We start from the raw sequence: 57,054 nt of genomic DNA on the forward strand, positions 1-57,054 counted from the left end.
GACACGGATGCGGTCGAGGGCGTTCGCCATGCTCAGGACTTTCCTTCCGGACCGGCCGCCGCGCGGGCGGGCAGGTCCTCCTCTTCCGGGAGTTCCTCGGTGTCGACTCCGCGGACCTGGGACAGTTCGTGCTTGAGGGCGGCCAGTTCGGCGCCGCCCGCCATGTGGTTGGTCAGCTCTTCGAGGGTGATCCCGCTGCGCTCGGCGGAGAGTTCGAGGGTGCCGAGGCGCAGCACGCTGAAGTGGTCGCCGACCATGTAGGCGTGGTGCGGGTTGTGGGTGATGAAGATGACGCCGAGGCCGCGCTCGCGGGCGGCGGCGATGTACTTCAGGACCACACCGGACTGCTTGACGCCGAGGGCGGCGGTGGGCTCGTCCAGGATCAGGACGCGGGCGCCGAAGTAGACGGCGCGGGCGATGGCCACGCACTGGCGCTGGCCGCCGGAGAGGGTGCCGATGGGCTGCTCCAGGTCGTCCAGGACGATGCCCATGTTGCGCAGTTCGCGGTCGGCGGTCTCCTTCATCCCGGCGATGTCCAGACGGCGGACCGGCCAGGGCCCCTTCGTCATCTCGGAGCCGAGGAAGAAGTTCCGCCACACGGGCATCAGCGGGACGGTCGCGAGGTCCTGGTAGACGGTGGCGATGCCCTTGTCGAGGGCCTCGCGCGGGCTGCCGAAGCGCACCGGCGCGCCGTCGACGAGGAAGTCGCCCTCGGTGTGCTGGTGCAGCCCGGAAATGATCTTGATGAGGGTCGACTTGCCGGCGCCGTTGTCGCCGAGGACGCAGGTGACCCGGGCGGGGAAGACCTTGAGGTCGACGCCGTGCAGGGCGCGGACGTTGCCGTAGGACTTGCCCGCGCCGCGCAGTTCGACGATCGGGGCGTCCTCGGCCGGCTCCGTGTCCGGGAGGGTGGCGCCGTGGGTTCCGGTTCCGTTGTCAGTCATCGGGTCACCTCCTGGTCGCGGTGCGCTGGACCCACAGGTTGATCAGGACGGCGCCGAGCAGCATCACGCCGAGGAACGCCTTGAACCAGTCCGGGTTCCAGCCGGCGTAGACGATGCCCTGCTGCACCATGCCGAACATGAAGGCGCCGAAGACCGGGCCGATCGCCGAGCCCGCGCCGCCGGTCAGCAGGCAGCCGCCGATGACCGCGGCGGAGATGTAGATCAGCTCCTGGCCGACGCCCTCGCCGGACTGCACGGTGTTGAAGGAGAACAGCTGGTGCATGCCGACGAACCAGGCGCCGAAGCCGACCAGCATGAACAGCGAGATCTTGGTGAACGTCACCGGGACGCCGACCGCACGGGCGCTCTCCTTGTTGCCGCCTACCGCGAAGATCCAGTTGCCGTACTTGGTGCGCAGCAGCACCCAGGTGGCGATCGCGGCGAAGGCCAGCCACCACACGATGGTGATCTTCACCTCCGTGCCGCCGATGTGGAAGGAGGAGGCGAAGACGCTCCTGGCCTGGTCGAAGCCGTCCATGTTGCTGATGTCGTCGGTGGCGACGTTGCCGGTGACCAGCTTGGTGACGGCGAGGTTGACGCCCTGCAGGATCAGGAAGGTGCCCAGGGTGACCAGGAAGCTGGGCAGCCCGGTCTTCACCACCATCCAGCCGTTGAAGGCGCCGATGGCGAGCGACACGACCAGGGCGACGACGACGCCCATCCACACGTTGAGCGTCAGCTGGTAGCTGAGCATGCTCGCGGTGAGCGCCGAACTGACCACCGCGACACCGGCGGAGAGGTCGAACTCGCCGCCGATCATCAGCAGGGCCACCGGCAGCGCCATGATCCCGATGGTGGACGACTGGTACAGGATGTTCGCCATCGCACCGGCCTCGCGCACCGGCGGTGCCGCGACCAGGAAGAAGACGTACACGGCGACCGCGCCGAGGAACACGCCCACGTCCGGGCGGGCCAGCACCCGCAGCGCCAGCGGGCGGTGCGCGGTGCGGCCGTCCTTCTGCCCGGAGCCCGGGGCCGGCGGTGTCGCCACCGCGGGCGGTGCCTGGTGACTCATACCGATCACCGTGTGCCCTTCGCGGCGAACTGGGCGACCTTCTCGACGTTGGACTTGTCGACGAAGGCCGGCCCGGTCAGCACCGGCTGCTCACCGCCGCCCGTGTAGTTGCCGTTGTTCTTGTAGAGCCACAGCGAGTCGACCGCCAGGTAGCCCTGCAGGTACGGCTGCTGGTCCACGGCGAACTCGATGGTCCCCTTGCTGATGGCGCCGGTCAGGTCCTTGTTGAGGTCGAAGGTCGCGATCTGCGCCTTGCTGCCCGCGTCCGACACCGACTGCACGGCGATCAGCGCGATGGGGGCGCCGAGCGTGACCACGTGGTCGATGGCGCCGTCCGTCTTGAGCTTGGCGGTGATCGTGGACTTGACCGAGGTGGGGGACGTGCCGTCGACGTACAGGGTCTCCGTCGTCCCGGAGAACGTCTTCTTCACGCCGTCACACCGCTGGGTGAGGCCGATGTTGCCCTGCTCCTGGATGACGCAGACGACCTTCTTGGCGCCTTCGGTGTTCAGCCGGTTGCCGAGCGCCTCGCCCGCGACCGTCTCGTCCTGGCCGAAGAACTCCAGCAGGCCGAGCTTCTTCCAGTCGCTCACGCCCGAGTTGAGCCCGACCACCGGGATGTTCGCCGCGGTCGCCTTGCCGATGACGGCCTTGAGGGCGTCCGGCTTGGCGAGGGTGACGGCGATCCCGTCGACCTTCTGGTCGATCGCGTTCTGCACCAGGTTGGCCTGGATGCCCGCGTTCGGGTCGGCGGAGTAGACGAGCTTGACGTTGTCCTTGTCGGCGGCCGCCTGGGCGCCCTTGCGCACGATGTCCCAGAAGGTGTCACCGGGAGCCTGGTGGGTGACCAGCGCGACCGTCATGCGCGGGGTGCTCGCCTTGCCGGCGGCGGCGGACGCCCCGCCCTCCTCCGACTTCTTTCCGCCGGAGCTGCTGGAGCAGCCGGCGAGGGTCAGGGCGGCCGCCGCGGCCACGGCCACGAAGGGGGCCAGTCTCCGCGTGCGGTTTCGGGATGAGCGGTCCATCGTGCCTGCACCTCACTGTGCGACGGGAAGGAGAGGGGATCCGCGAGGATCCCGGACCCGGTCCGGAAGGAGCCGGTCCGGGTCGGTGCTGTGCGTTGGGACGGGATACAAGTCCCTGCGCGGCCCGCTGTCAATACTTTGTTAAGACATCATTTCACACTCAGGTCCGAATGTAAGTACAAACCATTGACAGTGCGGCCCGCCCCGAACTACACCTGAGAGGCACCCTCTCCACCCGTGAGCCCCGCGATCCCTACCCGCTCCCGCCCGGCGTACCCCTGGACACCGTCCCGCCCGAATGAGGTCCCCATGAGCCAGCCGACCACCCGCCTGACCGTCGCCCAGGCGCTGGTGCGGTTCCTGTCCGCGCAGTACACCGAACGCGACGGCGTCAGGCACCGGCTGATCGCCGGCACCTGGGGCATCTTCGGCCACGGCAACGTGGCGGGCATCGGCCAGGCGCTGCTGGAGTACGGCGACGTGATGCCCTACCACCAGGGCCGCAACGAGCAGGCGATGGTGCACGCGGCCGTCGGCCACGCACGGCAGCTGGACCGGCTCTCCGCGCAGGCGGTGACCACGTCCATCGGGCCGGGCGCCACCAACCTGGTGACCGGTGCCGCGCTGGCCACGATCAACCGGCTGCCGGTGCTGCTGCTGCCCGGCGACCACTTCGCCAGCCACGCGCCCGACCCGCTGCTGCAACAGCTGGAGCACCCGGTCGAGTTCGACGTCTCGGTCAACGACACGCTGCGCCCGGTCTCCCGCTACTTCGACCGGATCACCCGCCCCGAGGCGCTGGTCCCCTCGGCCCTGAACGCCATGCGGGTGCTCGCCGACCCGGCCGAGACCGGAGCCGTCACCCTCGCCCTTCCGCAGGACGTCCAGGCGGAGGCGTACGACTGGCCCGAGGAGTTCTTCGCCGAGCGCGTCTGGCGGGTACGGCGGCCCGCCCCCGACCCGGCCGAGCTGGCGGACGCCGTACACGCCCTACGGGCCGCCGAGCGGCCGTTGATCGTCGCGGGCGGCGGAGTCCACCACAGCCGCGCCGAGGACGCCCTGAGGGCCTTCGTGGAAGCCACCGGCATCCCCGTGGCCTCGACCCAGGCGGGCAAGGGCGCGCTGCGCCACGACCACCCGGCCGATCTGGGGGGCATCGGGCACACCGGGACCGCGGTCGCCGACGACCTGGCGCGCACCGCCGACCTGGTGATCGGCGTCGGAACCCGGTACACGGATTTCACCACGGCCTCCGGCACGCTCTTCCAGAACCCGGACGTCCGCTTCCTCAACCTGAACATCACCGGTTTCGACGCCCACAAGCTGGCCGCCCGCACCCTCGTGTGCGACGCGCGGGCGGGGCTGGACGCCCTCGCGAAGGCCCTCGCCGGGCACCGGGTGGCCGCGGCCTACGAGGCCGAGTACCGGGCGGGCAAGGAGCGCTGGGAGTCCGTCGTGGAGGCCGCCTACCGCGCGGACGACGAGGACGCGGTGCCGACCCAGACCCAGGTGCTCGGCGCCCTGGACGCGGTGGTGGGCGACGAGGACGTGGTCATCAACGCGGCCGGCTCGCTCCCCGGCGACCTGCACAAGCTCTGGCGTGCCCGGTCGCCGCGCCAGTACCACCTGGAGTACGGCTACTCGTGCATGGGCTACGAGATCCCGGCCGGCATCGGCGTCCAGCAGGCCGCCCCGGACACCGTGGTCTGGTCGCTGGTCGGCGACGGCACCTACCTGATGAACCCGACCGAGATCGTCACCGCCGTCCAGGAGGGCCTGCCGGTCAACCTGGTGCTGATCCAGAACCACGGGTACGCCTCCATCGGCGGCCTCTCCGAGTCGGTGGGCGGCGAGCGGTTCGGCACCGCCTACCGCTTCCGTTCGGCCGACGGCACCTTCGGCGGTGCCCCGCTGCCGGTCGACCTCGCGGCGAACGCGGCCAGCCTCGGCATGGAGGTGCTGCGCGCCAAGACCGTGCGCGAGCTGCGCGCGGCGCTCGCCGCGGCCCGCGCGAGCGACCGGCCGACCTGCGTGTACGTCGAGACGGACCCGGCGTCCACCGCGCCCGGGGCCGAGGCCTGGTGGGACGTGCCGGTGGCCGCGACCGCCACCCGCGAGCCCGCCGTGCGGGCCCGCGAGGACTACGACCGGCAGGTCGCCGGCCGCCGCCGGCACCTGTGATCCCCTCGAACCCCGGAAGGAGGCCTCCCGGTGACCCGAACCGCTGATTCCGTCCGAACCGCCGACTCCGCCCGAACCGCCGACTCCGGCCGGACCTCGACCGGCTCGGCCCTCGGCTCCCTGGACTTCGCGCTGGACCGCGGCAGCCCGGTCCCGCTCTACTACCAGCTGGCCCGGCAGTTGGAGGAGGCCATCGAGCACGGGGTGCTGGCCCCCGGCAACCTCCTGGGCAACGAGATCGACCTGTCGGTGCGGCTAGGCCTGTCCCGGCCCACGGTCCGCCAGGCCATCCAGTCGCTCGTCGACAAGGGTCTCCTGGTCCGCCGCCGGGGCGTGGGCACGCAGGTGGTGCACAGCCAGGTCAAGCGGCCGCTGGAACTGAGCAGCCTCTACGACGACCTGGAGTCGGCCGGCCAGGCTCCCAGTACCCGGGTGCTGCGCAACGAGCGGGTCCCGGCGACCGGCGAGGTGGCCGCCGCCCTCGGCATCGCGGAGGGCGCGGAGGTGGTCGTGCTGGAGCGGCTGCGCTGCACGCACGGCCGGCCGGTGGCGTTCCTCTGCAACCACCTCCCCGCCGGCCTGCTCGAACTCGGCACGGAACGGCTGGAGTCGACCGGGCTGTACCGGATGATGAGGACGGCCGGGATCACCCTGCACAGCGCCCGGCAGACCGTGGGGGCGCGCAGCGCCACCGCCGAGGAGGCCGGCCGCCTCGACGAGAAGGAGGGCGCCGCCCTGCTCACCATGCGCCGCACGGCCTACGACGACACCGGCCGCCCGGTCGAGTACGGCAGCCATGTCTACCGGGCGTCCCGGTACGCCTTCGACTTCCAACTGCTGGTGCGTGCCTAGACGTCGGCGGAACGCCACCGGGATCGCCGGCCGCCGGCACGGCCACCGCGGGCTTAACCGCTGGTCCCGCCGTGCGAAACCAACATGCCCGCACACGACTCCCCACGGAGTTCGCCCGCCGGGGGCCCGGCCGTACCGCGCTGTTCAACAAAGCGGCAGACAACCATGTCGATTACGTTTCGGGCAAGAGACGGGCGAGAGCGACGCAGGCTATTGACGCATGAGCGGACAAGCGGCTGTTATGGCGCCCACGATGTTCGGCCGAGTTGGTTTCTGATCGGTTTCGGGACCTTTCGAAGATCAACTCTCCCCTTGCCGAACCCTGTTACTCAGGAGCCGCCATGCGCATCTCCCCGTCCGGTCTTCACCTGCCGGGTCCGAGCCGCCGTAACGTCCTGCGTGGGGCCGGTTCCGCCGCCCTTCTCGCGGGCGGCATACCCCTGCTCTCCGCCTGCGGCGGCAGCGGGTCCTCCTCCGACCCGAAGACCGTCACCCTGGGCTCCAACGGCTCGGACGCCGTGCCGAAGAAGGCCTACGCGGAGATGTACGCGACCTTCAAGAAGCAGTCGGGCATCACCGTCGACGTCAACACGAAGGACCACAACACCTTCCAGGAGCAGATCAACTCCTACCTGCAGGGCACGCCGGACGACGTCTTCAACTGGTTCGCCGGGTACCGGATGCAGTTCTTCGCGAAGAAGGGTCTGGCGACCCCGATCGACGAGGTCTGGGACAAGATCGGCGACGGCTTCCCCGACGCGATGAAGAAGCTCAGCAAGGGCGAGGACGGCAAGTACTACTTCGTGCCGCTGGACACCTACCCCTGGGCCATCTTCTACCGCAAGAGCCTCTTCCAGGAGAAGGGCTACAAGGTCCCCACCACCTGGGACGACTTCATCGCGCTGTGCAAGCAGATGAAGAAGGACGGTCTGGTCCCGATCGCGTTCGGCGACAAGGACGCCTGGCCGGCGATGGGCACCTTCGACCAGCTCAACTTCCGCATCAACGGCTACGACTTCCACGTCGACCTGATGGGCGGCAAGGCCGAGTGGACCGACCCGAAGGTCAAGGCCGTCTTCGACCACTGGGCCGAGATCCTCCCCTACCACCAGGACGGCTTCATGGGCCGCACCTGGCAGGACGCCGCGCAGAGCCTGGTCTCCAAGAAGGCCGGCATGTACCTCCTCGGCTCCTTCGTGGCCCAGCAGTTCACCAACAAGGCCGACCTGGACGACCTCGACTTCTTCGCCTTCCCGGAGATCAACTCCGCGTACGGCCAGGACACCGTCGAGGCGCCCACCGACGGCTACATGGTCAGCAAGGCCCCGAAGAACAAGTCCGGCGCCTTCAAGCTCATGGAGTACCTGGGCACCCCGGACGCCGAGCAGATCTACCTGAAGGCCGACTCCAGTGTGGTCGCCGCCTCCTCCAAGGCGGACACTTCGTCGTACTCCGCCCTGCAGAAGAAGGCGTACGACATGATCAGCAACGCCAAGAGCCTCACCCAGTTCATGGACCGCGACTCCCGCCCGGACTTCACCTCGACGGTGATGCAGCCCGGCCTGCAGAAGTTCCTGCAGAACCCGAAGGGCGTCGACAGCCTGCTCTCGTCGATCGAGCGCCAGAAGAAGACCATCTTCGCCTCCGAGTGAGCGGCTGAATGACCACTGACCTCACCACGAAGTCCCAGGAGGCGGCCGCCGTGCCGCCTCCTGGGCGCGCGTCCGAGAAGAAGCGGGTCCGGCAGGGGCACAAGCGCCTGCTGACCCGCCGCGACCGCGTCACGCTGGCCTTCATGGCCGGCGTGCCGACGGTCCTCCACGTCCTCCTGGTCTGGGTGACCGCCCTGGCCTCGATCCTGCTGGCCTTCACCACCTGGGACGGCATCGGCTTCGACTCCATCAAGTGGGTCGGCCTCGACAACTTCCACCAGCTCTTCAGCGACAACCCGCAGTTCTGGCCCGCGGTCCAGCACAACATCATCTGGTTCGTCGTACTGATCCTGATACCCACGCCGTTCGGCCTGTTCCTGGCCGTGCAGCTGGACAAGCGGATCCGGTTCACCCGGATCTACCAGACGGCGTTCTTCCTGCCGGTCGTCATCTCCATGGCATGCATCGGCTTCGTCTGGCAGCTGATCTACAACCCGGACACCGGCCTGATCAACAGCATCATCGGGGCCAACAAGCCGGGCCACTACATCGACTGGATCGGCGACCCGAAGCTGAACCTGTGGGCGGTCCTGATCGCCGCCTCCTGGCGGCACGCCGGCTACATGATGATCCTCTACCTGGCCGGTCTCAAGAGCGTCGACCCGTCGCTGCGCGAGGCCTCCGCCCTCGACGGCGCCAACGAGTGGCAGACCTTCAAGAACGTCATCTTCCCGACCCTGCGGCCCACCAACACGGTCGTCCTGGTCGTCACCATCATCGAGGCGCTGCGCGCCTTCGACCTGGTCTTCGTCTTCAACAAGGGCGCCCAGGGCACCGAGTTGCTCTCCATCCTGGTGACCAACAACATCATCGGCGAGTCCAGCCGCATCGGTTACGGCTCGGCGATCGCGGTGGTCCTGCTGGTCATCTCCCTGATCGTGATCATCCCGTACCTGATCGCGACCTTCCGGAAGGAGCGGCGCGCATGAGCACCGTGAGCGCGCTGGGCAAACAGCGCACCCCGATCCGTCCGGCCCGCGTCCTGCTGCACGTCTTCCTCGCCGTCACCGCGCTCGCCTGGCTCGCCCCGCTGCTGTGGGCGGTCTTCTCCGCGCTGCGCCCCTACAGCGAGACCAGCGACCGCGGTTACGTGTCCTGGCCGCACACGCTGAACTTCGACAACTTCACGAACGCGTTCACGCAGTCGGACATGACCCACTACTTCATGAACACGCTGATCATCGCGGTCCCGGCCGTGCTGCTCACGCTGTTCCTGTCGTCGATGGTCGCCTTCTACGTCAGCCGCTTCGACTTCCGGCTCAACCTGGCGCTGCTGCTGGTGTTCACGGCGGGCAACCTGCTGCCGCAGCAGGTCATCATCACGCCGCTGTACCGGATGTACCTGCTGACGAACCTGCCGGGGATCACGCAGAGCGGCAAACTGTACGACTCGGCGCTCGGCCTGGTCCTCATCCACGTGGCCTTCCAGTCCGGGTTCTGCGCGTTCGTGCTCAGCAACTACATGCGCTCGCTGCCGCACGAACTGACCGAGGCCGCGCTGGTGGACGGCGCGTCCGTGTGGCGCCTGTACTGGCAGATCACGCTGCCGCTGTGCCGGCCGGCGATGGCGGCCCTGGCGACCCTGTTGTCGATCTGGATCTACAACGACTTCTTCTGGGCGCTGGTGCTGATCTCGACCGGTGAGAACATGCCGATCACCTCGGCGCTGAACAACCTCTCGGGCCAGTACTTCACCGACCCGAACCTGGTCGCCGCGGGCTCCCTGCTCACCGCGATCCCGACGCTCGTCGTGTACTTCGCGCTGCAGAAGCAGTTCGTCAGCGGTCTCACCCTGGGCTCCGCCAAGGGCTGAGACGGCCCCCTCCGAAAGAGAACCCCGTGCACAACCCGTTCACCCCGGTCGCCTCGGTGCCCGTGGACACCTGGTCCGCGCGCGTCCACGAGGAGGGCTGGCAGTCCTGGTCGCCGAGCGGCTCCTACCGGCTCGGCGTGGCCCCGTACCGTCCGGCGAACGCGAACTGGGCGACCGTGTGCTACCGGCCCGGCCGGACCGTGCCCGCCAGGACCTACCAGGGCGAGGGCCTGCTGGCGCTCGACCCGGGTGACGGCTCACCGGCCCGGCTGTGGGCGGCGGCGAACCCGCCGCACGAGCTGCCGTCGGTCCGGCTGACCACGGCGCGCGGGGTCGCCGAGGTCGAGGCCGACGGCCCGGTCAAGGAGTGGACCGGCGCGGACATCCAGTCCGTGCTGGGCGAGTGGGCCCGCGCCCTGGCCCTGCCGGCGCCCCGGCCCGCCCCCACCGTCTGGTGCTCCTGGCACGAGTACTCCACGGCCGTCACCGAGGACGACATCCACGAGAACCTGCGGGCGATGGACACCCTCGACCTGCCCATCGACGTGGTGCAGATCGACGACGGCCACCAGAGCGCGCTGGGCGACTGGCTGAACGTCTCCGGCCGCTTCCGCTCACGGCGGGGCATCGCGGACGCCGTCCGCGGCCGCGGCCGCCGGGCGGGCATCTGGACGGCGCCCTTCCTGGTCGACCCGGCGAGCGCGCTCGCCGAGACGTACCCGGACTGGCTGGTGCGCGACCCCGGCGGCAGCCCGCTGCACGCGGGCCGCAACCGGGGCCACGACCTGTACGTCCTGGACACCACCCACCCGGCCGCCGCGGCCTACCTCACCGAGGTCTATGCCACGCTGCGCGCCGAGGGCTACGACTACTTCAAGACCGACTTCCTCTACGCGGGCGCGATGGACGGCGTACGGCACTCGGGGGCCGACCCGATCACCGCGTACCGGACGGGCATCGCCCTGATCCGGGACGCCGTCGGCGCCGACGCCTACCTGCTGGGCTGCGGCGCGCCGATGCTGCCCTCCATCGGCCTGTTCGACGCGATGCGGGTCAGCCCCGACACCGCACCGCGCCGCCGCCCCGAGACCGACGACTACAGCCAGCCGGGCCAGGATCCGGCCGAGTTCACCGGAACCGGCCGCCAGTGGCAGCACGGCCGGCTCTGGGTCAACGACCCCGACTGCCTGATGGCCCGCCCCGCCGTGGAGACGCGCGCCCGCTGGGCCGCCCACGTGGAGGCCGTCGGCGGCCTGGTCGCCTCCAGCGACCGGCTGCTCTCCCTCGACCCGTGGGGCGTGGACCTCACCCGCCGCCTTCTCACCGCAGCCACCGGAGCCACCCGATGAACGACCGCACCCTCTCCGTCCCCGGCATCGTCTACGGCGGCGACTACAACCCCGAGCAGTGGCCCGAGGAGGTGTGGGACGAGGACGTCCGCCTGATGCGCGAGGCGGGCGTGAACATGGTGAGCGTCGGCATCTTCTCGTGGGCGCTGCTGGAGCCGTCGGAGGGCGTTCACGACTTCTCGCGGACCGACCGGATCCTCGGCCTGCTCCACGAGAACGGCATCGCCGTCGACCTCGCCACGCCGACGGCCGCCCCGCCCGCCTGGTTCTTCCGCGCCCACCCCGAGGCACTCCCGGTGGACCGCGACGGCCGCACGCTGTCGTACGGCAGCCGCCAGACGTTCTGCCCGAGCAGCCCGGCCTACCGGGCGGCCGCGCTCGGGATCACGGACGCGATCGCCCGGCGGTACGCGGACCACCCGGCGGTGCGGATGTGGCACGTCCACAACGAGTACGGCTGCCACAACGCGGCCTGCTACTGCGACACCAGCGCCGAGTCCTTCCGGCGCTGGCTGCGGGCCCGGTACGGCGACGACCTGGCCGCCCTCAACCACGCCTGGGGCACCACGTTCTGGAGCCAGTGGTACTACGCCTGGGACGAGATCCTGCCGCCCCGCGCCACCGGCGCCGTGCCGAACCCGACGCACCAGCTGGACTGGCGCCGGTTCTGCTCGGACGAACTGCTGTCGCTGTACACGGCGGAGCGCGACGTGCTCCGGGCGGCGGCTCCCGCGACCCCGGCCACCACCAACTTCATGGTGATGCACAACTTCGACGCCCTCGACTACTGGCGCTGGGCACCGGAGCTGGACGTGGTGGCCAACGACCACTACCTGATGTCCGCCGACCCCGAGTCGCAGATCGACGTCGCGCTCAGCGGCGACGTGATGCGGTCGCTGGCGGGCGGCCCGTGGCTGCTGATGGAGCACTCGACGGGCGCCGTGAACTGGCAGCCCGTCAACCGCGCCAAGACACCCGGTGAGTTGCGCCGCAACGCGCTCGCCCACGTGGCGCACGGCGCGGACGGCATCTGCTACTTCCAGTGGCGGGCGGCGAAGGCCGGTGCCGAGCAGTGGCACTCCGCGATGCTGCCGCACGCCGGGACCGACAGCCGGATCTGGCGGGACGTGGTCCGGCTGGGCGCGGACCTGCGGGCGCTGGCGGAGGTGCGCGGCGCCACCGGCACGGCCGAGGTGGCCGTCGTCTGGGACTGGGACGCCCGCTGGGCGCTGGAGTTCCCGTCCCAGCCGAGCGGCGAGCTGCGCTACCAGGACCTGGTCCGCGCCTGGTACGAGCCGCTGTGGCGGGCCGGGGTGGCCGTGGACTTCGTCCGCCCCGACGCGGACCTGTCGGCGTACAAGGCGGTCCTGGCCCCGAGCCTGTACCTGGTCGACGACGCGGGCGCGGCCAACCTCACCGCCTTCGCCGAGGCCGGCGGCACCCTGGCCGTCGGCTTCCACAGCGGCATGGTCGACGAGAACAGCCATGTGCGGCTGGGCGGTTACCCGGGCGCGTTCCGTGAGGTGCTGGGCGTCCGCACGGACGAGCTGTTCCCGCTCCTGCCCGGTGAGCGCGTGGCGTTGAGCGAGGGCGGCACGGGCTCGCTGTGGTCGGAGCGGGTGCGGCCGGCGGGCGCCGAGGTGGTCACGTCCTTCGCCGACGGGCCGCTGGCCGGTGTGCCCGCGGTGACGCGGCACGCCCACGGCGCGGGCAGCGCCTGGTACCTGGCCACGCTGCCGGACCCGGAGACCCTCGCGGGGCTGCTCGGCCGGATCCGCGAGGAGGCGGGCGTGGCCGCGGGCCGCACCGCGCCGGAGGGCGTGGAGGTCGTCGTACGGCGCGGCGCGGACGCGGACTACGTGTTCGTGATCGACCATGCCGGGGCGGGGGCCGAAGTGCCGGTGGCGGCGGGGTCGGTGGAGCTGCTGTCCGGGAAGGCGGTGGACGGGGCGGTGGTCGTGGCCCCGGGTGAGATCGCGGTGGTGCGGGAGCGGCGGGCGTCCGCCTAGCGCCGCGTCGGCAATACCCCCAGCGCCCCGTACGGGGCGCTGGGGTGAGCGTCAGTTGGCTGCGAACGGGCCGTGCAGGGCCGCCCATTGCAGGAGCATGATGGTCTTCGCGTCGGCGATCTCGCCGGTGCGGATCATCTCCAGGGCGCGGCGGAAGGGGAGTTCGAGGATCTCGATGTCCTCGCCCTCCTCGTCCAGGCCGCCGCCCTCGTGCGTGCGGGTCGCCGGCGTGTAGGCGGCCGCGTAGAACGAGATCCGCTCGGTCACCGAACCGGGGCTCATGTAGACGTCGAAGACGTGCTCGACGTCCCCGACGGTGTGCCCGGTCTCCTCGACGACCTCGCGGCGGACCGCGTGCTCCGGGTGCTCGTCCTCGGCGTCCAGCAGGCCCGCCGGGGTCTCGATCAGCATGCCGTCGGGGTGGCCGTTGACGTACGCCGGGAAGCGGAACTGGCGGGTGAACAGGACGGTCTCGTGCTCGGTGTCGTAGAGGAGCAGGGTGGCGCCGTCGCCGCGGTCGTGGGTCTCGCGTTCCTCCGTGTGCCAGGTGCCGTCGGCGTGCCGGTAGTCGAAGGTGGTGGCCCGCTCGACGTACCAGTGGCTGGAGAGCAGCTTCACCTCCCGGACCCGTACGCGCGGGTTGCCGGTCAGGTCGAGGCCCGTGCGGTCGAGTCCGGTGCGGCCCCGGCGGTCGGGGGTGTCGGCCCCGGCGGTCATCGCGGGCCCGCCGGGCGGGCGGAAGCGTTCGGATCGTTCATGATCCCCTGTCTACCACCCGCCCGCGGAGCCGGTCCGCCGGGCCGGTCCTAGTGCACCTCGGCCCGTGCCGGGTCCTCGTCGAGGAAGCCGCCCGACTGGTGCTGCCACAGCTTGGCGTAGGCGCCCTCGGCGGTGAGCAGTTCGTGGTGCGTGCCCTGCTCGACGATCCGGCCCCGGTCCAGGACCACCAGCCGGTCCATGGAGGCGACCGTGCTCAGCCGGTGCGCCACCACCAGGGCCGTACGGCCCTCCATGAGCCGCCACAGCGCCTCCTGGACGAGGATCTCGCTCTCGGAGTCCAGCGCGCTGGTCGCCTCGTCCAGGAGCAGGATCGGGGCGTCCCGCAGGATGGCCCGGGCGAGGGCGACCCGCTGGCGCTGGCCGCCGGAGAGCTTGACGCCGCGCTCCCCGACCATCGTGTCGAAGCCGTCCGGCAGCGCGTCGGCGAACTCCGTGACGTGGGCCGCCTCGGCGGCCAGCCGGATCTCGGCCTCATCCGCGCCGGGCCGGGCGAACGCGATGTTCTCCCGCAGGGTCCGGTGGAACATCGCCGGGTCCTGCGGCACGTAGGCGATCTGGCTGCGCAGGTCGGCCTGGCGCAGCCGGCTGATGTCCTGGCCGCCGATGGTGATCCGGCCGCCGTCGACGTCGGTCATGCGCAGCAGCAGCCGGGTCAGCGTGGTCTTGCCGCCGCCCGACCGGCCGACGAACCCGAACTTCGAGCCGCTGGGCACGTCCAGCTCAAGCCCTTCGAACAGCGGTTTGGCACCCGCGTGAGTGAAGGACACCCGCTCGAAGCGGACGTCGGCGCCCCGCGGCGCGAGCGGTTCCGGGGCCACCGGGTCCAGGACCGTCGGCGGGTCCAGGAGCAGCTCGGTGAACTGGGCGGCCTCCGTCATGGAGCTCTCCATGCGCCGGTAGATCTGGTTGAACTCGAACATGATCCGGGTCGCGTTGGTGTAGTAGGTGAAGGCGACCACCACCGCCTCCACGCTCTGCCCGCCGCCCGCCAGTCCGACCGCGAGCAGCAGGCCCAGCGCGTTCGTCGCCACGGACATCGGCGCGACGAACGTGTCGATGCGCAGGTTGCCGTAGTCCCAGGAGCGCAGTGTGCGCCGCCTGGACTCGGCGACCCGCGACCGGTGTTCGGCGGCCTCCCGGCGCTCGGCGGCGAACGCCCGGACCGTGTCGATGTTCATCAGGCTGTCGGCGACATGGCCGGACACCCGTGCGATGGCCTCCTCTCGCTGGGCGACCAGCCGCTGCCGCCGCCGGATCAGCGGCACCACGCACACCGCGGTGACCGCGATCATCGTCAGCAGCCCGACCACCAGGAGCGGTTCGTAGCGCCACAGCACCACCGACCCGAACAGCAGGGGCACGAAGCTGCCCACGATGTTGAAGGTGAGCGTGTCGGCGAACTCCTCGAAGCGGGTGGCGAAGCTCAGCACCCGCTTGGTCAGCGATCCCGCGAAGTTGTCGTGGAAGAACGCGGAGTCCTTGGCGAACAGTTCGTCCATGCCGGTGACGTACAACTGCTCGATGCCGAGCGCGTCCACGCGGTTCAGGCAGTGCAGCCCGATCCGCCAGAGGGTCTCCGCCAGCAGCAGCGCACCGCCGAAGCCGAGCACGTACGGCAGGGCCGCGGCCAGGCTCAGACGGTGGCCGCCGGAGATCCGGCCGACCAGTTTGGCGACGGCCAGCGGCGCCACGTAGTTGATTCCGATGTTGCCGAGGGCCGGCAGCAGCATGCCGGGCAGCGTGTACCTCTTGAGCCGCGCCAGTTCCCGTCCGTAGTAACGCAGTGCGAGCAGGACGGCACCTTGTCGCGGTCCGCTCGCCGGTAAATCGACCGAGGATGTCATGTTCAACCCTGTGTAGTCGTCGTACGGCATGCCGAGTCGGCCGGCGCATGGTCCGCGTCGGCCGGGAATCGGCAGGTCAGGAAAGGGAAGTGTGCCGTGACGAGGGTCACCGAGTCCACGTGTTTTCCGGACGGCCGCTACTGTCCGAACACGCGGTCGACGCCGGGGAGGTCCGCGTCCTCGTACTGCTCCCAGTCCGCGTCGTCGAGGCCGAGGAGCCGTTCGGTCCGCGCCGGGTCCGGCAGCGGACCCTGGTCGCCCGTCACCTTGAGCGCGGAGACCGCGGTGACGTGACCGAGCCGCAGGGCGCGGGCGGTCGAGCCGCCGCGGAGCAGTCCGGCCAGGAAGCCCGCCGCGAACGCGTCGCCCGCGCCGACCGGTTCCACCACCGTCGTGCGCAGCGCCGGCACCGTGCACGCGCCGTCCGCGGTGACGGCCGTGGCGGCCCGGCCACCGTCCTTGACGACGAGGATCCGCGGACCCGGCAGCAGGTCCCGCACGCCGTCGACGGTCAGGTCGGCGCCCCACAGGTGCTGTGCCTCGTCCAGGCCCACGAGCACGATGTCGGCGCGGTCGGCGAGGTCGCGCAGGACGCCGGGCGCGGTGCCGTCCGGCCACAGGGCGGCACGGTGGTTGACGTCGAAGCTGACGGCGTACGGCCGTTCGCCGGCCGGCCTGTCGAGCGCACGGGTCACCAGGTCGCGGCAGGACGGGGAGAGCGCGGGCGTGATGCCGGTGAGGTGCAGGAGGGCGGCGGAACCCAGCGGTTCGCCGTCCAGCAGGCCGGGGTGCAGCGCCGAGGCCGCCGAGCCCGCGCGGTAGTAGTGGACGCGGGTCCCGGCGGGACCGGGGTCCTTGACCAGGAGGCCGGTGGGCCGCCGCGGGTCGACGAGGACGTGCCCGACGTCCACCCCGGCGGCGGCGACGGCCGCGCGGACCCGGTGCCCGAAGGGGTCGTCGCCGACGGCCGAGAGCCAGACGGCGGGGACGCCGTGAGCGGCCAGGTACATGGCCACGTTGGACTCCGCGCCCGCGACGGACAGCCGCAGCGCGTCGGCGCCGGCGAGCGGCCGGGGCGGGTCGGGGGCCAGGGCCGCCATGGTCTCGCCGGCGCAGACGACCCGTCCCGGGGCGGGCCTCCAGGGGGCCGTCATGCCGGTCGGTCCTCCGCCACGGCGGCCAGGAACGCCCGTGCCCGCTCCCGCAGGGCGGCGATGTCGCCGCCGTCGGCCGCGTCGCCGACCAGGGGCGAGCCGCCGCCCACGGCGGTCGCGCCGGCGGCCAGGTAGGCGCGGGCGGCGTCGACGTCGACACCGCCGACCGGGACCAGCACCGCGTCCGGGAACGGGCCGCGCAGCGCCTTCAGATAGGCCGCTCCCCCGGCCTCGGCGGCCGGGAACAGCTTCAGCGCGGCCGCGCCCCGGGCCTGGGCCGCGATGACGTCCGTGGGAGTCAGCACACCGGCCAGGACCGGCATGCCGAGATCCAGTGCGGTGTCGACGCCGGCGCCCAGGCCGGGGGTGACCGCGAAGCCGGCGCCCGCCTGGTGCGCGGCCCGCGCGTCCGCGGCGGTCAGGACGGTCCCGGCGCCCAGCGGGCGGCCGGATCCCAGTTCCCCGGCGGCCCGCGAGAGGACGGTCAGCGCGTCCGTGCCGCTGAGGGACACCTCGATCAGTTCGATGCCCTCCTCGGCCAGGGCCAGCACGGTGCGCAGGGCGGCGTCCGGGTCGGAGCCGCGCACGATGGCGAGCAGTCGGCGGGAGGTGAGGGCGGCACGCAGATCCACGGCCAGGCTCCTTGGGGGTGCGGGACGACGGGGGGCGTTTCAGGGGCAAGGGCAGGCGGCGGTCACGGTGAGCCGCCAGCGGACCTCGCCCGTGGCGCCGACGCGGGCCGCGTCGTCCGGGCCCGCGTCGGCGAGGTCGAAGACCCGGCCGAGCATGGGCTCCACGCCCGTACTGCGGTAGGGCCGGTCCGCCGGGAAGCCGCCGAGGTTGCGCCACAGGGCGACGGAGACCGGCTGTCCGTCGGCCTCGACGGCGAAGGCGAGCCGGTCCCCGCCGTCGTGCACGCAGCACCGGCCGGCCGCCACCACGGCCCCGGCCGCCGTGCCGTCGTGCGGCCCGAACCGGTCCAGGCGCAGTCCGAGCGGCGCCGGCCAGGCGCCCTCCAGCCAGCGGGCGCCGTCCGGCCAGGGCCGGTCCACCAGGTGGGCCGCCTCCGGGAACAGCCGGGCGGGCGCCGCCTCCCGGACGGTGACGACGGCCTCCTCGGAGAGGTCCAGCAGGGCGTGCGCGGCCCACAGGAAGCGGAAGCCGGGCTCGGCCGTCAGCACGTAGTCGGCCCGTACGGCGTCGGCCGTGGCGCTCAGCTTCCGCGTCAGCGTGAAGCGTGCGCAGCGGACGCGCTCGGTGTCCCCGTCCCGGGTCCAGGCCCGCGACCAGGCGTCCCCGTGGTCGGGTGTGCCGCGCACGGTGGGCACGCACTCCTCCAGGCCGCCCGCGTCCACGAACGCGTCGCCCGGTGCCACCCGGTCGCGGCCGGTGCCCTCACGCCGCCACAGCCATTCGCGGCCGCCGTGCCGCAGCGAGGTCCAGCGTCCGCCGTGGCCGGGGTCGGTCAGGACCTCCATCACCACTCCGCGAAGGAGCCGTCGGAGTGCCGCCACACCGGGTTGCGCCACTGGTGGCCGGACCGGTCGGCGGCGCGCACGGCCGCCTCGTCGACGGTGATGCCGAGCCCGGGGGCGTCACCGCGCCGCGCGTGCCCGTCGACGAACCGGAAGGGTTCGGTGTCGACCAGGTAGGACAGCAGATCGGCCGCCTTGTTGTAGTGGATGCCGCGGCTCTGCTCCTGGATCAGGAAGTTCGGTGTGGCGAAGGCGACTTGCAGACTGGCCGCCAGCGCGATCGGCCCGAGCGGGCAGTGCGGGGCGAGCTGGGCGCCGTAGGTCTCCGCGAGCGAGGCGATGCGGTGCACCTCGGAGATGCCGCCGGCGTGGGACAGGTCCGGCTGGGCGACCGCGATGCCGGCGGCCAGGACGGGCAGGAACTCCGCCCGCGAGTACAGGCGTTCGCCGGTGGCCAGCGGTATCGGGCTGGCGGCGACCAGGCCGGGGAGCAGGTGGCCCTGCTCGGGGACGACGGGTTCCTCGACGAACAGCGGGTGCAGGGGGGCGAGTTCGGCGAGGACGCGGCGGGCGCCGGCGGCGGTGAAGCGGCCGTGGAAGTCGACGGCGACGTCCCGGTCGGGACCGAGGGCGTCCCGGGCGGCCGCCACCCTGGCCACCACGGCCGCGGTCTCCGACGCCGTGGGGAGGGGCGAGGTGGCTCCGGCGGCGTTCATCTTCACCGCGGTGAAGCCGGCCTCCACCTGGGCGGTGACCTGCTCGGTGAGTTCGGCGGGTTCGTCGCCGCCGACCCAGGCGTAGACCCGGACCCGGTCGCGGACCGGGCCGCCGAGCAGGGCGTGCACGGGCGCGCCGTACGTCTTGCCGGCGATGTCCCAGAGCGCCTGGTCGAGTCCGGCGACGGCGCTGGACAGGACCGGGCCGCCGCGGTAGAAGCCGCCCTTGGTGAGCACCTGCCAGTGGTCCTGGATGCGCAACGGGTCCTGGCCCACCAGGTATTCGGCGAGGACGTCGACGGCGGCGCGCACCACCTCGGCGCGGCCCTCGACGACGGGCTCGCCCCAGCCGACCACACCGTCGTCGGTCTCGACGCGGCAGAACAGCCAGCGGGGCGGGACGAGGAAGGTCTCTATTCGTTCGATCTTCACTGGCCGCCGGTGCCTTTCGGGTCGTCGTCGGTGCCGTCGAGCCGGGCCAGGTCGCGGCCCGCCTGGTCGAGCAGGGCACGCATGGCGCGTTCGGCCGCCTCGGGGTCGCCGTCGCGGACGGCGTCGAGGACGGCGCGGTGGGCGGGGACGGGCGATTCGCTGTGCGGGGAGCTGTGCACGAGGCGGTCGCGGTGGGCGAGCCCGGACTCGATGACCATCTCCATGCGTTCGAGCAGTTCGTTGTGGGTGGCGGCGAGCAGGGCGCGGTGGAAGGCGAGGTCGGCGTCGACCGCGTGTCCCGGGTCGGCGTCGTCGTGCCGTCCCATGGCGTCCAGGGCCGCTTCCAGGGCCGTGAGGTCGGCGTCGGTGCGGCGCGTGGCGGCGAGCCGTACGGCGGCCGGTTCGATGATCGCCCGGACCTCGGCGAGATTGTGCAGCAGCGACCGGTCGGTGCCCTCGGCGCCGGCTCCCTCGAACCGCCAGCGCAGCACGTCGGCGTCGAGCAGGTTCCAGTCCGCGCGGGCGCGCACGAAGGTGCCGCGTTTCTGGCGGGCGTCGACCATGCCCTTGGCGGCGAGCACCTTGAGGGACTCGCGCAGGGCGGTGAGGCTGACGTCGAGTTCGCTCTGCAGCGCCACCAGGTCGAGGGTGGCCCCTTCCGGGATCTCGCCGCCCAGGATGCGGCGCGCCAGGGCCTCCACGGTCTGGCCGTGCACACCGCGGCGGGCGTAGGGCGTCATGTCGTACAGCCTTTCTGTTCACGGCGTGGTGCGGCGGCGCTCACTCGGAGTCCTTCACGACGCTCCAGCCGCCGTCCACCACGAGCCGGGCTCCGGTGATGAAGGAGGCCTCGTCGGCGCTGAGGAACGCGATGGCCGCGGCCACCTCCTCGGGCGTGCCGAAGCGGCGGGCGGCGGTCTGCGCGACGCTGCGCTCCCGTTCCCCGGGCGGCACCCGGTCCCAGGCGCCGGTCAGGACCGGCCCGGGCAGCACCGCGTTGACGCGTACCTCGGGCCCGTACTCGACGGCGAGCTGTCCGCACAGCGACAGCAGCGCGCCCTTGGCCGCCGCGTAGGCGGGGTGCCCGGGGATGCCGGCGTGGGCGTGCACCGACGAGGTGAGCACCACGGCCCCGCGTCCGGCCCTCAGGTCGGGCAGGACGGCCTTGAAGCCGAGGAAGCTCGCGGTGAGGTTGACGTCGAGCTGCCGCTGCCAGGACTCGGCCGTCATCTCGTGGGCCGGGCGGACGTCGGCGGTGTAGGCGTTGCTGACGAGCACGTCGACCGGGCCGAAGGCGTGGGCGGCGGTGACGACGAGGTCCCAGGCGTCCTCGGCGGCGACGTCGGCGTGCACGTAGCGGGCCCGGCCGCCGTCCTTGGTGATCCCGTCCACCACGGCCTGCCCGCGTTCGTCCGCGATGTCGACGAGGACGACGGCGGCCTCCTCGCGGGCGAGGCGTTCGGCGGTGGCGGCTCCGATGCCGGAGGCGGCACCGGTCACCACGGCGGTACGGCCGGTGAAGCGGGCACCGTACCGTCGTACGGACTGGTCCATCGGGCTCCTTAGAGGGTGAGCTTGCTGGAAACATATGCGTCCTGGCGGCGGGTCAGCACCACCAGGTCCGCATCGTGGTCGGCGCTCCAGGCGAACGGCAGGCCGTGGTGGAGCAGATGGGCTCCGCCGTACTCGGCTCCGGTCGCCGTGTCCCGGTAGCGGGCGGCCGGGTCGAGGCCGCGCAGCCGGAGGCGGTCGGGGCGGCCGGTGAGCAGCGGGGCGCCGTCGAGGCGGCCGGTGGAGAGCGCGGCGACGACGGTGCGGTCACCGTGGTCGTACTGCACTCCGCAGCTGGTGTCGTCCGGGGTGCCGAGCAGCCGGGCCTCGCCGAGGTGGACGACGTCCCGGACCTCCTTGTAGCGGGCGATCCACCGGGCGGCCTCGGCGCGCTGGGCCGGCGTCCAGGCGCGCAGGTCGGCGCCGATGCCGAGGACCCCGCACAGGGCGTTGACGAAGCGGAAGGCGAGGCTGCGCGGCCGTGGGTCGAGGATCCCGGGTGCGTCGGTGACCCAGGAGCTCATCACGTGCGGGGCGTGAGCGTGCAGGAAGCCGTGCTGGACGCGCAGCCGGTCCATGGGTGCGGTGTTGTCGCTGGGCCAGACGACGTCGGTGCGGGCGATGGTGGCGTGCTCGATGCGGCCGCCGCCGCCGGCGCAGCCCTCGACGGTGACGTCCGGGTGGGCGGCGCGCAGGTGGTCGAGGACGCGCAGGTATCCGGCGACGTGCTCGGCGTCCAGGTCGGCGGGGCCGGCGCCGGGGCGGCCGCGTTCGGTGGGCGGGCGGTTCATGTCCCACTTGAGGTAGCCGATGCCGTACGCGCCGAGCAGGCGGTCCAGGGTGGCGAGGACGAACTCCTGGACGTCGGTGCGGCCGAGGTCCAGGAGCAGCTGGTTGCGGACCAGGCGGGACGGGCGGCCCTCGACGCGGTACACCCACTCCGGGTGTTCGGCGTGGAGCCGGCTGCCGGGGCTGACCGCCTCCGGTTCGACCCACAGCCCGAAGTCCAGGCCGAGGGCGCGGACGTCGGCGACGAACCGGTCGAAGCCGTCGGGGAACGCGGCCGGGTCCGGGTACCAGTCGCCCAGCCCGCCGGTGTCGTCGGCGCGGCCGGTGAACCAGCCGTCGTCCACGACGAACAGCTCGGCGCCGATGTCCGCCGCCGCCTTCGCCAGTTCCAGCTGTCCGGCCGCGTCGACGTCGAAGCCGGTGGCCTCCCAGGAGTTGTAGAGGACCTTGCGTGTGCGGTGCAGCCGGTCGCCGGTGAGCCGGCGTTCGTAGCGGTGCCAGACCCGGGACAGGCCGTCGAGTCCGTCCGGGCTGAACGCGCAGGCGAGACGGGGCGTGGCGAGCGTCTCCCCGGCGGCCAGCAGCACGGCGCCCTCGTGCGGGACGCGGCCGGCGCGGACCCGTACGGCGCCGCCGGGTTCGGCCTCGGCCGTGATGTGCCAGTTGCCGGGCCACTCCAGCGCGATGCCGTAGGCCGCGTCGCCGCTGCGCACGGCGAGCCAGGGCGCGTACGCGTGTCCCGGCGCGCCCTGCAGGCTGCCGATGGCGAACGTGCCGCGCTCCAGGTCGAGATGGGTGAGCTGGAACTCCTGCGACCACTGCCCGCACAGGTAGGTGAGCCGGGCCGCGCCGGTGACGGGGATGTTCACGGCGGCCGAGTCGAGGCGTTCCAGGCGCAGTTCGCCGTCGGCGGTGAACTCGGTCCAGCGCAGGATCACGTCGGTGTCGGGCACGGTCTCGTAGCACAGGACCGTGCGCAGCCCGGTCTTCCCGTCGGTGAAGGCCAGCCGCAGCGTGCTCTCCGTGTGCTCCGCGCCGTCGAACTCCCACCACACACCGCGCTCGTCGCCCGCGATCAGCTCGGAGCCGGTGAACGGCCGCAGTCCGTAGGGGAGGTACTCGGCCGGGGCCGCGTCGGCGGGCGTGATGAAGTGGGTGCGGTGGGACCAGTCGAGAGCGGAGGGGCCGTCCTCGACGCCGAGCGGGCCCCAGGCGTCGAGTTCGGCCCAGGGGCCGTCCGGGGAGAGGCGGACGGTGTAGGAGGTGTGCTCCGTGCGCAGGGTCCAGCGGGGGTGGGTCACTTGACCGCTCCGAGGTTGAGTCCGGCCACGAAGTGACGCTGGAAGCGGAGGAACACGGCGACCGTGGGCGCGGCGGCGATGACCGAGCCGGCGGCGATCACGTTCCACATGGACACGTACTGGCCCTGGAGGCCGATGAGGGCCGCGGTGATCGGCATCTTGGAGTCGCTGCGCAGGACGGTGATCGCCCAGAGCAGGTCGTTGAAGATCCAGGTGAAGGACAGGGCGCTGAGCGCGGCCAGGGCGGGGCGGGTGAGCGGGAGGATGATCCGCCAGAAGATCTGCCACGGCCCGGCACCGTCCACGACGGCGGCCTGCTGGATCTCGGCCGGGATGGACCGCATGAACCCGTGCAGGACGAAGACGTAGAAGCCGACGCCGAAGCCGATCTGCACGCCGATGAGGGCGGGCAGCGTGTCGTAGACGCCCATCAGCTCGCTGAGTCTGGACACCGGGATGAGCAGGATCTGCGGGGGCAGCAGGTTGCCGCCGAGCATCAGGAGCAGCAGGGAGCGCCGGAAGGGCAGTTCGTAGCGGCTGAGGGCGAACGCGGCCATCGCGGCGAGGGCGAGCGTCACCAGGACGCTGGGGATCGTCACGAGGAGGCTGTTGATCAGCGCGCGCTGCTGGCCGCCGTCGGTCCAGGCCTGGCCGAAGTTGCCGAGAGTGAAGGAGTGCGGCCAACTGCCCAGCCCGTGGGCGGCGATGTCGTCGAAGGTGCGCAGGCTGGTGACCACGACCAGGACGATGGGCAGCAGCCACAGCGCGGCCAGCGCACCGGCGCCCAGGTGGAATCCGGCGGTGGCGGCCCGCCTGCGGCGCAGTGCCGTCGTGTCGGCGGACATCAGTCGGCCTCCCGGAAGGCGCGCACCAGGTAGGAGGCGATGACCCCGAAGGCGAGGACGAAGATGACGACGGCCAGGGCGGAGCCGTAGCCGAGGCGCAGCGACTGGAAGGCGGTCGAGTACATGTAGGTGCTCAGCAGTTCGGAGGAGTGGTAGGGGCCGCCGCGGGTGAGCGACCAGACGACGTCGAAGGAGCGCAGCGAGTCGATGACGATGACGGACAGCACGACGGCGTTGACGCTGCGCAGCTGGGGCAGGGTCACGTGCCGGAAGCGCTGCAGGGCGCTCGCCCCGTCGACCTTGGCGGCTTCGTACAGCACCGGGTCGATGCCCTTGAGGCCGGCGAGGTACAGCACCATGACGTAGCCGATCTGCCGCCACAGCGCGGGCACGATCACGGCGTACAGGGCGGTGTCCTGGTCGGCGAGCCAGGCGTGCCGCAGGCTGCCGAGGCCCACGCTCCGCAGCACCTGATCGAGGACGCCGTCGGGCTGGTAGATCGCCTGCCAGACCAGGGCGGTGGCGACCAGGGAGAAGACCACGGGCAGGAACAGCGCGGCCCGGTAGAAGCCGATGCCGCGCCGCTCCTGCTGGAGGAAGAGCGCGGCGGCCAGCCCCAGGACGGCGGACAGGCCGCCGAACAGGACCAGCCACAGCACGGTGTGGCCGGCCGCGCTGCGGAAGACGTCGTCGTGGGCCATCTCGCGGAAGTTGTCCAGGCCGACGAACCGCGGCGGGGAGACGCCGTCCCAGTTGGTGAGGGCGAGGTAGAAGCCCTGCACGGCGGGCCAGAAGACCCACACGGCCTCGGCCAGGAGCGGGACCAGGACGAAGGCGAGGACCAGGGGCGGGGTGTGCCGGGGCCCCCGGCCCGCCCGCCGCGTTCGGGCGGGCGGGCGGGCCGGGGACTTCTGGCCGGGCGCGGTCAGGACGGCCATCTCAGGCGTTCCAGATCTTCTCGGCGTCCCGCTGCCAGCCGGTCAGGATGCTTCCGATCGACTTGGGTTCGGCGAAGAACTTGGTCAGCGCCGTGTCCGCGGTGGGCTGCAGGGCGTCGCTGGAGTCCCGGTTGAAGAACTGGGTGATCTCGGCGGCCGCGTCGACGTGCGCGCGGCCCTTCTTCACGAGGGCGGTGCCGGCGTCCTTGGCGTCCGGGTTGCAGGGCAGCACGGTGCCGGAGGAGCCCTTGATGTAGATCTCCTGGGCCTCGGCCGTGGCGAGGTAGCTCATCAGGTCGCGGACCTGGTCACCGCGGCCGGTGCGGGCGCTGGCGAAGTAGCCGTCGACGGGCGCCTCCTCGGCGAGCGGGACCGTGGAGTCGATGACGGGGAAGCGGAAGAAGTCGATGTCGTCCAGGACGTTCCTGGGCGCCGAGTCGGCGAAGAAGGTCCCGATGAGCATCATGCCGGTCTTGCCGTTGAACAGGGCGGTGGTGGCGTCCTGGAAGGCGAGGGCGGTGCCGTTCGGGTCGAAGTAGGGCAGCACCTCCCGCCAGCGGTCGAAGACCTTGCGCACCTCGGGGTCGTCGAACCGGTGCTTGCCCGCGAGGAGTTCGCGGTGGTACTGGGCGCCGTTGATCCGGATGTCCAGGTAGTCGAACCAGGCGGACGCCACCCACGGCGTGTTGCCGCCGGCGCCGAGTCCGATCGGGGCGACGCCCTTGCTCTTGAGCTTGTCGCACAGGTCGAGGAAGCCGTCCCAGCTGGTGGGTTCGCTCACGCCCCACTTGGCGAACTGGGACTTCCGGTAGAACATGCCCCACCAGTAGTAGGTGTTGGGCACGAACACCTTCTTGCCGGAGCTCGCGGTGCACAGCGTGTGCAGCGCCTTGGAGTACCGCTTGAGGTCGGGCGAGGAGGCCCACACCTCGTCGAGGTCGAGCAGCAGGTTCTTCTTCGCGTAGGCGTCCGCGACCGAGCCGGGGTACCAGGTGTACACGTCCGGCGGGTTGGCCGAGGTGAGGTAGGTCGGCAGCTGGGTGCGGAAGGTCTCGGCGGCGACCGTGTTGAGGCCGGCCTTGCCGGATCCCTTCTTCGCGTAGGCCGCGACCAGGTCCTCCATCGCGGTCTTGGCCTGCGGGGCGGACAGGTTGGACTGGAGGGTCACCGCGCCCTTCGAGGAGCCCTTGGCGGAGGAGGTGTCGGTGACGCAGCCGCTGAGCAGGGCCGCGGTCCCGGCGGCCCCGAGTCCGGCGAGGAACCGGCGTCGGCTGGGCTGGTGGTCGGTCATGGTCGTTTCCTCAGTCACTTGAGTCGGGTGCGGTACACGTGGCCGTCGACTCCGCGGAACACCGCGTCGACGTCGCCTTCCGGGCCGGCGGCCGCGCCGAGCGCGCCGTCGAACGCCGCGCTCGGGAACTCCTGCCGTTTGCTCCAGCCCTGCCAGGCGCCGTCGGCGTACCGCTGCTGCCAGAGCGTGTAGTCGGCGGCCCGCGCGTACAGCAGCACCGCGTCGCCGACCGCGACCAGGGTCGGGCTGCCGCTGACGGTTCCGCCCAGGGAGGTCCAGTCGGACCACTGCCCGGCGGTGTCCCGGGTGCGGGTCCACACGTCGTCCGCCGCGCCGCGCACGGCGACGTGGACGACGCCCCGCGTGTCGACGGCGGCGGACGGACGGCCGTACACCGGCCGGCCGCCGGGCGCGCCGAGCGAGGTCCAGCCGGAGGACGGCCCGCGCTGGACGACCGTGCCGTCGGCGCCGGTGGCGAACAGGGTCCAGTGCGCGGGGTCGGTGAAGGCGACGGTCGGCGCGTCGGTCAACCGGCCGCCCAGGGACTGCCAGGGGCCCCAGCGGCCGTCGGCCCGGACCCGCCGGTAGGCGCGGGAGTCGGCGCCGCGCACGAAGACGTCGGTGCGGCCGTCGGCGGAGCTGTACACGGCGGGCTGGCCGAGGACGCCGCCCCGGACCGGGCCGCCGAGGTCCCGGGTGCCGCCGTCCGTCTTCTCGACGAGCGTGCCGTGCGGTCCGCGGAAGAACGCGGTGCCGCCGCTCGTCACGGCCGGGCCGGCCGTGGCGGTCACGCCGAGGTCGGTGCCGGGCGGGGTGTCGGTGCCGGTGAGCTTCAGGAACGCGGTGCCGTGCGCGGGCACCTCGACGGTGTACGACCCGGTGTGCGTGCCCCGGTCGGTGCGGGCCCGCAGGTCACGGACGCGCACCGGGCCGCCGAGGCCGGTGTCGGAGAACGTGACGGTGCGCTCGGCGCTCTGGTCGGACCGGTTGAGCAGGACGACCGCGCGCTGTCCGCGGCCCTGGAGCACCTTGCTGTAGACGTCGCCGACGGAGTCGGTGGCGACCCGCACGCCCTGGACGGCCAAAGGGTCCTGGTCCACGGCGATGATCTCCGGGTTGCGCAGGGTGGCGAGCATCGAGTCGGACAGCGTGCGCGGGTCGGAGCCCAGCACCAGCGGGGAGCCCATCTCGGCCCACATCACGAACTGGCTGGTGGACTCCTCCTGCGTCAGCTCGTACGACCCGTCGGTCATCCTCCGCATCGGGATGAGGTAGTCCGGGTCGTTGTAGTGGCCGGGGCCCTGCGCCTCGGGGTGCCAGGCGTTGGCGTCCATGTTGCGCAGGATGTTGGGCCACTCGCCGGGGCTCGGGGTTCCCCAGGCGATGTCGGTGCCGGTGCGCCAGGAGTCGGCGATCGCCGGGGCGTAGACGTAGGTGTTGTGGGCGTCCTGCTCGGGGGTGTGCGGCAGGCCCCAGTCGTCGGTGAGCGGGTTGCAGAGGTTCAGCAGCATCCTGCGGCCGGACGTGGCGACCGCGTCGCTGAACTCCTTGTAGGCGGGGCCCGGATCGAGCCCGGCGCCGATCCCGCAGAGGAAGTCGACCTTGATGGCGTCGATCTTCCAGTCCGCGAACTGCCGTGCGTCCTCGGCGTAGTGGCCGCGGCTGCCGAGGCCGCAGCTCTTGCCGCCGTCGTAGGTGCCGCCGTCGGTGTAGATGCCGGCCCGCAGGCCGCGCTTGTGCAGGTAGGAGACGAGGGCCGGGATGCCGGACGGGAAGCGGTCCGGGTTGGCGACCAAGTGGCCTTGTGCGTCTCGGGGGTTGTCGGCCTGCCAGCCGCCGTCCAGCCACACGATGTCGTATCCGCTGTCGCGCAGACCGCTGCTGACCAGGCGGTCGGCGACCGAGCGCACCTCCTTCTCGGTGGGCGCGCCCAGCCCGTAGTAGGTGTTCCATCCCATGTAGGGAGTCGGCGCGAGGCCGCTGTCGTAGTACGCGGGCGCGCCGTGGTCGACGGCCGTCCCGGCGACGGCGTCGGGGGTCATGGTGGCGGCCAGGACGGCCGCGGTCGCGGCCGTGAGGGCCGGCCGGACGAACCGGTGGCGCCTGGGGCCGGTCGATACGGGCGGGTGCAAAGTCACGTGCCTCTCCCGGGGATTGGGAAGCAGGAGGACGTGACGCGGGCCGCTCCGCGGCAGAGGCCGACGACGTCACGGCGACGACTGTGGCCCGTGGCCGAAACACTGTCAAGATTAATTACTAATTTAATAGAAGCCCGCCGAGGCGTGCACGCGAAACCTTGACAGGGTCAGCACCGAGAGGCAGTGTTCGGCAACGTTGTCATGCGCACTGGCAACGTTGTCATCATCTGGTGTCCCCGGCTGTGCCGTTCCTCGAACTCACCCGATCGGAGCGCTCGTCCATGTCGGATCAGTCAACCTCGTCCTCCCGCCGCGCCGTTCTCTCGGCGGGCACCACGCTGCTGGCGGGCTTCGGGCTCGGTGCCGGCCCGCTCGCGACCACCGCCACGGCGGTATCCGGACAGCCGCTCGTCGGTGGATCGCGGTCCGAACTCGCCGCCTTCAGGCCGGTGTCGGTCTCCTCCACCGACTACGCGCCCACGCCCGCGGAGTTCGCCGTGGACGGTCTGGACACCGTCGGCGTCCGGGGCAGCGGGTGGCGGGCCGCGGCCGGTGATCCGCAGTGGATCTCCGTCGACCTCCAGGCGCCGTGCCGGGTGGAGTCGCTGCGGCTGGTCTTCGAGGCGACCGCGGACGACCCGCCGTTCACCGACTCGCCGACCGGCAGTCCGCGGGACAACACCACCGGGCAGGAGATCCTGTCGAGTTGCGCGGTCGGCTTCGTCGTGGAGACCTCCACCGACCACCGGTCCTGGACCAGCGTGTACCGCACCGAGTCCGGTACCGGCGGGGTCGTGGAGATCACCCTGAGCGAGCCGGCCACCGCCCGGTGGGTGCGCATGACGGTCCACAAGCGCTCCAACGCCAACCCGCTCGGCCTCAACGGCTTCCAGGTGTACGGCACCTGCCGCACCCCGCGCCCCGAGTTCACCGGCTGGACGGACTGGGAGTCCCGCCACCGCACCCCCGAACCCCTGCGGATCGCCGCGGACGGCACGGTGGCGCTGGAGTCCGGGTGGGACCTGACGATGGACGACCGGGCGGGCGGCGACGGCGCGGCGCTGTCCAGACCCTCGGTCGACACCGGCCGCTGGCTGCCGGCCACGGTCCCCGGCACCGTGCTGGGCTCGCTGGTGGAACAGGGGCGGCTCCCCGACCCGGTGGCCGGCTTCGGCAACCTGCACGTCCCGGAGGCGCTCTCCCGGCACTCCTGGTGGTACCGGCGCGAGTTCCGGCTCCCCGCGGGCCTGCGCACCGGCTCGGGCCGGCACGTCTGGCTGGAGTTCGACGGGATCAACCACACGGCCGAGGTCTGGCTCAACGGCACCCGCGTCGGCGACTTCACCTCGCCCTTCGCCCGCGCCGCCTACGACGTCACCCGCCTGCTCGGCGACGGCGAGCAGGCGCTCGCGGTGCGGATCGCCCCGATGCCGTTCCCCGGCAGCCCCGCCGACAAGGGCCCGGCCGGGCTGGCGTTCGTGGACGCGGGCGCGAACATGATGAACCGCAACTCGCCCACCTACCTGGCCTCCTCGGGGTGGGACTGGATGCCGGCGGTACGGGACCGGGCGGCCGGCATCTGGAACCACGTTCGGCTGCGCTCCACCGGTGCGGCGGTCCTCGGCGACCCGCGGGTGGACACCGTGCTGCCCGACCTGCCGGACACCGGCACGGCGGAGCTGACCGTGGTGGTCCCCGTGCGCAACGCGGGCACCGGCGAGGCACGGATCACCGTCGCGGCGGCCTTCGGGAAGGTACGGGTGACGCGGACGGTCACCGTGGCGGCCGGCGGCGCCGCCGACGTCGTCTTCACCCCGGACGAGTACGCGCGACTCCGGCTGCGGAACCCGGCGCTGTGGTGGCCGAACGGCTACGGCGAGCCGGCCCTGCACACGCTCACGCTCACCGCGTCCCTGGACGGCGTGGAGAGCGACCGGCGCACCACCCGCTTCGGGATGCGCCAGTTCGGCTACGCCTACGAGGTGCCGCTGACCTTCCAGTCGGGCAGCGACGCCTACGCCCAGACCGTGGACTTCACCCGCCGGACGGCCCGGTACGTGCGCGTCCTGTGCCGCACCCGGGCGACGGAGTGGGGCTCGTCCCTGTGGAACCTGTCCGTGCTGGACGCCTCCGTGCCGACCAACGACCTGGCCCTGCACAGGGAGGCCACCGCGTCCTCCGTCGACGACCCCGGCAACGGTCCGGGCAACGCCACCGACGGTGACGCGGCCACCCGTTGGTCCTCCGCCTTCGAGGACGACCAGTGGATCCGGGTCGACCTCGGGTCACAGGTGGCGTTCGACCGGGTGGTGCTCACCTGGGAGCGGGCGTACGCGAGGACGTACACCGTCCAGGTCTCCGACGACGGCAGCGACTGGACCGACGTGCGCGACGTCGACAACACGGCGGTGCCGCTGCCGTTCCGTACGTCCGGCGCGGCGAGCCTGCAGACCGTCGAGCTGGCCGCCGCGACCGCCCGGTACGTGCGGGTGTTCTGCCGTACCCGGGCGACCAGTTGGGGTTCCTCGCTGTGGAGCCTGTCGGTGGTGGACAGCGCCTCGCCGGGCACCGATCTCGCGCTGCGCAAGGAGGCCACCGCGTCCTCCGAGAGCGACGGGACGCACGCCTCCCAGGCGGTCGACGGGAATCCCGACACCCGGTGGTCCTCGGCCTACGCGGACGACCAGTGGATCCAGGTCGACCTGGGCTCGCGGGTGCGGTTCGACCGGGTGCTGCTGCTGTGGGAGCAGGCCTACGCGAAGACGTTCACGGTCCAGGTCTCCGACGACGGCGGCGACTGGCGGGACGCCGAGTCCGTCGACAACTCCACGGTGCCGCTGAAGATCAGCGTCAACGGCGTCGGGGTGTTCTGCCGCGGCGGCAACTGGGGCTGGGACGAACTGCTGCGGCGGATGCCCGCCGACCGCATGGACGCGGCCGTGCGGATGCACCGCGACATGAACTTCACCATGATCCGGAACTGGGTCGGCTGCTCCGACCGCGAGGAGTTCTACGCCAGCTGCGACGAGCACGGCCTGCTGGTGTGGAACGACTTCCCCAACGCCTGGGGCATGGATCCGCCGGACCACCGGCTCTTCCTCGACCAGGTGACCGACACCGTACGGCGCTACCGCATCCACCCGAGCGTGGCCGTGTGGTGCGGCGCCAACGAGGGCGACCCGCCGGGACCGGTGGACGACGGCATGCGGGCCGCGGTCCGGGACGAGGCGCCGGCCGTGCTCTACCAGAACAACTCCGCGGCCGGGATCGTCTCCGGCGGCGGCCCCTACGGCTGGGTCGAGCCGGAGCGCTACTACTCCCCCGCGACCTACGGCGGCGGCACGTTCGGCTTCCACACGGAGATCGGCATGCCGGTGGTGTCCACCGCGGAGACGATGCGGGCACTCGTCGGCGACGAGCCGGAGTGGCCCGTCGGCGGCGCCTGGTACTACCACGACTGGAGCACCAGGGGGAACCAGGCTCCGCAGAACTACCGCGCCGCCATCGAGACCCGGCTGGGCGCGGCGACCGGCCTGGACGACTTCTGCCGCAAGGCGCAGTTCGTCAACTACGAGAACTTCCGGGCCATGTTCGAGGCCTGGAACGACCGGCTCTGGGAAGACGCGAGCGGCCTGATGCTGTGGATGTCGCATCCTGCCTGGTACAGCACGGTCTGGCAGACGTACGACTACGACTTCGACGTCAACGGCGCCTACTACGGCGCCCGCAAGGCCGCCGAACCCGTCCACGTGCAGGCCAGTCCCGTCGACGGCCGGGTGATCGCCGTCAACCACACCGCGCGGCGGATCTCCGGTGCCACGGTCGTGGCACGCCGCTACGACCTGACCGGCCGTCAAGTGAGCGCCGGACAGCGGGCGGACGTCGACCTCGCGCCGTCCGCGGCCGCGACCGCGTTCACGCTCGATGACGAGGGGCTGCCCGACCTCCACCTGCTGCGGCTGCGGCTGACGGACGCCCGGAACAGGCTGCTGTCGGAGAACACCTACTGGCGGTACCGCGCTCCCGAGGACATGCGGGCCCTGGACCGGATGTCCCGGACCAGGGTCTCGGTGGACGTCACCGGCTCGGCCCGGGATCCGGGGACCCGGCGGCGCACGCTGACCGCCCGGGTGACCAACCGTGGTTCGTCGGTCGCGGCCATGCTCCGTGTCTCGCTCCGCGACACCCGCTCAGGGCAGCGCGTCCTGCCGACGCTCTACAGCGACAACTACCTGTGGCTGCTGCCCGGCGAGTCGCGGACCGTCACCGCCTCGTGGCCGGCCGGTACGGCGGTCGCACGGCCGGGCCTGCGGGTCGAGGGCCACAACGTGGCCCCGGTCACGGCACGGTAGCCGCTCCGGTCCGGACCTTCGGCGCCGGGCGGCCTCACCCGGTGTGGGCCGCCACGGCGCCGATGATCTCGGGCCACAGTTCGCGCGGGCGGTCGTGGCCCATGTCCGCGACGAGGAGGAGTTCGGCGCCCGGCACCAGGTCCGCGGTGCGCCGGCCTCCGCTGACGTCGATCAGCGTGTCGTCCAGGCCGTGGATCACCAGCGTCGGGACCTGGAGCTCGCGCAGCGCATCGGCGCGGGAACCGCCGAGGATCATCGCGCCGAGCTGGCGCCCCACCCCCGCCGGGTAGTAGGCGCGGTCGTAGCCGGCGGCCGCCAGTTCCCGCAGGGCCACGGGGTCGCCGTAGCGCTTGGACGCCCAGGCCAGGTCGCGTTCCGCCGCGGCGATGTACCCCTCGCGGTCCCGGGGCTTCGGGCTGAGCAGCACGGCCTGCGCCTCGGGCGTCGCCTGCCCGTACTCGCGCTCACCGGTCGAGGACATCATGGAGGTCAGCGTCAGCACCCGTTCCGGCCGGGCGATGGCCATCCTCTGGGCGATCATCCCGCCCATCGACGCGCCGACCACGTGGGCGCGTTCGATGCCGAGGGCGGTGAGCAGGCCGAGGCCGTCGTCGGCCATGTCCGTCAGCCCGTAAGGGATCATCGCGAGGGCGGCCGCGATGTCTCCGGAGGTCACCGCGCCGACGAAGCGGCCGATGTCGACCGGATGCGCGTCGAACTTCGTGGACAGGCCGCTGTCACGGTTGTCGTACCGGATGACGTAGCGGCCGCGGTCGGCCAGCGCGCGGCAGAAGTCCTCGTGCCAGGCGATCATCTGGGCACCGAAGCCCGTCACGAGCAGCACCGGCGGATCTCCGGGGTCGCCGAAGGCTTCGTAGGCGAGGGACACTCCGGGCGACACGTCTGCGAGGGGCATGGCCGGATCCTGCCAGGTGGGGACGGACAGGCGCACGCGGGTTTCGGGTGCACGGACCGGGCGGGGGGCCCGGCCTCATCGCAGGGGCGGTCGCGCGGGCGGATGAGCGGCGCGCAGCGCGGACAAGTGCCTCAGCGCCGACCTGATGTTGGTGACGATGTCCGTGACGCGGGCTCTGCGGCCGGAGCCGTCCGCAACGAGGAGCGAGTTCCCGTCCTCCCGGGGAACGGCCCGTACCACGTCGAAGACCCGCTCCCTGTCCAGGGCCACGGCGAGGTCCAGGCCCTCGACCCTGACCAGCGCGAACCCGGGCGGGTCGACCCACTTGAGGACCGGGAGGCCGGAATCCCACGCGACGGCCAGCCGGGCCCGCAGCCGGGCCAGGACCGGCCGCCTGCTCTCCTCGTCGGTGGACCGGAACTCGCAGCGCAGTTCCAGCCTGCTGCCCTCCACGAGCCACTCCACCTCGTACTGCGGGAGGGCGTGGACGCAGAGGTCACGGCCGCGCAGCGGGAGGGTGACGCGCCGCTCCTCGGTGCCCCTGTACGTCCTGCCCGATGTCAGGAAAGCACCCCGGAGATCCAGAGAATCCCGGTCAGCAGCGACAGGAGTACCAAGGCGGCCAGCGATGCCCGAGCCATCGGTGTCCGCCACCGGACTTTTGGGTGGCCCCCCGCGGGGTCCGGGAGCGCGGGCGGCCCCGGTGGCGCCTCGGGCTCCGGGAGGTCTGCGAGGGGCATGGCCGGATCACCGACCTTGCCGCCCTCCACGAGCACCGCGAGCCGGCCCCGGGACACCCCGTCCGCGTCCTCCGCGTCGGAGACCAGGTTGAGCAGGTGCGCCTGTCCGTGTTCCCTGCCCGAGAGCAGCGCCGACAGGCGGGCCAGGAAGGCCGGGGCGGCGCCGCGGGCCGCCCTCCCCGCGATCCACCGGTCGCCGTGGCCGCGGCCGGTCGCCAGGACCTCGCCGGTGACCGGTTCCAGCGACGCCACCGCCGCGCGCAGCCGGGCGGTGAGGTCCTCGCGATCCGTGGCGGACCCGGAGGGGGCGGCGAGCAGGCGGTCCGCCTCCGCGGCCGGGCAGATCCCGTCGAGCAGCCCGGACAGCACCCCGTGGCCGTCCGGGTCCTCCGCCAGGTCGGCCAGCAGGCAGGAGGCCAGGCTCAGGACGGCCGCGACGTCCTGCTCGCCGGTGTCGTGGGCACCCTCCAGGGCGAGGGTGTAGTAGATGCGCCTGCCGCCGGAGTCGGTGCGGACCGACGGGATGCCGCTGAGCAGGACCCGCCAGTGATCCTCACCGTCCTCGGCGACGGCGAGCAGGCAGGGCCGCTCGGTGGCGGTCCAGTGCGCGAACGCGTCCCACCAGCGGCTGCCCGGCGCGGAGTTGACGAACGCGTAGTCATGCGCGAACGAGCGCGTACGCAGATGTATGTGCACCAGCGGGTCCCTCACCCTCGGCGGCCGGTTCAGCTCAGGTGGTGCAGGCGGGGTCCGCTGCGCCGCTCGGCCAGGGCGGCCAGGACGTCGAAGAGGGACCTGGTGACCTCCTGGGCCTCCGTGTAGCGCTGCTGGTCGGCCTCGGCGACACGTTCGCGGCGGCCGCGTTCCCCGCTGGCTCTGTTCCAGAGGTCGCGGAAGAAGCCCTCGCGCAGGTCGGCGTACTCCCTGGAGTAGCGGGCGGTCGCCTGGTACTGGGCGGCGGCCTGCTCGCTCTGCATCCGCGCGCTGTCGACCAGTTGGCGGCAGAGCAGGCTGATCAGGTCCTCCAGCCCCTTCCTGGTGATGGTGCCGGGCGGCCGGACCCGGTACTTCGGTTCCATCTCCACGTCTCCCGGGGAGCCGGGGCGCGGGACCCAGCGGGCCGAGACGAGCTCCACGCACCCGTAGGTGTCGATGGGCAGGTAGCGGACCGACGCGTGCGGTGCCGCCTCCCTGATCGTCTCCAGTACCTCGCTGAACTGGTCGACGACCTGGTGCTTGAGAGTGGCGGAGTGGTCCTGGAGGCTCCCGCTGTCCGAGAGGTAGGTCTCGCATTTGACCGGGCAGAAGATCACCATGGCGGGCTCGCCGGCCCGCTCCCGGCGGTTCTTGGCCCACCGCAGCACGACCTGCTTGATCTGGAACACGGCGAGGTGGGAGGTGAGGACGGGGGCGTGTTCGGCTCCGGCCTCCATCAGGAGCACCGAGTCGATCGGCACGATGAGCACCGAACTGTCGGCGAGGAAGGCCTCGCACTCGTTCCACTTCTGCTCGTGCTCGGGCCCCTCGCCGCCGCTCTCCAGCCAGCCGCCCGGATAGTCGAGGATGTCGAAGCGGATGGGCAGGTCCCGGCCCCGCGGCTCCAGCAGCAGCCGGAACCACGACGGGTCGCTCGTGCCGGGCATCAGCCGGGGCTGGAACACGCGGGCCTTGAGCGCGCCGGCGACCAGGTTGTCGGCGATGGCGATCCGGTTGCGGGTGAGCCGGTCGGCGGCGATCAGCTGGACCGTGGTGTCCCCGGTCAGCATCCGCTGTCCCTCCGACAGCAGGCTGGCGATCAGCGTGCTCTTGCCCACCTGGCTCGGGGCCAGCAGACCTATCTTGTACTCGAACACCGGGCGATCGGCGTCGGTCACCGTTCCTCCTCCTCCCCGGCGAGGGCCGCGATCCCCTCGGTCACCCTCACCACCCGCGCGAAGCGGCTGTTGGCCTCGTCGATGCCGCGGAACTCCTCCGGCCACAGGTCGTTGCGGTAGCTGCGCACGAAGCGGCGGAACTCCTGCGGCGAGGTGCCCGACCGGATCAGCGTGTCCTCGAACTGCTCCACCAGCGCGTGCACCACGGCCGCGGGAACCGCCGCCTCCCGCAGGAGCGACTTCTGGATCCGGAACGCCGCCTGTTCGGCGAGTCCGTTGAAGATGCCGTACAGCTCCTCGGCGCCCTCCTCGGTCAGCGGCACCGCCACCTGCTGCATCTCCTCGCCGGTGTCGGGGTGGGTGACCTGGAGGTTCAGCGGGGCGAGGTCGGGGCGCACCCGGGGATAGAGCAACGTGCGGTACTCCAGGCGGACGTCCAGCAGGCTGTGCACCGCCGCCGCGAGGTCCGGGCACGGCTGGGAGGACGCGTCGAACAGGTCGGCGAGGCGCTGCAGGAGGTCGCGGCCGGTCCCGGCGGTGCCGGGGGCCGGCTCGGCGAACAGCGCGCCGCACTCGGCGGCGACGGCCGCCGCCGTACGGTCCCAGGCGTCGGTGAGCCGTTCGGTGAAGAAGTCGTCGAGTGCGGCGAAGCGGCGGCTGATCTCCACTCGGATCCGGTTGAACTCGGGGCCGGCGAAGTCCGCCGGGTGGCCTTCGGTGATCATGCGGGTGAGGGCCAGTTCCCGCCAGGCGTCCGCGCCGCGTCCGAAACCGTCGCCGATCCAGTCCAGGACGCCCTGGTAGGCGTTTTCGACCGCCTGCGCGTAGGCCGGGTCGGCCGAGCCGTTCGCCTCCGCGGCGAGGCCGGCGACGAGCAGCCGCAGCCGCTTGGCGATTCCGCTGCGCAACTGGGCGGCCTTGGCGTCGTTGACCTCCTCCGGGACTCCGGCGCGCCGCGCCACCAGCGTCAACGCATGGCGTACGTCCGCGAGTTGCAGCCGGATCCGGTCGCGTACCGCGCCGGCGCGGCCGCGGGTGGCGGACAGCACCTCGGCGTCCATCACCGGCAGTCCGTCGGCCAGCCGCTTGAGCAGCGGAGTCAGCACCTCACGGCCGACGCGCTCCGGGTCGCGCACGTCGGTCTCGAGAACGGTGAAGAAGCGGTCGGCCTCCCCGCCGTTGAGGTTGCGCAGCAGGTCCCCGCGGAGGTTCTCGGCGAGATGCGGCTTGTCCGGGTCGATGTTGTGCACCACGTAGGCGAACTCGCCGGTGCTGCTCACGTACCCGCGCACCCTGTCCAGGAGCGCCATGCCGGAGGCGTCGGTCTCGTCGAAGAAGGAGGACGTGTCGGAGGAGCGCTTGACGACCAGCACCGCGTCGACCTCGTTGCGGAGCCCGTCCACGTGGCGCTCCTCGGCGTCGGCGGTGACCTCGCCGAGACCCGGCAGGTCGACGATGCCGATCCGGGCGACGTGCTCGTGCGGGAAGGGGCACTCGATCCGGGCCTCGCGCACCGCGGCGTAGGCGCGCCGTACCCCGCCGGGGCCGGCGGCCCTGATCTCCTCGTCCGTCGGATACGCGACGTAGGGCCGGATCTCCTCCAGCGGCACCGACGTCACCCCGCCGGTCAGCAGGTGCTCGTAGGAGGGCAGTGCGCTCTGCAGGTCACGGACCCGGGTCAGGAGCAGGCGGGCGCGGGTCTGGTCCGTGGACTCCGGGTAGCGCCAGGTGGCGAACTCCTCCAGGGAGCGCGGGGGCGCGGGATAGGAGAGAGCGGCGTGCAGCGGGGCGATCACCTCGGCGAGGAAGCCCGCCGGGCTGTACATCTCCAGCTCGGCCCGGCGCACGGTGGGCGAGTGGAAGATCCGGCTCCGCACAGCGGTGACGGGAATGCCGTCACCGGTCGGGATCTGCCGGTCGTCCAGGCCCGAGACCGACTGCAGGAGCGTGCTCTTGCCCATGCGCGCGGCGCCGCTCACCCCGAGGTTGACCGTGGTCCGGGTGAAACGTGAGGCGATCACCTGGAAGGAGACGGCGGCCTCGGCCGCCCCCGCCCGGATCTCCGGCAGCTGGGGGAAGGTGAGCGAGGCGGCGAGTTCGGGATCCAGCGAGGTGTGGGTGCGGAGATCGGCGAGGGCCGCCTCCAGGTCGTCGAAGTGCTCACCGAGCGTCTTCCACCGCGCGGTCTCCCGTTCCACGGCGGGCAGTTGACGCGATCGCGCTTCGAGCAGGGCAGCGATGGCCGCAGATATGTCTGACATGTCCCCCCCTAGCCATGACGCACCGGTTCCGTACCCCTGCGGACCGGTTCGGGAAACCGTCCCCGATATGCCTGGCAAGCTAGCGGGCGAACGAGTACGCCGCCGGACGTTCGCGGAAATCCCTTGCCACGGTGGCCGTTCGGGGGTTCGGGTCCGTTCTGCCGCCGCTCGGCCTCCGCAAGGCATGCCAGAAGGGTCGAATCCACTCGGCTGATCCACGCGCCCACGGGCAGGACCTGCCCTACACGGGCTGCTTCTCCACGACGACATCGAGCTGCTCGATCGTGGGCTCCTCGAAGAGCTCACCCGTGTTCTCACCGAGCGCTTTCGCGACCGCACCCGACAGATGCGCCTTGCGCCCGTCGTCGTCGGGAAAGGCATCGAAGATCCCGAACGACGAGGGTCCGAACTGGACTCCGAACCACCTGACGGTCTTGGGCTCCCCCTCGACGATCGACAGCCCCTGGTTCAAGAAGTCGCGGACGTCGTCCTCCCTGCCGGGCAGTGCCTCGAGGCGTACCAGAAGCGCTTTCCTGACCTGTGTTGCCATCTTGGTCTCCTCTGCCGTTACTCGGTTCACGTTGTCGATGATCGGAACGCCGCTACGACCGCCGCGCCGACGGCCTGACACTGCTCGCCGCTCGCCGCATCACCTCTACCGCTCGGGGCTTTGGCCGTCGTGGCGGAGCGGGGTGCCGCCAGTGAAGATCATCATCCAGCCCTGGTGGGGAGACCTGGACGCCGTGGAAACTCCCTCACCGGACTGTCGAGGACACGCGCCGTGAAGGCATTGATCGCCGCCGTGGAACCGTTGGATCTCTCTACCGTCACCTGGGGTCGCATCAAGCGCAAACGCAGTCTGCGGGCGACCAGCGTCCGATTCGTGGACCAGGCCCGATGGGACGTGGGGGCAGGTGATGCACCGTCGGGGGCGCGGCGGGCTCGCGCGCGTGGGACCCGCGCAACCTCCGGTCCGATCCCCGCCCCCGACTTCACCCAGTTCCGCCCGAGGGCGGGCCATCCGCGCGCTGCGGGGGACGGCGACCCCGCGCGCGGTGGGCGCCCTCAGCCACGCCCCCTTCCGCGAGCCACGGGCGCGCAGCGCACGCAGGTCTTCGCGGCCGGGCGAACTTCGAGGCGCTCCATCGGGATCAGCTCACCGCATTGCTCGCAGCGCCCGCAGTCGCCTCTCTCCAACCGTTCCAGGGCACGGTCCAGATCGTCGAGATGCTCGCGCGTCTGGGACAGCAGGGCGGCGACGTGTGCCCGCTCGAAAGCCGTGCTGGCCCCCTCCGGATCGTGTTCGTCGTCGATGGCCACCAGTGCGTTGGCCTCGACGATCCCGGCGTACTCACGGCTCAGTGCGGATATCTGCTGCAGCGTGCCGATCCGGTCAGCGTCGAGCAGCCCCCGCAGCCACTCGCTCCGGGGCGCGGAAAATGCCGCTTTAGCGCCTTGATCGCTCATATCGGAGAAAACGTCCTCGCCGTGGGCCTGATTCCCGAGGCCTCCGGCGCGAGGACCTCAGCGCTGACGCGGGCGGCCACGCTGGTACTGCTTCGGCCAGGACACGTCGTCACCGAGGACGCGGGCCGCACGGAGCGGCCACGTCGGGTTGCGCAGCAGTTCGCGCGCGAGCATGACCGCGTCGGCCGAGCCGTCCACCAGGATCTGGTCGGCCTGCTCCGGTGCGGTGATCAGACCGACGGCGGAGACGGGCAGGGCCGCACCCTCGCGGACGGCTCGGGCGAAGGGCACCTGGTAGCCGGGCTCCACTTCGACCCGGGCGTTGTGGACGAGCCCGCCGCTGGTGATGTCCACCAGATCGACACCGTGGGCCACCAGGTGCCGCGACAACTCGACCGTCTCCTCCGTGGTCCAGCCGCCGTCGGCCCAGTCCGTGGCCGAGAAGCGGACGAACAAGGGACGGTCCTCCGGCCACTGCGCGCGCACGGTGTCGGTGACCTGGACCAGGAAACGGCTGCGCCCGTCGAGATCGCCTCCGTACTCGTCGCTGCGGTGGTTGGACAGCGGTGACAGGAACTGGTGCAGGAGATAGCCGTGCGCGGCATGGATCTCCAGGACCTCGAAGCCGGCTGACCGCGCCCGCACGGCGGCCGCGCCGAAGGCCCGGACCAGCGCGCGGATATCGTCCGCGCCGAGTTCCCGCGGGGCCGGCCAGTCGCCGAACGGCAGAGGGGACGGAGCGACCGTCCCCCATCCTCCGGCCCCCGGTTCCACGTACATGTCGCCCTCCCACGGCGGCGCCGTCGACGCCTTGCGGCCGGCGTGGGAGATCTGGATGCCCGCGACGGCTCCCTGCCCGTGGACGAAGTCGGTGATCCGCTTGTACGCGGCGGCCTGCCCGTCATCCCAGATGCCGGCGTCGAAGGGGGTGATCCGGCCCTCTGGCTCCACTGCCGTGGCCTCCTGCATGACCAGGCCTGACCCACCGCGCGCCAGGGAGCCCAGATGGACCAGATGCCAGTCCTGCGGATAACCGTCGACCGAGCTGTACTGGCACATGGGTGCCACCCAGGCCCGGTTCGGGAAGGTCGTTCCGCGGAGGGTGAGCGGCGAGAAGAGACGGCTCATGAGAGGCCTCGCAGAGGGTGCGGGATGCCGAGTGCCCCGCGGCCGGTCCGCGGCCTGGGTTGGGAATCCTGCGGGGCGCCCCGCGTAGGGTGCACGCCGAGTACCCCGGCCGATCGTGGCTCACACCAACTCTGGGAAACATGGCTGAGCACCGGCTGACTCGCGCAGTTCCTGGCAAGGCGGTCAGGTGAATGGTGTTTCAAGGAGGGTGAAGGGGTTACGCGACCGGCGGACAACCTGCCGAGAGAAGATGAGTTGTCGTGGCCACGCGAACAGCAGGCAAACCTGCCCTCCGAGTAGCGCGGACCGGCTGGGCGAAGGCGCACCTCATGCCGCGCGGCGGTGTGCGCACCTGGGTCCCCGCCGTTGCGGAACAGAGCGCCGCATCCTCCGGGCACACGAGTGCCGACTCGAACATCGTCAAGGGCGAGGATTAGACCTCCGCCGCCGCAAACGCCGCCGCAGCGTGGTCAGCCCTACGGGTACGACGGGGAATCGACGGGAACCCCTGTGCTACAAATGACGCTGTGGCCTCTTGTGGCCGCTCGGTCGGTTGTTGGGGAAACAGCAGCCCCACCAGGTAGTTCCCCCCATCGTCAAGCACCGACCGCAGTACAGCATCCGGCACCTCAGGGGCCGGATGCTCGCTGTCACCCGACCGGTACCTTTGTCCGCCCACAGCGGGTGTGAGTGACCTGTCGGGCCTCGACCGCTCCGTTCTGCGCCGCGTTGCACGGCTCACCAAGGAGCGGTCATGACCGACACCACCACCGACCCCGGTGTGCGGCCCATCCCGTCCCCGGTCGCCTCTCGTCCCCTGTCGAAGCTGGAACGGCTGGCCCTGCTCGCCGACATCACCGCCCAGCTCATCTCCAACAACGATGTGGACGAGGCGCTGCACCGCGTGGTCGCCTTGGTACTGCCGCGCCTCGCGGACTGGGCCGTCATCGACATGATCACGGAGAGTGATGACGTGTCGCGGCATCTGGTGGTCCACGCAGGCACCGACGGCCTCACCGTGCGCGAAGATCTCCAAGGGCCGATGCCGCCGGTCTCCGACGCTTCCCTCATGCCCCTCTCCAGGGCGCTGCGAGGGGTGGCGTCCAACCTGGCCGGCCCCCAGACCTACGAAGGCGAACCGGACAGCGGTATCGCCGTCGAGCAGCGCAAGCTGTTCCGGGTGACGGGGATCAAGACCGCGGTGATCGCCCCCATCCGGGGACCGCGAGAGGTCATGGGCGCGCTCACGCTCGGCCGCTCCGACGGTGGAGAGGCCTTCACCGGGCACGACCTGGTCCTGCTCGAGGACATCGCCCGGCGCGTCGGTCTGGCGCTGGAGAACGCCCGTCACTACCAGCGCCAGCGCCAGGTCGCCGAGACCATGCAACGCTATCTGCTGCCCCAGCTGCCGTATCTGCCGGGAGTCGGCATGACTGCCCGCTATCTCTCCGCCCCGGACGCCTCCTACGTCGGCGGCGACTGGTACGACGCGTTCCCCCTGCCCGGCGGTGACACCGCACTGGTCATCGGCGACGTCGTCGGTCACGATCTCGAAGCGGCGGCCGGCATGGCGCAGCTGCGCAACATGATCCGCGCGTTCACCTGGTCGCAGGACCGGCCGACGCACGGCATCGTCGAGCACCTCAACGAGGCCATGACACAGATCACCGACGTCCGCATGGCGACCATGATCCTGGCCCGGCTGGCGGTCGACGCAACCGGCGCCTGGCAGCTGCGGTGGAGCAACGCAGGCCACCCGCCGCCGCTGCTCGTCGGTCGTGACGGCCTGACCCGCTACCTCACCGGCGCCAACGGTCTCCTCCTCGGCATGCCTGCGTCCCAGCCACGTTCCGAGGCCCGCGTCACCCTTCCCCCGGCCTCGACACTCGTCTTCTACACGGACGGTTTGATCGAATCCCGCAGACAGTCATTGGACGCAGGGATGGAGAACCTGCGCCGGCACGCCGCCTCCCTGGCCCACCGCGACCTGGACGCCTTCGCCGACCACCTGCTGCAACGCTCCCGGCCCCACGACAACGACGACGACGTCGCCCTGCTCGCCGTCCGCCTCCCCGACGTCACCGGCGCGGCCCCCGACGTTCAGCGCAGCCCACACCTGGTCAACCAGACAGTCTCGCTCGAGTGAGCTGGTGGGTGGGTGCGCGGCTGCTTCACGTCGAGGGCGGACGGGTCAAGGAACGCGGTCCCCACCCGGTCCCGAAAAATGATCAAGGGCCGGTTCCGGATACCTCCGAAACCGGCCCTGACCTGCGACTGTCTCCAGTCGGGACGACAGGATTTGAACCTGCGACCCCTTGACCCCCAGTCAAGTGCGCTACCAAGCTGCGCCACGTCCCGATGCGCTCACTCGCGGTGACCCGCGCGATCACGCGGAGAGCACTTTACCGCACCTCGCCGGACGGACCGAAAGAGGGTGGGCGGCCAGGGGACAATCGGTCGTATGGGCCGTAGGGGAAACACCGGAGCGGAAGCACGGGACCGGGACGCCGAGGGGCGGGCGCGCAGCGCCCGGCCGCGGGACGGGCTGGGGCGGCCGCTGCCGTACGGCGCGCCGGGCGTCGAGCGGCAGGCGGAGGGGATCGTCCGGACCCCGGACGAGACCGTCGCCGAGGCGCAGGCACTGCTGGACGCCGGGAAGCCCTTCCACGCGCACGAGGTCTTCGAGGACGCCTGGAAGGCGGGGCCCGAGGCGGAGCGGAGCCTGTGGCGGGGGCTGGCCCAGCTGGCCGTCGGGCTCACGCACGCGGCGCGCGGGAACGCGACCGGCGGGGCTCGGCTGCTGCGGCGCGGTGCGGGCGCGGTCGAGGAGTGGGCGGCCGGCAGCGGGGTCCGGCGGCCCTACGGGATGGAGCTGGACGGGCTCGCCGCGTGGGCGCGGGCACTGGCCGGGCGGGTGGAGGGCGGCGCCGGAGCCGTCGACGCGGGCACCGAGGCGCCGCGGCTGCACCGGGGGTGATCGTCCGGCGGTGGCATGCGGCAGACTCGGGGCGTGCGAAAGATTCATGTCATCGGTATCGGCGCGGGCGACCCCGACCAGCTCACCCTCCAGGCCGTCCGGGCGCTGCGGAGCACGGACGTGTTCTTCCTGCTCGACAAGGGCGAGGTCAAGAGCGACCTGACCGGACTGCGCCGGGACATGCTGGGCACGCACCTGCCGGGCGGCGGCTTCCGGGTGGTCGAGGCGCGGGACCCGGACCGGGACCGGGCCGCGAGCGGCGGGGCGTACTCGCCGGCCGTCGGCGACTGGCGCAGCGCCCGCGCGGACATCTACGAGCGGCTGATCCTCGAGGAGCTCGGCGCGGAACAGACCGGCGCGTTCCTGGTGTGGGGCGATCCGTCGCTGTACGACAGCACGCTGGCGATCCTCGAAGAGGTGCTGGCCCGGGGCGCAGTGGCGTTCGAGTACGACGTGATCCCCGGGATCAGCAGTGTGTCGTCGCTGGTGGCCCGGCACCGCACCGGGCTGAACCGGGTGGGCGGGCCGGTGCAGATCACCACCGGGCGGCGGCTCGCCGAGGGGCTGCCGGACGGTGTGGACGACGTGGTCGTGATGCTGGACGCGCACCAGGCCTTCCGGCGGTACGCGGACCAGGACATCGACATCTACTGGGGCGCCTACCTCGGCACGCCCGACGAGATCCTGGTCTCCGGTCCGATCGCCGAGGCCGGTCCGCGGATCGAGCGGCTGCGGGCCGAAGCCCGCGAGCGCAAGGGCTGGATCATGGACACGTATCTGCTGCGCCGCCGCCGTGAGGCTCCGCGGGAGGGATGACCGGCGTCCGGCCCGGTCCCGCGGGGCCGAGGGCCAGCCCTTCCAGTACGGCCGCCACGTCGGGCACCGCCGTCACCCCGGCCGGCAGCGGCGGGCGTCGTACGACGACGACGGGCAGCCCCAGCTCGCGGGCGGCCGTGAGCTTGGCGGCCGTCGCCGCTCCCCCGCTGTCCTTGGTGACCAGCACGTCGATCAGGTTCTCCTGGAGCAGCGCGGTCTCGTCGGCGACCGTGAAAGGACCGCGGGCCAGCAGCACTTCGGTGTGCCGGGGCATCGGGGGCTCGGGCGGTTCCACCGAGCGGACGACGAAGTGCCGGTCGGCCAGGTGCGCGAAGGCGGACAGGCCGAGGCGTCCGGTGGTGAGCAGGACCCGGGGGCCGAAGCGGGGCAGCAGGCCGGCCGCCGCGGGCAGGGACGGGACCGGGTGCCAGCGGTCGCCGGGGCCCGGCCGCCAGCCCGGGCGGCGCAGCACCAGGGCCGGGACACCGGCTTGGGCAGCGGCCAGGGCCGCGTTCGCGGTGATCGTGCCGGCGAACGGGTGGGTGGCGTCCACCAGGGCGTCCACGCGTTCGGCGCGCAGCCAGTCGGCGAGGCCCTCCGCCCCGCCGAAGCCTCCCACCCGGACCTCTCCGGCCAGCGCCCCCGGCCGGGTGACGCGCCCCGCCAGGGAGGTCGTGACGCGGACGCCGGGGTGGGCGGCGAGCGCGGCGGCCAGTTCGCGGGCCTCGGTGGTGCCGCCGAGGATCAGGACGTGCGGGGACATGGGGCGAGCGTACGGGCCGCGCAGGGCGGGCCGGGACGCGGGACGGCCGCCCGGCGGTGGGCCGGGCGGCCGTCGTGCGAAGCGGGTCCGGTCAGCCCTGGCGGGCCTTGGACCGGGGGTCCTTCTTGTTGATCACGTAGACCACGCCGTGGCGGCGGACCACCTGGGCGCCGGGCTTGGCCTTCAGTGAGCGCAGGGAGTTGCGTACCTTCATGGTTCTCGTTCTCCTCGTGTCGGTCGCCGGGGCGGGTCAGCCGCGGGCCGCGGCGGTGCGGCCGTAGCGGCGCTCGAAGCGCTCCACCCGGCCGGCGCTGTCCAGGACCCGTGACCTGCCGGTGTAGAAGGGGTGCGACGCGGACGAGACCTCGACGTCGATCACCGGGTACGTGACGCCGTCCTCCCACTCGACCGTCCGGGACGAGTCGGCGGTGGAACGGGTGAGGAAGGCGACGTCCGCGGCGCGGTCGCGGAAGACGACGAGACGGGATTCGGGATGGATGCGGGCCTTCATGGGGTTTCCTTCCTGGGGCCACGCTCCGGTGGTGGTTCCGGAGCGTCGGGCCCGGTCGTTCTCGGCGGTTCAGCGCTCTTCGCGGAAGTCCACGTGTGCGCCGGCCACCGGGTCGTACTTGCGCAGGACCAGCCGGTCGGGGTCGTTGCGGCGGTTCTTGCGGGTCACATAGGTGACTCCGGTCCCGGCCGTCGACTTCAGTCTGACGACAGGACGCGCGGTGCTGCGTGCCATGAGGTTCTCCCTTCGCCCACACCCGCGATCAATGATCCGAGCATGTCAATCACGATGGTTGTAACAACGGGTCCCGCGGTCGCATTCCCGGGTGCCGGACCGGTCGTCGCGAGTGCTCAGGACCGGTCAGCGCAGGAGCAGCTGGAGGCCGCCGACGATCGTCGCCGCGATGACCAGCTGTTCGAACAGCCGCTGGTTGATCCGGTCCACCGCCCACTTGCCGATGAGCGCGCCGGGCACCACGAACACCACGAGCGCGGCGTCCAGCAGCAGCGAGTCGCCGTCGATCAGCCCGAGGCCGGCGCTGAAGGGCACCTTGGAGACGTTCACGATCAGGAAGAAGAACGCCGAGGTGCCGAGGAAACCGAGTTTGCGGAAGCCCGCCGACAGCAGGTACATCGACATCACCGGGCCGCCCGCGTTGGCGACCATCGTGGTGAAGCCGCCGAGGACGCCGTAGGAACCGGCCTTGACCCGGCCCGCCCGGGTGGTGACCGCGTCCGGGTCGTCCGGCCGGCCGGCCCCGCGCCGCCGCCACAGGGTGACGCCGGCCATCAGCAGCAGGATCGCGCCGATCGACGTCCCCACGACCCGGTCGTCGGCCCACACCAGGAACAGCGTGCCGACCACCACGCCCGCGGCGACGGCGGGGAACAGCCGCCAGAGCGTGGGCCAGTGGGCGTGCCGGCGGTAGGTGGCGACGGCCAGGACGTCGCCCGCGATCAGGATCGGCAGCAGGACGCCGGTGGAGGCGCGGGCCGGGAGGATCGCGGCGTAGACGGCGAGGCTGACGGTGTTGGCTCCGCTGACGGCGGTCTTCGAGAAGCCGACGAGCAGCGTGGCGAGGGCCAGGGCGGCGAACTCCCAGCCGGATATGTGCCAGAGGGTCATGGTGTTCATGCGGGGACCGATGTTATGTCCGGACAAGCCGATCCGGTAAGTACCGTCCCGGCGTTTGCCGCTGCCCGGCCCGGGCACCCGCTCGGTGATCATCGCATGAGGAAGGAATCGCAGGCATGACCGTGGTGAAGAGCACGCTGCCCGAAGAAGCGCTCCGGGTCACCGGGACCGCTCTCCAGGAGACCCTGGTGGACCTGCTGGGGCTGTCCCTGATCGGGAAGCAGGCGCACTGGAACATCGTCGGGCCCCGGTTCCGTTCGGTCCATCTGCAGCTCGACGAGGTGGTCGCCACCGCGCGCGCCCACTCGGACACCGTCGCGGAACGTGCCGCCGCGCTGGGCGTCTCTCCGGACGGCCGTCCGGAGACGGTCGCCGCCGCCTTCTCGCTGCCCGGCGCCAAGGACGGCTGGCTGCGGGACGACGAGGTCGTCGACCTGATGGTGCGCACGCTGGAGGCGGCGGCCGGAAGGCTGCGCGAGCGGATCGCCGCGACCGCCGAGCCCGACCCGGTCACCCAGGACCTGCTGATCTCGATCACCGCGGACCTGGAGAAGCAGCGCTGGATGTTCGCGGCCGAGAACAGCTGAGCACGAGAACAGCTGAGCGGGAGGCCGTCCGCACCGTCGGTGCGGCGTGGGCGGCGGGGGGGGGGCCCCGCCCGGGGGGCCCCCCCCCCCCCCCCCCCCGCCGCCCGGGCGGGCCGGGTGGGCCCCGGCGCCCCCCCGGGCCCCCCCCCCCCCCCGCGGGGGCCGGGGGGGGGGGGGCTCCCGGCGGGGGGGGGGGGGGGGGCCCCCCCCCCCCCCCGGGGGGGGGGCCCCGCCGCGGAGGAGGCGTGGGAGGTGGCGCCCCAGCCCGGCGGGAGGTCGGCGACGCCGGCGCCCTCCAGGACCGTGCGGAGGATGGCGGCGCGCGCTCCCGGCTGCACGCGCAGCGCTTCGGGCAGGGCACGGCAGGCGCGGACCACCTGGTTGTCGAGGAAGGGCGCGTGCAGGCGCTGCGAGCGGATCTCCGCGGCCTGTTCCAGGACGCGGATGTCGGCCGCGTGCCGGGCCAGCACCGCACGCGCGCGGTAGTCGCCGGGACGCTGGCCGGGTCCGACGCCCGACCGGTTCGCCGCCCCCTGGAGCAGAACCGATACTTCAGCCAGTGCCTCTCCCGTCAGCCAGCGCGCGGCGGGCCCGGGTCTCGCCCAGCTGAGCGCGGCGAGCGACGCGCCCACCGCGCCCCCCGGCTCGTCGAAGCGGCGCCGCAGCAGGCGTTCGGCGAGGGACTCGACGCCCGCGCCGTACGGCGTGCGCGCGAGCCGTCGTGCCGCGCCGTACACGCGCGCGGAGACCATCACCGAGCCGTCTGCCTTGGCGAGCGCGGCGACCGGGCGGACCAGGTGCCGGCGCTTGCGGTCCATCAGCAGGTCGGCGAGGCGCGCGGGGTGCGCGTCCAGGACCTGGCGGGCGCCGTAGCCGGTGAAGTGGTCGGCGCTGCCGGCGGCCAGGCGGGCGCGGTGCCGGGCGGCGTGCACCAGGGAGGGGCCGGGTTCGTCGGTCAGCGGTCCTTCCAGGTCGGCGTACGGGAGCACGTCCTCGCCGCCGGTCACCACCACGTGGTGCAGTCGCGGGTTGGCCGCCAGGCTTCCCGCCCGTTCGAGCTCCGCCTCGCGGCCGCCGACGGCGAGGTCGTTGAAGGTGACCGCCAGCAGTCGCTCGCCCGCGCCGGTGCCGTGGCCCAGGATGGTGCCGGGCATGCCGGGCATGCCGGGCAGCCCGGCGGCCAGCAGGGCGAGGGTGCCGGAGGCGGGGCCGCCGGACAGGTCGGCGCCGATGCCCGGCACCGGCATCCCGCGCGCCGCACGCCGTTCGGCGGGGCCCATGCCGGGCACCGGACCGGGGTCGATGTCCGGGACGTGCCGGGGTGCCGACAGCCGCGCGCGTACGGCCTCTACGAGTGCGTCCCGTACGGCGTCCACCGCGCGGTCGGGGTCGGCGGCGGGCGCCGCGACCGCGAGCGAGGCGACCTGCTCGTACCCGGCGACCTCGCGCGCCCCGGTGCGCAGGATCAGCGCATGCCCCGGCGGAATGCGCCGCACGCCCTCGTACGGAGTCGAGTCGTGCACCGCCGCCGGTACGTCCGGGGCGGCCAGGAGGGCGGCGAGGTGGCCGTAGTCGAGGTTGGCCTCGATCAGGTCGGCGAGCGGCAGCGCGGCCGTGGCATAGGCCGTACCGCCTGCCCAGGGGGTGTGGAAGACCGGGCGGGCGCCGGCCAGGTCGCCGCAGACGGTGATCCGGCGGCCGACCTGGACGACGGCGGTGTAGCTGCCGGGCCAGGCGGTCAGATGCCGGAGTGCGCCCCCGCGCGCCGTGAAGAGGCCGAGGCGCAGCTCCTCGTCGCTGGCGCCGCAGGTACCGAGGACGGCGATACGGTTCTGGGCGTCGGCCCTGATGACGCGCACCTCGTCGGGGCGCCAGTCGCCGACCGCCCAGAGCGGGTCCGGGTCGCCCCACAGCAACTGGGATCCGACGGGGTGGACGGTCTCGCCGTCGTAGCCCGTGGCGCCGGCGGAGCCGAGCGTGGCGGCACCGGAGGCGGTGCTGCTCCATCCCACCAACCACCGCATCGACGCCTCCACAGGCTGTGGACAACCATGCACGGTACGAACCGGGTCCCCATGCTGCCATGAAGGACGGGCTGCGGAGTGGCGGTGGGGCCGCCTTTGATCCTCGGAAGTTTTCCCGGAGTTGCCGCAGGACCGGCGCCCGCGCGGCCGGTGCCCGGAAGCCGCCGGAGAGCCGAACCGCCGTACGGCACAAAGAGACTGCGACGCGAATGCGCCCCCCGTACGCTCCCCCAGAACGCCCTTCGCGCCCTCAATTCCCGTGGTAGGAGCGTTGATCACCCGCAGAACGATGGGGCGATTTTCAGCCAATTCGGCGAGGTCGGTGCGGCGGTGCGCACGCTCCGTACATGCTTTGCGCACCGCACGCACTCGTACTCGAACGCGCACAGTCCGGGAGGCGGGCATCGCCTCCCGGACCGGTCCGCCACCCGCGGGGATTGAGGTGGCGGTGTCCCCCAGCCCACTGGATCCAGTACAGCGGGCCGACCCACGCACCAACCATGGAATCGCTCCCCCGATGGCCGGAGAAGAGCGCACGCACAGGCGCACGGCCACACGGCGGGGGCACGACGCGACCCGCCGTGCACGGTGCGTACAGGGGCCGCACTCGCGTACGGACCACAATCCCGCCATCCGGAACAATGCCCCTTAACGCTTGGGATGCGGCGAACTACGCTGGGTTTACGAATGCCGCGTGGTTATGCCAGCGCGGCAGCCGTCTGTGTCGAGGGGTGGCGCATGTCCAGGGAGCAACGCGGGCCGAACGAAAAACTCGGCACCGTTCTCGCCCTCGCGGGAATCAGCAACGCAGGACTCGCGCGACGCGTCAACGACCTTGGCGCTCAACGCGGGTTGACTCTTCGCTACGACAAGACGTCGGTGGCGCGCTGGGTGTCGAAGGGCATGGTGCCGCAGGGCGCCGCGCCGCATCTCATCGCGGCCGCGATCGGCCAGAAGCTCGGCCGCCCGGTGCCGCTCCACGAGATCGGCCTGGCGGACGCGGATCCCGCGCCCGAAGTGGGCCTCGCCTTCCCGAGGGACGTAGGACAGGCGGTCCGCTCGGCCACCGAGCTGTACCGACTCGACCTCGCCGGCCGCCGGGCCGGTTCCGGCGGCATCTGGCAGTCGCTGGCCGGTTCCTTCGCGGTGAGCGCTTACGCGACGCCCGCCTCACGATGGCTGATAACCCCCGCCGACAGTTCCGTCGCGCGCGAGGCGAACGCCGCGGAGGCCTCCGGCGCACCGCTCAAAGTCGGCCACAGCGACGTGCAGAAGCTGCGGGAGGCGGCCGAGGACGCCAGACGCTGGGACTCCAAGTACGGCGGCGGCGACTGGCGTTCCTCGATGGTGCCGGAGTGCTTACGAGTGGAGGCGGCACCGCTGCTGCTCGGCGCGTACTCCGACGAGGTCGGACGGGCGCTGTTCGGGGCGAGCGCCGAACTGACCCGGCTGGCCGGGTGGATGGCCTTCGACACCGGACAGCAGGAGGCCGCGCAGCGGTACTACATCCAGGCGCTGCGGCTCGCGCGCGCGGCGGCCGACGTGCCGCTCGGCGGGTACGTCCTGGCATCGATGTCGCTGCAGGCGACCTACCGCGGGTTCGGCGACGAGGGCGTCGATCTCGCGCAGGCCGCCGTCGAGCGCAACCGGGGCCTGGCCACCGCCCGGACGATGAGCTTCTTCCGGCTGGTCGAGGCACGGGCCCACGCGCGCGCGGGGGACGCGCAGGCCGCGGGTGCCGCGCTGAAGGCGGCGGAGGGCTGGCTGGAGCGGGCCCGGGAGGGCGACAACGACCCCTCCTGGCTGGGTTTCTACGGATACGACCGGTTCGCCGCCGACGCCGCCGAGTGCTACCGGGACCTGAAGGCCCCACGGCAGGTGCGGCGGTTCACGGAGCAGGCGCTGTCCAAGCCGACCGAGGAGTTCGTGCGGTCGCACGGGCTGCGGCTGGTCGTCTCGGCCGTCGCCGAACTGGAGTCCGGAAACCTCGACGCGGCCTGCGAGCAGGGAGTGCGGGCCGTGGAGGTCGCCGGGCGGATCTCGTCGGCCCGGACCACCGAGTACGTGAAGGATCTGCTGCACCGGCTGGAACCGTACGGGGACGAGCCGCGGGTGGCGGAGCTGCGGGAGCGGGCACGGCCCCTGCTGATGACACCGGCGTGACAACCGCCCCGGCCGGCCGGGGCGGTCCGTCCCGGCGCGCGCGGGACGTTTCAAAGTGATGTCAGTGGCGCAGTGCACTATCGAGTGTGGGAGGTGGTGCAGGTGTCTGCCGGGGTCGCCTATGACTGTGATGTGCTCGTCGTCGGGGGTGGGATCGTCGGGCTGTCCACGGCGTACGCGATCAGCCGGGCCGCGCCGGGCACCCGGGTCACCGTCCTGGAGAAGGAGGCCGGGCCGGCACGACACCAGACGGGCCGGAACAGCGGGGTCATCCACAGCGGGATCTACTACCGGCCCGGGTCGCTGAAGGCGCGCTACGCCGTCAAGGGCGCGGCCGAGATGGTCAAGTTCTGCGCGGAGTACGGCATCGCGCACGCCGTCACCGGCAAGCTGATCGTCGCCACCGACCGGGCCGAGCTGCCCCGGCTGCACGCGCTCGTGCAGCGCGGCCGGGAGAACGGGATACCGGTGCGCGAGCTGAGCGGCGCCCAGATCGCGGAGTTCGAGCCCGAGGTGCGGGGGCTGGCCGCCATACACGTCGGGACGACCGGCGTGTGCGACTACGTGGGGGTCGCCCGGCAGTTCGGCGAGGCCTCCGGGGCGGAGATCCGCTACGGGGCCCGGATCGAGCGCGTCGACCGGCGGCCGGAGCGGGGCGTGGCCGTGCGCACCGAGCGCGGGGACGTCGTACGCGGGCGCGTGCTGGTGAACTGCGCGGGGCTGTACTGCGACGAGATCGCCCGGCTGGCCGGGGACGACCCGGGGATGCGGATCGTGCCGTTCCGCGGGGAGTACTACGAGCTGGCGCGGCGGGAGCTGGTGCGGGGGCTGGTGTATCCGGTGCCCGATCCGGCGTTCCCGTTCCTCGGGGTGCACCTCACCCGGGGCATCGACGGGGGCGTGCACATCGGCCCCAACGCGGTGCCGGCGCTGGCCCGGGAGGGGTACGGCTGGGGCGTCGTCCGCCCCCGGGAGGTCGCCGGGACGCTGGCCTGGCCGGGGTCGTGGGCGCTGGCCAGGCGGCACTGGCGGTACGGGGGCGGCGAGCTGCGCAGGTCGGTCTCGAAGCGGGCGTTCACGGCGGCCGTACGACGGCTGCTGCCGGCGGTGACGGAGGCGGACCTGGTGCCGGCGGCGGCCGGGGTGCGGGCACAGGCCGTGCTGCGGGACGGCTCGCTGGTCGACGACTTCCTGATCAAGGAGGGCCCGCGGACGGTCCACGTGCTGAACGCGCCCTCGCCCGCGGCGACGGCCTCGCTGCCCATCGGGCGGGAGGTGGCGCGCCGGGCGCTGGAGATGCTGGACTCGGTGTGAGGACCGCGGTGGCCGGGCCTGACGCTGTCGAGGGGTTCCGCACGGGCCGTAAAATCGAGGGCACTGTGTCTGACTCGCTCAATGCCCCAGAAGCCCCCAGGCCCGCCGAGACCGTCCCCGGCGCGGACTCTCCGTACGTTCCCGGTGTGCCGGTGCGGCCCACCCGGCCCAAGGGAGAGCCGCGGTTCCCCGACGGGCCCAGCGCCGATCCGGCCGGCTCCCACTTCGAGCGGCGGATCCGCAGTTTCCAGCCACGGCGCAGCCGGGTGACCGCCGGACAGGCCGACGCCCTGCAGCGGCTGTGGCCCACATGGGGGCTGGACATCGACGGGCAGCACGTCATCGATCTCGGCGCGCTGTTCGGGAACGGCAACCCCGTCGTCCTGGAGATCGGCTTCGGCATGGGCGAGGCGACCGCGCAGATGGCCGCCGAAGACCCGGACACCAACATCCTCGCCGTCGACGTGCACACGCCGGGGCAGGGGAACCTGCTCAACCTCGCCGAACAGAACGGGCTGACCCACGTCCGGGTCGCCAACGGGGACGCGATCATCCTGCTGCGGGAGATGCTCCCGCCCGAGTCGCTGGACGGGCTGCGGGTGTACTTCCCGGACCCCTGGCCCAAGAAGCGGCACCACAAGCGGCGGCTGATCCAGCCCGAGTTCCTCGACCTCGCCGCCACCCGGCTCAGGCCCGGGGCCGTCGTGCACTGCGCGACGGACTGGGAGCCGTACGCCGAACAGATGCTCGACGTCCTCGACGCGCACCCGGCGTTCGAGAACACCCAGGCCGGGGGCGGTTTCGCGGCACGTCCCGGATACCGGCCGCTGACCCGTTTCGAGGGGCAGGGCCTGGACAAGGGTCACGTGGTGAACGATCTGCTTTTCCGTCGCGTACAGCATCCGGTGCAGCAGGGCGAACAGCACCGACAGGAGTCACCTCGTTAGGGTCGATGCCGTGGCCACCTTTCCGCCGCCGTACCCGCCGTATCCGTCGTACCCGCCGCACTCCGCCGGTCGAGGACTGCGGCATCCTCGCTGGTGGCAGCGGCGCTGGGTCCGCTACGGCGCGCTGGGCGGCCTGCTCGCCGTCTCCGGCCTGGTCATCCTCGCGCTGGTCCGTGAGCAGACCGGCACGGAGGGTTTCCTGGTCGGGCTCGGTCTCGCGGTGCTGCCGGTGCCGCTGCTGATGAGCGCGTTCCGCTGGCTGGACCGGGTTCAGCCGGGACCCTGGCGGAACCTGCTGTTCGCGTTCGCCTGGGGAGCGTGCGCGGCCGCGCTGATAGCGATCGTCGCCAACAGTTTCGCGACGCGCTGGATAGCGACGGCGACGACGGACCCGAGCAGCGCGGACACGCTCGGGGCGACGGTGATAGCGCCGATCGTCGAGGAGTCCGCCAAGGCCGCGGCCGTGCTGATGGTCTTCCTGTTCCGCAGACGCGACTTCACCGGGATCGTCGACGGTGTGGTGATAGCCGGGATCACCGCCACCGGGTTCGCGTTCACCGAGAACATCCTCTATCTCGGTACGGCGTTCGGCGCCGACCGGCTCGCCGGCGACTCCGGCATCGCCTCCGTCACCGCCGCGACGTTCTTCGTCCGCATCGTCATGTCCCCGTTCGCGCATCCCCTGTTCACCGTCCTCACCGGCATCGGCTTCGGCGTCGCCGCGCTCTGCGGGGAACGGCAGCGGGCGCGGCGGGCGCTCGCGCCGGTGACCGGACTGCTGCTCGCGATGAGCATGCACGCGCTGTGGAACGGGTCCTCGTCGTTCGGGCAGTACGGGTTCTTCGCCGTGTACGGCATGTTCATGGTGCCGGTGTTCGGGCTGCTGACCTGGCTCGCGGTCTGGACGCGCCAGCGGGAGCTGCGGACCGTACGGGAGGAGCTGCCCGCGTACGTGTACGCGGGCTGGCTGGGGCCGGCCGAGCCGTTCGTCCTGGGCTCGATGCGGGCGCGGCAGATGGCCCGGGAGTACGCCGCCTACCACTTCGGCAAGCCGGCGGGCCGGGCGGTCGCCGCGTACGAGGCGGACGCGACGACACTCGCCCTGCTGCGCCGCCGGGGGCGGCGGGGGCGGGCGGACGCCGACTTCACGGTGCGGGAGCGGGACCTGCTCACGCGGCTGTGGGACCGGCGCGAGCTGGTACGCCCCGCCCTGGACTACGCGGCCCGCGCCGCGGCCCCGAGCGGCTGGCCGGGGTACGGGGGCCAGCCGCCCCCGGCCTGGGGCGCGCCCGGCTGGTACGCGGCCCCGGCGCCGTACGTGCCCCACAACCCGTACAGCGGCTAGCTGACAACGCTCGTGGCCAAATACAGCCAGCGCGTCACGCGGAGGCGGCCGTGAGCCGGTCCAGTTCCTGCTCCGTCAGCTCCAGGTCCGCGACGGCCAGCAGGGCGGGCAGCTGCTCCAGCGAGCGGGCCGAGGCGATCGGGGCGGTGACGGTGGGCTGGGCCGCGAGCCACGCCAGGGCGACCGTGGGGATCGGGGCGGAGTGCGCCTCGGCGATCTCGTCGAGGGCGGCCAGGACCCGCCGGCCCCGCTCGCTCTCCAGGTACTGGGCGGCGCGGCCCGCGCGGGCGCTGTCCACCGTCGCGCCGGGGCGGTACTTGCCGGTGAGGAAGCCCGCGGCGAGGCCGAAGTAGGGAACCGCCGCCAGGCCCGTGCGGGAGGCCAGCTCCTGCAGCGGGCCCTCGTAGGTGTCGCGGGAGACCAGGTTGTAGTGGGGCTGGAGGGCGACGTACCGGGCGAGGCCCTCGCGGTCGGAGAAGTCCAGCGACTCCTGGAGCCGTTCGGCGGTGATGTTGGAGGCGGCGATGTGCCGGACCTTGCCGGCCCGCACCAGCTCGTCCAGGGCGCCGATGATCTCCTCGACCGGGATCTCGGGCTGGTCGAAGTGCGTGTAGTACAGGTCGATGTAGTCGGTGCCCAGGCGGCGCAGGGACGCGTCCGCGGCGGCCTTGATGTTGGCGGCGGACAGGCCGGGGTAGTCGGGGTGCTGGCTGACCTTCGTCGCGATGACGACGTCGGCGCGGTTGCCGCGCGCCGCGATCCACTTGCCGATGACGGTCTCGGACTCACCGCCCTGGTGGCCCTCGATCCAGGCCGTGTACGCGTCGGCGGTGTCCACGAAGTTGCCGCCCGCCGCGGTGTACGCGTCGAGGACGGCGAAGGAGGCGGCCTCGTCGGCGGTCCAGCCGAAGACGTTGCCGCCCAGGCAGAGCGGGAAGACCTCCAGGTCGGAGGAGCCGAGCTTGCGAAGGGAACCGGAGGCGGAAGAAGCGGAAGAAGGAGTCATGTCCCAGTTCAACACCGGCCGCCTGCGGACCGATGCCGCCGCCACGCGAAGTTCTCGTAAAAGCGGAAGGCCCCGGCGGACTCCGGGCACACCGGACCGGCAGCCCTGACGTCGGGGGGTTGTCGTCGGGGCCGCCGGGGTTCGGTGGGGTCCGTCAGGGGGTGAGGCCCTTGCCGCGCAGCCACGTCATCGGGTCGATGCCGGTGGCCTGTCCGCCGGGGTGGACCTCCAGGTGGAGGTGCGGGCCGGTGACGTTGCCGGTGGCGCCGACCCGGCCGATGACGTCGCCGGTGGCGACCTTCTGGCCGACCTTGACGCCGATCGAGGACTGGTGGCAGAACCACAGCTCGGTGCCGTCGTCGAGGGTGAGGATCGTGCGGTAGCCGTAGGAGCCGGCCCAGCCGGCCTCCGTGACGGTGCCGCTGTGCACGGCCTTGATCAGGGTGCCGGTGGGAGCGGCGAAGTCGAGGCCGGTGTGGTAGCCGGAGGCCCACATGGAGCCGGCCTGGCCGAAG

General features: G+C 72.2%; 48 protein-coding genes, 1 tRNA gene and 1 pseudogene (2 of these 50 cut by a window edge). 16 read left to right on the top strand and 34 right to left on the bottom strand.

The features are described from left to right. The 4 genes in view from ACIRQ9_RS00245 to ACIRQ9_RS00260 are tightly spaced (at most 5 nt apart) and all read right to left on the bottom strand, a layout consistent with a single transcriptional unit that may run on beyond the window. Positions 1–30, bottom strand: partial view of a sugar phosphate isomerase/epimerase family protein gene (locus ACIRQ9_RS00245; RefSeq protein ID WP_404165544.1) — the beginning only. It extends 873 nt beyond the left edge of the window; only the first 30 of its 903 coding nucleotides appear in the window; the start codon lies at positions 28–30; its stop codon lies beyond the left edge, outside the window. A 2-nt stretch (positions 31–32) separates the two neighbouring features. Next, positions 33–944, bottom strand: coding sequence for an ATP-binding cassette domain-containing protein (locus ACIRQ9_RS00250; RefSeq protein ID WP_404165546.1), 912 nt, complete (start codon positions 942–944; stop codon positions 33–35). Positions 945–948: 4 nt separating this feature from the next. Then, entirely contained in the window at positions 949–2,019 is a 1,071-nt protein-coding gene (locus ACIRQ9_RS00255) for an ABC transporter permease (RefSeq protein ID WP_404165548.1), read from the bottom strand. A 5-nt stretch (positions 2,020–2,024) separates the two neighbouring features. Beyond that, positions 2,025–3,044: a sugar ABC transporter substrate-binding protein gene (locus tag ACIRQ9_RS00260; RefSeq protein WP_404165550.1), complete on the bottom strand. Its 1,020-nt coding sequence runs from the start codon at positions 3,042–3,044 to the stop codon at positions 2,025–2,027. A gap of 309 nt (positions 3,045–3,353) precedes the next feature. Here ACIRQ9_RS00260 and iolD point away from each other — a divergent pair, with 309 nt between their 5' ends. The 7 genes from iolD to ACIRQ9_RS00295 all read left to right on the top strand — a co-directional run bounded on the left by iolD (position 3,354) and on the right by ACIRQ9_RS00295 (position 12,960). Continuing rightward, entirely contained in the window at positions 3,354–5,225 is a 1,872-nt protein-coding gene (iolD, locus tag ACIRQ9_RS00265) for a 3D-(3,5/4)-trihydroxycyclohexane-1,2-dione acylhydrolase (decyclizing) (protein ID WP_404165551.1), read from the top strand. 120 nt (positions 5,226–5,345) lie between these two features. Next, a complete protein-coding gene (locus ACIRQ9_RS00270) occupies positions 5,346–6,077 on the top strand; it encodes a GntR family transcriptional regulator (RefSeq protein ID WP_404166377.1) in 732 nt (243 codons plus the stop codon). Positions 6,078–6,418: 341 nt separating this feature from the next. Next, positions 6,419–7,729: an ABC transporter substrate-binding protein gene (locus ACIRQ9_RS00275; protein WP_404165553.1), complete on the top strand. Its 1,311-nt coding sequence runs from the start codon at positions 6,419–6,421 to the stop codon at positions 7,727–7,729. An 8-nt stretch (positions 7,730–7,737) separates the two neighbouring features. Continuing rightward, positions 7,738–8,718, top strand: coding sequence for a carbohydrate ABC transporter permease (locus ACIRQ9_RS00280; RefSeq protein ID WP_404165555.1), 981 nt, complete (start codon positions 7,738–7,740; stop codon positions 8,716–8,718). After that, on the top strand, positions 8,715–9,602 hold the full coding sequence (locus ACIRQ9_RS00285; RefSeq protein WP_351314385.1) for a carbohydrate ABC transporter permease: 888 nt from the start codon (positions 8,715–8,717) through the stop codon (positions 9,600–9,602). The genes ACIRQ9_RS00280 and ACIRQ9_RS00285 overlap by 4 nt, the downstream gene beginning before the upstream one ends. Before the next feature lie 26 nt (positions 9,603–9,628). Continuing rightward, complete coding sequence (locus ACIRQ9_RS00290; protein WP_404165557.1) at positions 9,629–10,951, top strand: glycoside hydrolase family 36 protein; 1,323 nt, start codon at positions 9,629–9,631, stop codon at positions 10,949–10,951. Beyond that, positions 10,948–12,960, top strand: a complete 2,013-nt coding sequence (locus ACIRQ9_RS00295) for a beta-galactosidase (RefSeq protein WP_404165559.1) — start codon at positions 10,948–10,950, stop codon at positions 12,958–12,960. Before ACIRQ9_RS00290 ends, ACIRQ9_RS00295 begins: the two co-directional genes overlap by 4 nt. A gap of 51 nt (positions 12,961–13,011) precedes the next feature. Here the strand turns inward: ACIRQ9_RS00295 and ACIRQ9_RS00300 are convergent, their stop codons facing one another. The 13 genes from ACIRQ9_RS00300 to ACIRQ9_RS00360 all read right to left on the bottom strand — a co-directional run bounded on the left by ACIRQ9_RS00300 (position 13,012) and on the right by ACIRQ9_RS00360 (position 28,214). Then, positions 13,012–13,677, bottom strand: coding sequence for an NUDIX domain-containing protein (locus ACIRQ9_RS00300; protein ID WP_404165561.1), 666 nt, complete (start codon positions 13,675–13,677; stop codon positions 13,012–13,014). 89 nt (positions 13,678–13,766) lie between these two features. After that, positions 13,767–15,584, bottom strand: coding sequence for an ABC transporter ATP-binding protein (locus ACIRQ9_RS00305; RefSeq protein ID WP_404165563.1), 1,818 nt, complete (start codon positions 15,582–15,584; stop codon positions 13,767–13,769). 137 nt (positions 15,585–15,721) lie between these two features. Further along, complete coding sequence (locus ACIRQ9_RS00310) at positions 15,722–16,738, bottom strand: sugar kinase (RefSeq protein ID WP_404165565.1); 1,017 nt, start codon at positions 16,736–16,738, stop codon at positions 15,722–15,724. Continuing rightward, positions 16,735–17,370: a bifunctional 4-hydroxy-2-oxoglutarate aldolase/2-dehydro-3-deoxy-phosphogluconate aldolase gene (locus ACIRQ9_RS00315; protein WP_404165567.1), complete on the bottom strand. Its 636-nt coding sequence runs from the start codon at positions 17,368–17,370 to the stop codon at positions 16,735–16,737. The genes ACIRQ9_RS00310 and ACIRQ9_RS00315 overlap by 4 nt, the downstream gene beginning before the upstream one ends. Positions 17,371–17,409: 39 nt before the next feature. Further along, positions 17,410–18,216: a hypothetical protein gene (locus tag ACIRQ9_RS00320; protein WP_404165569.1), complete on the bottom strand. Its 807-nt coding sequence runs from the start codon at positions 18,214–18,216 to the stop codon at positions 17,410–17,412. Continuing rightward, on the bottom strand, positions 18,216–19,361 hold the full coding sequence (gene dgoD, locus ACIRQ9_RS00325; protein ID WP_404165571.1) for a galactonate dehydratase: 1,146 nt from the start codon (positions 19,359–19,361) through the stop codon (positions 18,216–18,218). The genes ACIRQ9_RS00320 and dgoD overlap by 1 nt, the downstream gene beginning before the upstream one ends. Then, complete coding sequence (locus ACIRQ9_RS00330) at positions 19,358–20,101, bottom strand: FadR/GntR family transcriptional regulator (RefSeq protein ID WP_404165573.1); 744 nt, start codon at positions 20,099–20,101, stop codon at positions 19,358–19,360. The genes dgoD and ACIRQ9_RS00330 overlap by 4 nt, the downstream gene beginning before the upstream one ends. A 40-nt stretch (positions 20,102–20,141) precedes the next feature. Then, complete coding sequence (locus ACIRQ9_RS00335) at positions 20,142–20,915, bottom strand: SDR family NAD(P)-dependent oxidoreductase (protein ID WP_404165575.1); 774 nt, start codon at positions 20,913–20,915, stop codon at positions 20,142–20,144. 8 nt (positions 20,916–20,923) lie between these two features. Then, positions 20,924–23,002: an alpha-galactosidase gene (locus ACIRQ9_RS00340; RefSeq protein WP_404165577.1), complete on the bottom strand. Its 2,079-nt coding sequence runs from the start codon at positions 23,000–23,002 to the stop codon at positions 20,924–20,926. Then, positions 22,999–23,847 (bottom strand): carbohydrate ABC transporter permease, encoded by an 849-nt coding sequence (locus tag ACIRQ9_RS00345; protein WP_404165579.1) that lies wholly within the window; start codon positions 23,845–23,847, stop codon positions 22,999–23,001. The genes ACIRQ9_RS00340 and ACIRQ9_RS00345 overlap by 4 nt, the downstream gene beginning before the upstream one ends. Beyond that, complete coding sequence (locus tag ACIRQ9_RS00350) at positions 23,847–24,785, bottom strand: carbohydrate ABC transporter permease (RefSeq protein ID WP_404165581.1); 939 nt, start codon at positions 24,783–24,785, stop codon at positions 23,847–23,849. The genes ACIRQ9_RS00345 and ACIRQ9_RS00350 overlap by 1 nt, the downstream gene beginning before the upstream one ends. A 1-nt stretch (position 24,786) precedes the next feature. Further along, a complete protein-coding gene (locus ACIRQ9_RS00355; protein WP_404165583.1) occupies positions 24,787–26,076 on the bottom strand; it encodes an ABC transporter substrate-binding protein in 1,290 nt (429 codons plus the stop codon). A 14-nt stretch (positions 26,077–26,090) separates the two neighbouring features. Continuing rightward, complete coding sequence (locus tag ACIRQ9_RS00360) at positions 26,091–28,214, bottom strand: glycoside hydrolase family 27 protein (protein ID WP_404165584.1); 2,124 nt, start codon at positions 28,212–28,214, stop codon at positions 26,091–26,093. Between the two features lie 281 nt (positions 28,215–28,495). Between ACIRQ9_RS00360 and ACIRQ9_RS00365 the strand changes: the two genes are divergently transcribed. Beyond that, positions 28,496–32,566 (top strand): discoidin domain-containing protein, encoded by a 4,071-nt coding sequence (locus ACIRQ9_RS00365; protein WP_404165586.1) that lies wholly within the window; start codon positions 28,496–28,498, stop codon positions 32,564–32,566. Between the two features lie 34 nt (positions 32,567–32,600). Here ACIRQ9_RS00365 and ACIRQ9_RS00370 read toward each other — a convergent pair whose 3' ends face one another. The 8 genes from ACIRQ9_RS00370 to ACIRQ9_RS00405 all read right to left on the bottom strand — a co-directional run bounded on the left by ACIRQ9_RS00370 (position 32,601) and on the right by ACIRQ9_RS00405 (position 40,952). After that, a complete protein-coding gene (locus ACIRQ9_RS00370) occupies positions 32,601–33,482 on the bottom strand; it encodes an alpha/beta fold hydrolase (protein WP_404165588.1) in 882 nt (293 codons plus the stop codon). A 75-nt stretch (positions 33,483–33,557) separates the two neighbouring features. Continuing rightward, positions 33,558–33,935 carry a hypothetical protein gene (locus ACIRQ9_RS00375; RefSeq protein ID WP_404165590.1) on the bottom strand — a complete coding sequence of 126 codons (378 nt, stop codon included), beginning with the start codon at positions 33,933–33,935 and terminating at the stop codon, positions 33,558–33,560. A gap of 107 nt (positions 33,936–34,042) precedes the next feature. Continuing rightward, the gene (locus ACIRQ9_RS00380) at positions 34,043–34,918 is read right to left on the bottom strand and encodes a hypothetical protein (protein WP_404165592.1); all 876 of its coding nucleotides are present in this window, start codon (positions 34,916–34,918) and stop codon (positions 34,043–34,045) included. A 29-nt stretch (positions 34,919–34,947) separates the two neighbouring features. Then, entirely contained in the window at positions 34,948–36,096 is a 1,149-nt protein-coding gene (locus tag ACIRQ9_RS00385) for a hypothetical protein (RefSeq protein ID WP_404165594.1), read from the bottom strand. Next, positions 36,093–38,357: a hypothetical protein gene (locus ACIRQ9_RS00390; protein ID WP_404165596.1), complete on the bottom strand. Its 2,265-nt coding sequence runs from the start codon at positions 38,355–38,357 to the stop codon at positions 36,093–36,095. The genes ACIRQ9_RS00385 and ACIRQ9_RS00390 overlap by 4 nt, the downstream gene beginning before the upstream one ends. 241 nt (positions 38,358–38,598) lie before the next feature. After that, positions 38,599–38,907 (bottom strand): putative quinol monooxygenase, encoded by a 309-nt coding sequence (locus ACIRQ9_RS00395; protein ID WP_404165598.1) that lies wholly within the window; start codon positions 38,905–38,907, stop codon positions 38,599–38,601. Between the two features lie 515 nt (positions 38,908–39,422). Next, a complete protein-coding gene (locus ACIRQ9_RS00400) occupies positions 39,423–39,824 on the bottom strand; it encodes a TraR/DksA family transcriptional regulator (RefSeq protein WP_404165600.1) in 402 nt (133 codons plus the stop codon). A gap of 57 nt (positions 39,825–39,881) precedes the next feature. After that, complete coding sequence (locus ACIRQ9_RS00405; RefSeq protein ID WP_404165602.1) at positions 39,882–40,952, bottom strand: NADH:flavin oxidoreductase/NADH oxidase; 1,071 nt, start codon at positions 40,950–40,952, stop codon at positions 39,882–39,884. A gap of 754 nt (positions 40,953–41,706) precedes the next feature. Between ACIRQ9_RS00405 and ACIRQ9_RS00410 the strand changes: the two genes are divergently transcribed. After that, positions 41,707–43,098 (top strand): PP2C family protein-serine/threonine phosphatase, encoded by a 1,392-nt coding sequence (locus tag ACIRQ9_RS00410; RefSeq protein WP_404165604.1) that lies wholly within the window; start codon positions 41,707–41,709, stop codon positions 43,096–43,098. Positions 43,099–43,236: 138 nt separating this feature from the next. Here the strand turns inward: ACIRQ9_RS00410 and ACIRQ9_RS00415 are convergent. Beyond that, positions 43,237–43,310, bottom strand: a tRNA-Pro gene (locus tag ACIRQ9_RS00415). Positions 43,311–43,413: 103 nt separating this feature from the next. Between ACIRQ9_RS00415 and ACIRQ9_RS00420 the strand changes: the two genes are divergently transcribed. After that, entirely contained in the window at positions 43,414–43,929 is a 516-nt protein-coding gene (locus ACIRQ9_RS00420; protein WP_404165606.1) for a DUF309 domain-containing protein, read from the top strand. Positions 43,930–43,962: 33 nt separating this feature from the next. After that, entirely contained in the window at positions 43,963–44,745 is a 783-nt protein-coding gene (cobF, locus tag ACIRQ9_RS00425; RefSeq protein ID WP_404165608.1) for a precorrin-6A synthase (deacetylating), read from the top strand. Here cobF and ACIRQ9_RS00430 read toward each other — a convergent pair. From ACIRQ9_RS00430 to ACIRQ9_RS00450, 5 genes are all read right to left on the bottom strand, one after another. Further along, positions 44,693–45,508 (bottom strand): cobalt-precorrin-6A reductase, encoded by an 816-nt coding sequence (locus ACIRQ9_RS00430; protein ID WP_404165610.1) that lies wholly within the window; start codon positions 45,506–45,508, stop codon positions 44,693–44,695. The two genes, cobF and ACIRQ9_RS00430, sit on opposite strands and share 53 nt — an antisense overlap. Before the next feature lie 91 nt (positions 45,509–45,599). Beyond that, on the bottom strand, positions 45,600–45,722 hold the full coding sequence (ykgO, locus tag ACIRQ9_RS00435) for a type B 50S ribosomal protein L36 (RefSeq protein ID WP_404165612.1): 123 nt from the start codon (positions 45,720–45,722) through the stop codon (positions 45,600–45,602). Positions 45,723–45,758: 36 nt separating this feature from the next. After that, positions 45,759–46,019, bottom strand: a complete 261-nt coding sequence (locus ACIRQ9_RS00440; protein ID WP_404165614.1) for a type B 50S ribosomal protein L31 — start codon at positions 46,017–46,019, stop codon at positions 45,759–45,761. A gap of 69 nt (positions 46,020–46,088) precedes the next feature. After that, a complete protein-coding gene (gene rpmG / locus ACIRQ9_RS00445; protein ID WP_046728127.1) occupies positions 46,089–46,253 on the bottom strand; it encodes a 50S ribosomal protein L33 in 165 nt (54 codons plus the stop codon). A 126-nt stretch (positions 46,254–46,379) separates the two neighbouring features. After that, positions 46,380–47,153, bottom strand: coding sequence for a sulfite exporter TauE/SafE family protein (locus tag ACIRQ9_RS00450; protein WP_404165616.1), 774 nt, complete (start codon positions 47,151–47,153; stop codon positions 46,380–46,382). A 116-nt stretch (positions 47,154–47,269) separates the two neighbouring features. Between ACIRQ9_RS00450 and ACIRQ9_RS00455 the strand changes: the two genes are divergently transcribed. Beyond that, the gene (locus ACIRQ9_RS00455; protein ID WP_404166379.1) at positions 47,270–47,740 is read left to right on the top strand and encodes a Dps family protein; all 471 of its coding nucleotides are present in this window, start codon (positions 47,270–47,272) and stop codon (positions 47,738–47,740) included. A 230-nt stretch (positions 47,741–47,970) separates the two neighbouring features. Here the strand turns inward: ACIRQ9_RS00455 and ACIRQ9_RS00460 are convergent. Then, positions 47,971–49,764, bottom strand: a pseudogene (locus tag ACIRQ9_RS00460) (asparagine synthase-related protein); the annotation flags it as partial. A gap of 738 nt (positions 49,765–50,502) precedes the next feature. Between ACIRQ9_RS00460 and ACIRQ9_RS00465 the strand changes: the two are divergent. The 4 genes from ACIRQ9_RS00465 to ACIRQ9_RS00480 all read left to right on the top strand — a co-directional run bounded on the left by ACIRQ9_RS00465 (position 50,503) and on the right by ACIRQ9_RS00480 (position 55,533). Continuing rightward, entirely contained in the window at positions 50,503–51,927 is a 1,425-nt protein-coding gene (locus ACIRQ9_RS00465; RefSeq protein WP_404165618.1) for an MFS transporter, read from the top strand. A gap of 93 nt (positions 51,928–52,020) precedes the next feature. Next, complete coding sequence (lhgO, locus tag ACIRQ9_RS00470; protein WP_404165620.1) at positions 52,021–53,241, top strand: L-2-hydroxyglutarate oxidase; 1,221 nt, start codon at positions 52,021–52,023, stop codon at positions 53,239–53,241. A gap of 65 nt (positions 53,242–53,306) precedes the next feature. Beyond that, complete coding sequence (gene trmB / locus ACIRQ9_RS00475) at positions 53,307–54,188, top strand: tRNA (guanosine(46)-N7)-methyltransferase TrmB (RefSeq protein ID WP_404165622.1); 882 nt, start codon at positions 53,307–53,309, stop codon at positions 54,186–54,188. Positions 54,189–54,198: 10 nt separating this feature from the next. Continuing rightward, the gene (locus ACIRQ9_RS00480) at positions 54,199–55,533 is read left to right on the top strand and encodes a PrsW family intramembrane metalloprotease (RefSeq protein ID WP_404165624.1); all 1,335 of its coding nucleotides are present in this window, start codon (positions 54,199–54,201) and stop codon (positions 55,531–55,533) included. Positions 55,534–55,567: 34 nt separating this feature from the next. On the opposite strand, the gene ACIRQ9_RS00485 is transcribed toward ACIRQ9_RS00480, so the two are convergent. Further along, positions 55,568–56,539: an aldo/keto reductase gene (locus tag ACIRQ9_RS00485; RefSeq protein ID WP_404165625.1), complete on the bottom strand. Its 972-nt coding sequence runs from the start codon at positions 56,537–56,539 to the stop codon at positions 55,568–55,570. 154 nt (positions 56,540–56,693) lie between these two features. Further along, a protein-coding gene (locus ACIRQ9_RS00490; protein ID WP_404165627.1) for a M23 family metallopeptidase crosses the window boundary here: on the bottom strand, positions 56,694–57,054 show its 3' end. 683 nt of this gene lie beyond the right edge of the window; 361 of the gene's 1,044 nt are visible here — the last part of the coding sequence; the start codon falls outside the window, past its right edge — the gene reads right to left on this strand; the stop codon is at positions 56,694–56,696.

It is taken from the genome of Streptomyces sp. NPDC101237 (assembly GCF_044767465.1).
Classification (GTDB): domain Bacteria; phylum Actinomycetota; class Actinomycetes; order Streptomycetales; family Streptomycetaceae; genus Streptomyces; species Streptomyces gramineus.

Coding starts and splice junctions, on each gene's coding strand:
- ACIRQ9_RS00465 (WP_404165618.1), top strand. CDS start 50,503: ATGTCCAGGGAGCAACGCGGGCCGAACGAAAAACTCGGCACCGTTCTC.
- ACIRQ9_RS00310 (WP_404165565.1), bottom strand. CDS start 16,738: ATGACGGCCCCCTGGAGGCCCGCCCCGGGACGGGTCGTCTGCGCCGGC.
- ACIRQ9_RS00345 (WP_404165579.1), bottom strand. CDS start 23,847: ATGTCCGCCGACACGACGGCACTGCGCCGCAGGCGGGCCGCCACCGCC.
- ACIRQ9_RS00320 (WP_404165569.1), bottom strand. CDS start 18,216: ATGGAGGTCCTGACCGACCCCGGCCACGGCGGACGCTGGACCTCGCTG.
- ACIRQ9_RS00420 (WP_404165606.1), top strand. CDS start 43,414: ATGGGCCGTAGGGGAAACACCGGAGCGGAAGCACGGGACCGGGACGCC.
- iolD (WP_404165551.1), top strand. CDS start 3,354: ATGAGCCAGCCGACCACCCGCCTGACCGTCGCCCAGGCGCTGGTGCGG.
- ACIRQ9_RS00440 (WP_404165614.1), bottom strand. CDS start 46,019: ATGAAGGCCCGCATCCATCCCGAATCCCGTCTCGTCGTCTTCCGCGAC.
- ACIRQ9_RS00295 (WP_404165559.1), top strand. CDS start 10,948: ATGAACGACCGCACCCTCTCCGTCCCCGGCATCGTCTACGGCGGCGAC.
- ACIRQ9_RS00365 (WP_404165586.1), top strand. CDS start 28,496: ATGTCGGATCAGTCAACCTCGTCCTCCCGCCGCGCCGTTCTCTCGGCG.
- ACIRQ9_RS00395 (WP_404165598.1), bottom strand. CDS start 38,907: ATGGCAACACAGGTCAGGAAAGCGCTTCTGGTACGCCTCGAGGCACTG.
- rpmG (WP_046728127.1), bottom strand. CDS start 46,253: ATGGCACGCAGCACCGCGCGTCCTGTCGTCAGACTGAAGTCGACGGCC.
- ACIRQ9_RS00355 (WP_404165583.1), bottom strand. CDS start 26,076: ATGACCGACCACCAGCCCAGCCGACGCCGGTTCCTCGCCGGACTCGGG.
- ACIRQ9_RS00285 (WP_351314385.1), top strand. CDS start 8,715: ATGAGCACCGTGAGCGCGCTGGGCAAACAGCGCACCCCGATCCGTCCG.
- ACIRQ9_RS00410 (WP_404165604.1), top strand. CDS start 41,707: ATGACCGACACCACCACCGACCCCGGTGTGCGGCCCATCCCGTCCCCG.
- ACIRQ9_RS00250 (WP_404165546.1), bottom strand. CDS start 944: ATGACTGACAACGGAACCGGAACCCACGGCGCCACCCTCCCGGACACG.
- ACIRQ9_RS00300 (WP_404165561.1), bottom strand. CDS start 13,677: ATGACCGCCGGGGCCGACACCCCCGACCGCCGGGGCCGCACCGGACTC.
- ACIRQ9_RS00485 (WP_404165625.1), bottom strand. CDS start 56,539: ATGACTCCTTCTTCCGCTTCTTCCGCCTCCGGTTCCCTTCGCAAGCTC.
- ACIRQ9_RS00260 (WP_404165550.1), bottom strand. CDS start 3,044: ATGGACCGCTCATCCCGAAACCGCACGCGGAGACTGGCCCCCTTCGTG.
- ACIRQ9_RS00450 (WP_404165616.1), bottom strand. CDS start 47,153: ATGAACACCATGACCCTCTGGCACATATCCGGCTGGGAGTTCGCCGCC.
- ACIRQ9_RS00275 (WP_404165553.1), top strand. CDS start 6,419: ATGCGCATCTCCCCGTCCGGTCTTCACCTGCCGGGTCCGAGCCGCCGT.
- ACIRQ9_RS00390 (WP_404165596.1), bottom strand. CDS start 38,357: ATGTCAGACATATCTGCGGCCATCGCTGCCCTGCTCGAAGCGCGATCG.
- ACIRQ9_RS00430 (WP_404165610.1), bottom strand. CDS start 45,508: ATGTCCCCGCACGTCCTGATCCTCGGCGGCACCACCGAGGCCCGCGAA.
- ACIRQ9_RS00330 (WP_404165573.1), bottom strand. CDS start 20,101: ATGACGCCCTACGCCCGCCGCGGTGTGCACGGCCAGACCGTGGAGGCC.
- ACIRQ9_RS00455 (WP_404166379.1), top strand. CDS start 47,270: ATGACCGTGGTGAAGAGCACGCTGCCCGAAGAAGCGCTCCGGGTCACC.
- ACIRQ9_RS00405 (WP_404165602.1), bottom strand. CDS start 40,952: ATGAGCCGTCTCTTCTCGCCGCTCACCCTCCGCGGAACGACCTTCCCG.
- ACIRQ9_RS00255 (WP_404165548.1), bottom strand. CDS start 2,019: ATGAGTCACCAGGCACCGCCCGCGGTGGCGACACCGCCGGCCCCGGGC.
- ACIRQ9_RS00280 (WP_404165555.1), top strand. CDS start 7,738: ATGACCACTGACCTCACCACGAAGTCCCAGGAGGCGGCCGCCGTGCCG.
- ACIRQ9_RS00370 (WP_404165588.1), bottom strand. CDS start 33,482: ATGCCCCTCGCAGACGTGTCGCCCGGAGTGTCCCTCGCCTACGAAGCC.
- ACIRQ9_RS00335 (WP_404165575.1), bottom strand. CDS start 20,915: ATGGACCAGTCCGTACGACGGTACGGTGCCCGCTTCACCGGCCGTACC.
- ACIRQ9_RS00305 (WP_404165563.1), bottom strand. CDS start 15,584: ATGACATCCTCGGTCGATTTACCGGCGAGCGGACCGCGACAAGGTGCC.
- ACIRQ9_RS00400 (WP_404165600.1), bottom strand. CDS start 39,824: ATGAGCGATCAAGGCGCTAAAGCGGCATTTTCCGCGCCCCGGAGCGAG.
- ykgO (WP_404165612.1), bottom strand. CDS start 45,722: ATGAAGGTACGCAACTCCCTGCGCTCACTGAAGGCCAAGCCCGGCGCC.
- ACIRQ9_RS00350 (WP_404165581.1), bottom strand. CDS start 24,785: ATGGCCGTCCTGACCGCGCCCGGCCAGAAGTCCCCGGCCCGCCCGCCC.